Below are 47,870 nucleotides of genomic sequence, written 5' to 3' on the forward strand. Positions count from 1 at the left end.
GCTCATACTGACTCTCTCTGGGTTCTGGCTCAGCATTTATGCTTAAGTAGATAACAAGCGGCAAGCACTTATTGGTAAAAATAAATACTTGCCTTTTGCCTAGTTCATGATAAATGACGCAGCTCTTTGCGTAAGATCTTACCTACATTGCTTTTTGGTAAACTATCGACAAACACGATTTGTTTCGGGCGTTTATAACTGGTCAATAATTCACGGCAGTGCTGCTGCACTTCCTCTACCGTGAGGCTAGGGTCTTTTTTGACAATAAAGGCTTTGACTATTTCACCGGAATGCTCATCCTTCACCCCAATCACACCCGATTCTAAAATCTTGGGATGCGCAGCCAATACATCCTCGATCTCATTGGGATAGACATTAAAGCCCGATACCAGCACCATATCTTTGAGGCGGTCGACTAATTTCACAAAGCCATCCTCATTAATAATCGCCACATCGCCCGTCTTAAGCCAGCCGTCGGCGGTTAATACCTTAGCGGTTTCGGTTGGGCGCTGCCAATACTCACGCATGACTTGCGGACCCCGTATCCATAACTCACCCGCTTCACCGATGTCTAGCTCCTTGCCCTCTAAATCACGCACGGAAATGTCGGTCGAGGATAAAGGCAAGCCAATCATGCCATTATACTCGGTCAACGTGACTGGATTAATACACACTGCGGGCGAGGTTTCAGTTAAGCCATAGGCCTCTAATAACACCACCCCGGTTAATGCCTTCCAACGTTTAGCTACCGCTTCTTGTACCGCCATTCCCCCGCCTAACGCTATTTTAAGCTTAGAGAAATCTACCTGCTCAATCCCTTTGGAGTTAAGCAATAGATTAAATAAGGTGTTTACTCCGGTAATAAACGTAAAGGGCTGACGTTTTAAATCTTTGAGAAAAGTAGGCACATCACGCGGATTCGTGACTAAAATATTATGCGCCCCCAGTTCTACGGCAAATAAAGCATTAGCGGTTAAGGCAAACACATGATACAGCGGTAGGGCGGTAATGAAAGTTTCTTTGCCCTCTTCCAGATAATGCCCCACCCAGCTTGAGGCCTGTAGTAAATTGGCAATCATATTACGATGGGTTAATACCGCTCCCTTAGCTACCCCAGTCGTTCCCCCCGTATATTGCAAAAAGGCAATATCCTCTTGTGTCACTGGTGGATCTTGATAAGTCGCTAACTGCTGCTTACCTAGCTTTAATGCCTGCTTTAGCTTGATGGCCTGTGGTAAAGAAAACGGTGGAACCATTTTCTTAATATAACGCACCACAAAATTAACGAGTAAGGATTTAAAGCCCCCCATTAAATCACCGACCTCAGTCGTGATAATGGTTTTCACCTCGGTACGTGCGACTACTTTTTCTAGTACATGGGCAAAGTTCGCTATAATAATGATGGCTTTAGCGCCCGAATCTTTAAGCTGATGCTCTAACTCATTAGCGGTATAAAGAGGATTAGTATTCACCACCACTAAGCCTGCGCGTAGTGCACCAAATAAAGCAATCGGGTATTGCAATAAATTCGGCATCATAATCGCAATACGATCACCCGGCTTTAACTGCACCTCATGCGTTAAATAAGCCGCAAATTGACGGGTGAGCTCATCCGCCTGAGCATAGGTTAAAGTACTCCCCATATTGCTAAAAGCGGGTAAGGTACTAAATTGTTGCACACTGCGCTGAAACAGATCGACAATAGAACGATACTGATTCGGGTCAATGTCGGTGGGTACACCTTCTGGATAATGTTTAAGCCACACTTTTTCCATGATACGTCCTCCTCTTAGCGTTGTAATAATTAGTTATATTGACATCCTCCCCGACCTAAAGGACGGGGACTCCTACAGCTAGACGCTCATGTCCGAGCGCGAGAATGTTCTTAGCCGCATTGACATCTCTATCATGCACAGCTCCACACTCGGAGCAAGACCATTCTCTTATTCCAAGACCTACTCTACCTTTCGGACTATTAGGGCTTATACAGCCGCAACACGAGCAGGTTTGGGTGGTGTACGATTCATTGACTTCTAGAAACACCCCTGACCGCGCACTCGCTTTGTATTTCAGTTGTGTCTTGAGCATAAACCAGCCCGCATCTAAAACGCTCTTTGCCATTTTCGTTTTAGTTAGACCGGAACTGCTCACATTGCCAATGATGATTAAGCCGTTTGCTTTCACGACTTTATTGGAAAATTGATGGATAGCCTCTAAGCGCCTATTTTTGATCTGAGCGTGAAGCGCTTTTACCCGTTTCTTTTGCTTAGCTCTCTGAGCTTTACCTAGTGTTGGTTCTAGTTCACGATAGAAATCACCACTCTCTAATTTATCCCCATTGCTACAGGTCGCAGTGTCTTTCAATCCTAGGTCAATACCTACTTCACCCGTAGCAGTCGATTCAATGTTGGGTACTTCCACGACAATATTGAAGTACCAACGGCCTCGTGCCTCTTGGGAAAAGCTACCTGAGCGAAACTCGTATTGCGCGAGGTTGTAGCTATCCCAAACACCAAAGAAATGCCCAGCATATCTGACTTGTCCATTCTTCCAAACCACAGCACCTTTTTTAAACGGTACCCAGCCTAAGGAACGTTTAGAACCACTGGATACCCGCCAACGCAGTTTGCTTTTCTTGAATTGCTTACGGGCTTTTTCATGAACGGCTATCGTTTCTTGAACCGTGCTAGAGTGAATCATAAAGCCTCGTTCGGCTTTCATACCTTTGAGGTCTTTTTGTAGATCGTAGGCGCTGAGATAGAGTGAGTGAAAACCAAACTCCGGAATGAAAAAATGTGAATAATAGGCGGTTTCTTCATTCGCTACATTCCAGACCTGATTCACCTCATAGGCCATACGCTCAAGAATAGCTTTATGTTTATCCTTGATGCGAACTTTGAGAGTTTTGAGGTGAGTGGATGATTTCATGATGTTGATTATACTACAAAAGGTGCTAACTGCTATTACTGGTAGTACTACCTTTCATCGGCTGTCGCCGATCGCCTTATATCCCCTAGCTGAAGCAAGAGGCTTTACGGCTGGTTCGGTAATTATCAGTATACGGGTTATCAGGAATTAAGGAATAAATCCCCCAACAACCGATGTCCGGGTGCTACCGCATAGTGATCTAGATTGGTAATCCCTTCCGCAGAGAGGACTTCGTCATCGATATAAAAATGTCCGGTTGTGGTTTTAGCATCACGTTTGAAAATAGCACAGGCGGCATCAGCTAAAATCTCCGGCTTGCGACAGCCTTCTGGTTTAACCATACCACCTAACATCTGAATCGCAGCGGTATAAATCACGGTACGCGGCCATAAAGCATTTACCGCCACCCTACCCCTAAACTCCTCAGAGAAACCCAACACACACATACTCATACCATATTTAGCCATAGTATAAGCCGTATGGTTTTTAAACCATTTAGGATCCATATCTAGCGGGGGAGATAGCATTAAAATATGCGGATTTTCGGCTTTGAGTAGCTCTGGCAAACACGCTTGAGAGGTCGCAAACGTACCGCGTGCATTGACTTGATTCATTAAGTCATAACGCTTCATGGGCGTTTCAAGCGTGCCGGTTAGATTAATCGCACTGGCATTATTCACCAGAATATCTAAGCCACCAAAAGTCGCCACGGTTTGGGCAACAGCGGCGGCGATTTCATCTTCATTGCGAATATCAACCTTCAGGGGTAGCGCTTTACCCCCTGCTTTTTCAATCGCCTCGGCTGCGCTATAAATCGTGCCGGGGAGCTTAGGATGTTCTTCGGTCGTTTTAGCCGCAATCGCTATATTCGCCCCTTCTGAAGCGGCTTTAAGTGCAATCGCTAAGCCAATGCCACGACTGCCGCCGGTAATGAATAGGGTTTTTCCTTGTAAGGTACTCATGATGATTTCCTTTTATTCACAAAAGCCGTGACACGTTGGGCAAAATCAGGCGTTAACATACAACCGGCAAAGCTTTCTTGCTCGGCTTGTAATTGCTGCTCTAATGAATGACCACTTGACTGATTGATCAAACCCTTAGCTTGTGCGAGGGCATGTTGCGGCACTTGTGCTAAGCGTTGAGCGAGTAACAAGGTGTTTTCTGGTAACTGCTCGACGGGTACGACCTGATTCACCAAACCCATTTGCAATACTTGCTCTGCGTTATACACATCATTTAACAGTGTGACGGCTTTGGCTCGCTTTTCGCCAATCATACGTGGCAAAAAGTAAGTAAATCCGCCATCGGGTGATAATCCCACTTGGCAATACGCCGAGGTTAGCTTTAAATCCGCCCCCGCAATAGCCAGATCACAAGCGGCTAATATACTCACGCCGAATCCCGCCACAGCCCCTTGTACTGAAGCAAGTACAGGTTTACGAATGGAGCGAATCAGACTAATGGTTTCATGTACTAAGGCAATCGCTTCTAAGCCAGCTTGATGCCGCTCCTGCTCGGACATAGACAGAGTACCCGCGAAATAGACTAAATCCCCTCCCGCCATGAAATGCCCTGCATCCCCTTTGATAATGATACAACGCACTTGATCATTGTCTTGGGCTTGTAATAGCTCAGCTTTTAATTGACTTGCCATATCTAGAGTCAGAGCATTTAAAAAAGCCGGTCGACTGAGCGTTAAGGTCAAGAGAGATTCATGTAAATGCGATTTAACAACGGTTTCCATGTCCATACTCCCTAAAACGCTTCGTGATTAAATTGCATTAAAGTCTGGCTACCGGACAGAATCGCCGACAATAGCGCTCCGGTTTGTGGTAAGAGACGTGCAAAGTAAAACTGTGCGGTATCGAGTTTCGCCTGATAAAACTCTGCCTCACCCTCGCCCTGTTTTGCCAATGCAATTTCCGCCATGCGAAGCCATAAATAGCCCAAGGCCACTAAGGCAAATAAGCGTAAGTAATCGGTGGCGGCAGCGGCCGCTTCATCAGGATCTTTTAGACCTTGTTGCGCAATGAATCCGGTGGCTTGTTGCAAACGTCCAAACGCTTTCATCAGGCCACCGATCATAACTTGTAGCTCATCGCTGCTATCGGCTGATTTTTGCTCTAGATACTCACTCACTTCATGGAAGAAAGGCCGTAAGAGACGTCCGGTATTTTGTGCCATTTTGCGCCCAACTAAATCCAGCGCTTGAATACCATTAGTGCCTTCGTAAATCTGCGTAATACGTGCATCACGGACAAATTGCTCCATACCCCATTCACGAATAAAACCGTGTCCGCCATAGATTTGCACCCCTAAATTGGTCACATCGGTGGCACAATCCGTCATAAAGGCTTTTACAATGGGGGTCATGAGCGCGACAAAATCATCGGCACTTTGCTTTTGCTTAGGATCGGTCGCACGATTGGATTCATCTAGCTTACGCGCGACCCAAATGGCTAAGGCTCGATTGCCCTCGGTATAGGCTCGCATAGTCAATAACATACGGCGCACATCGGGATGCACAAACAAGGGATCCGCTGGTTTATCCGGTTGGAAGGGTGCTTTTAATGCACGACCTTGTAGGCGATCACGCGCATAGGCGACAGCATTTTGATAGGACACTTCACTTAAGCCCAAACCTTGAATACCCACGCCTAAACGGGCGGTATTCATCATTTGGAACATGGCCTGCATACCCTTATTCAAAGTACCGACTAGATAACCCTCTGCCGCATCAAAGTTAATTACACAAGTCGCCGAGGCTTTAATCCCCATCTTGTGCTCAATCGAACCACAACTCACCCCATTAGCCGCGCCCACTGAACCATCCGCATTGACTAAATACTTAGGCACAATAAAGAGACTAATCCCTTTAATACCAGCTGGTGCATCGGGAGTACGAGCCAGCACTAAGTGAATAATATTATCGGTGAGGTCCTGCTCACCGGCAGAGATGAAGATTTTAGTACCCGTGACTTTATAAGCGCCATTGCTCTGTGGCTCGGCTTTGGTACGTACTAGACCTAAATCGGTGCCACAGTGTGGCTCGGTCAAGCACATCGTGCCACTCCACTCACCTGTTACCATTTTAGGTAAATAGGTCGTTTTTAATTCATCCGTACCGAATTTAGCCAAGGCGTTATACGCCCCCTCAGTCAAGCCCGGATACATACCAAACGACATATTGGCGCTACAAATCATTTCCTCAACCATCATACCGATGGTTTTAGGCAAACCTTGTCCGCCATAGGTGGGGTCTGCAGTGACAGCTCCCCAACCATTCTCACAAAACGCTTGATAGGCGGCTTTAAACCCTTTAGGGGTAGTCACTGCACCATTATTAAAATGGCAACCTTCTTCATCACCGGATTGATTTAAGGGTTGCAGTACGGTTTCACAAAACCGCCCTGCCTCTTCCAGAATCGTATCGGTCAGATCAGTATCCACCTCCTCAAAGCCGGGTAAGGCTTGTAATGAGGTGGCATCAAAAAGCTCTTTATAGACAAACTGTAAATCGCGTAAGGGTGCTTTATAAGTAGGCATAATATTAATTCCTCAAGGGTTTACCAGTGTCTAACATATGTTCAACACGCGCTAAGGTATCGGGATGACGAATCAGGGTCATAAAGGCTTCACGCTCTAATTCCAATAACTCATCCTCACTCACGGTTTCAGTGATATCGGTATCACCCCCACTTAAGACTTCAGCTAATTGCAAGGATACGACTTCATCATGCGGGGTCGCTTTACCCATCTTACGGAAATCTGTTACGGCCATCGTTAGCGCTACTTTTGCGGTTTTACCCGGTAAACTGAGTTCTACTGGTGTGGGCGCTTGATAGCCCTCCACCATTGCTAAAGCCTGAGCCTTTGCATCGGCGAGTAAACGATCCCGATTCATAGTGATTTTGTCGGTCGGACGTAAGAACAATAGCTCTTGAGCTTCCTGTGCGGATTTCGCCACGGTTGCGGTACTAATCATTTCAAAGGTTTTAGCTACCGGCGGTATTGGCCCACCCGGACGCTTAGGATTTGTGACCCAACGGGTCAGCATCTCTTTACAACCACCCCAGCCCGGCACAACCCCGACACCGACTTCTACTAAGCCCATATAGGTTTCGGCGTGAGCTTGAATCGCATCGCAATGTAGTAGAATTTCACATCCGCCCCCTAATGCCATACCCGCAGGCGCACCCACCACCGGGAAAGGCGCATATTTCAAGGCTTTATAAGTATCTTGCCCACTTTTAATCAATGCTTCGATCTGATCCCAAGTAGCGATATTCGCGCCGAATAACAATAGCCCGATATTAGCCCCTACTGAGAAATTAGAGCCTTCGTTATACACCACTAAAGCCTTATAACTACGCTTCACCAATGCAATGGTCTTGCCAATCATCTCCATGATTTGCGGGTCCATAGAGTTCATTTTGCTAGTGAACTCCAGGCATAGCACCCCATCACCAATATCCCATACACTCGCCGAGCCATTTCTGAGCACGGGTTTAGAGCGTAGTTTAATATCAGAGAGCAGTACGACACCGGCTGCACGTGGCAGCGGCTGATAAGTGCCATTAGTATTCAGGTACTCTAACTGCCCCTCTTGTACCCGATAAAAACTACCGACTTGAGCCGCTTGGGTAACAAGTGCAGGAACCGGCAGACCTTCAGCCTGTAAACGCTCAGCAAAACGCTTAGCCCCTAATTGGTCAATCAATTCAAATGGGCCATATTTCCAGTTATAGCCTAGACGCATGGCCTCATCGACTGCTGGAATTTGATCCGCAATGGTAGGAACTAAAGAAGCCGCATAAGACAAGACCTGTGACAAAACTTTCCACGCATACTGACCACCACGATCGGGATATACCACTAAGGCAGCAAGACCCGCTTTGGATTCTTTGAGACTATCTAAACGAGCTTCAACCGAAGGCGCATAATCACCTGTTTTTAGATTGAGTGATTCTTTAACCTTTTGCCCACCCGCACGATTGATGCGATAGAAACCACCCTTGCCTTTGCGTCCGGTATAGCCATCTTTAATCATGGCATGAATAAAATCGGGAATAATGGCTTTAGCATGAAAGACATCCTCTGGAGCTAGGGTACGTTTCATGCTTTCCATTAAATGCGGCATGAGGTCAATACCCACGAGATCCGATAAACCAAAGACCCCAGTTTTGGGAATACCCATGGGTTTACTGCCCACCGCATCCGCCTCTTCTACGGTTAGCCCTAGATTAATCGCCTCTAAAATAGCGGTTTGAATCCAGTAGATCCCAATGCGATTAGCGATAAATCCGGGCGTATCCTTACAAGGCACAACCCCTTTACCTAAACGTACATCCGCAAAGCGGCTAATGGTGTCAATGACTTCGGGTTTAGTTTTTGCCCCACCTGTCACTTCTAATAAACGCATATAGCGCGGTGGATTAAAGAAATGGGTAATTAAAAAGTATTCTGCAAAACTATCCGGTAAACCAGCGACTAAATCCTGTAAGGGAATCGTCGAGGTATTAGAAGACACAATGGCATCAACACGGCGTACTGCATTAATTTTTTGATAGAGGCTTTGTTTAATATCTAGCCGCTCAATAACCGCCTCAATAATCCAATCACAATCGGCCAATAGGCTCATGTGGTCTTCAATATTGCCGGTGGTAATGTGCTTAGCATTACGGCTACTCATTAAGGGTGCGGGATCTGCTTTTAGTAGTTTTTCAACCGCGGTTTCCGCCACAATATTACGATTGCTGGCCTCTTTAGGTACTATATCGAGCAGTACGACTGGAATTTGAGCATTAGCGATATGAGCGGCGATACCGGCTCCCATCACCCCTGCCCCTATAACGGCAACTTTACGGATGTCCATTTATACAGCCTCCAAAATAGTTGCTATGCCTTGACCGCCCCCGATACATTGGGTAGCTAGAGCAAATTGTTTACCTTCACGTTTTAAGAGGCTTGCAGCCTTGCCGGTAATACGCGCACCTGTAGCACCTAGTGGATGACCTAAAGCCAGCGCTCCACCATCTAGATTGATTTTGTCTAGATCTAAACTAAGGTCACGAATACAGGCGAGTGATTGGGCTGAAAACGCTTCATTCAGCTCGATGATGTCTAGATCGTTGACAGTTAATCCGGCGCGTTTTAGTGCTTTTTGACTAGAGAGTACTGGACCAATCCCCATAATATCGGGGGCGCAACCAGAAATAGCGATACTACGAATACGCGCTAAAATGTCTAAACCATGCGCTTTGGCAAACTCTTCACTGCATACCAACGTTGCGGCGGCACCATCGGTTAAAGGCGAGGAGGTTCCGGCGGTGACGGAGCCATTTTCATCAAAAGCGAGTTTCAAGCTGCCTAGGGTTTCTAAAGTGGTTTCAGGGCGAATACAACCATCTTCTTTTACTGAACCTACGGCTACGATTTCCTCGGCGAGTTTACCCGCTTGTTGTGCGGCATAGGCTTTTTGGTGGCTAGCTACCGCGAATTGCTCCTGCTCAGTGCGGCTAATATGATAGAGTTTGGCTAGGTTTTCAGCTGTTATCCCCATACCCATATAGGCACCGGGCATATCAGCATAGAGTTTAGGATTCGGTGAGGGATTAAAGCCACCCATATTGACCCGTGTCATGGATTCCACCCCCGCACAAATAAAAGCATCCCCTGCTCCCATTTGAATCGCACCGGCAGCTTGGTGAATGCTCTGCATGGATGAACCACAGAAACGGTTTACAGTTACGCCACCAATCGATAGGGGTAAACCGGCGAGTAACACGACTAAACGCGCTACATTTAAGCCCTGCTCCCCTTCGGGAAAGGCGCAGCCTAAAATTAAGTCTTCAATCTGAGTAGGGTCGATACCCGTTTTAGCCATGAGTCCCTTTACCGCAATAGCAGCTAGATCATCGGGCCTGACTTTAGCGAGGGCACCTTTTTTAGCAAGGGTAAAGGGTGTGCGGGTATAGCCTGCAATGACAACGGGTTTCATAAGACGCTCCTAACTAACGTAATTAATTTTAACTATTAATGATGTGTGACTAATGCTTTAGCTGCTGCCTTAAAATGTCTTGGCACTCTACTTCGAGCGCCTCTAGCTCCTGCAGCATAGCCGCTAAATCCTCTTGCTGGCGGCGTAATTGATTGGTTTTATCTTGCACTCGAGTTAACAAAAACTGCATTTGAGGGACTTTTGTCATATCTAATTGATACAATTCTAGAAACTCACGAATCTCACCTAATGAGAAACCTAAACGCTTACCCCTTAACGCAAGCTTTAAACGGGCGCGATCCTGATAGTTATAGACCCGATTGACCCCCACACGCTGTGGAGTCAGCAAACCTTTATCTTCATAAAAACGAATTGCTCGTGTGGTCATACCCAACTCACTCGCTAATTCGGAAATAGTCCACAGTTTTGTTTGCATACAAGATGTATTGGTCAGTTTCAATAGATTAACCAATACTAGAATACATTGACGTTAACGTCAATAACAATGCAAATTGTAAGGATGTCTAGAGATAATCACTAACTTATTGATTTAAATATAAATAATCAAATTTATCTGGTTTACATTTACGTAAACGTAAAGAAAAATTGATAGAAAAACTAGCTAATCTATGACATGTAGCACTAGAAAGTGAGTAAAGGCTAAGCTGGTAGTAATAAGGCTGGTTATAGCATACTAAACAGTGGCTCCGTTGTTTCATCAGGGAAGTGCTACCGCAACTACACTTGGATTCGGTGCAGGTAAAACAGTAGGTAACACTACTAATCTTGGATCCGTCAGTGGGGGGGTTACGTATGATCAAGGTAAAACAGGTCTCCCAGCATGGTAAATATTATGTTTGGTGGATTTAGTAGTAATAAACCTAAAACGAGAGGACAGAAGTTGGCTGCAATTATTGTGATTTCCATTTTATTGTCATGCTTTCTCTCTATTATCATAGAAATGATATTCGGTTAATTAGCCAATAGCGGCTAAAACACTACCTCTGAATTACTTAGTGGTAGTGTTTGATTTTCGAAAAATACTAACCTTGAGGTAATCGGTAGCTAGCTATAACAACTACAGTTTCACGAAGTTCAATTGCTGCCATTGTGCAGAGCAGGCAATGAAAGAATGTGGGGCATCAGTACCACCAAATAGCTGGCCAAACCTTCCTATCAATCCAGGTCCACAACCTGGTGAGGATGGATATAGCCAATCGCCTATTTATGATTCTACTTTAGGAAAAAAAGCAAATGAGTGATACCAAGGTTTGGTGGATAGGATTCACGTTGATAATTACTTTTATTTTCATTGGTCATCTAGTTATACTCCTCCCAGAGTATGCTTATAGACGTTTAGGGTTGAGTAGAGACCTAATTCTTTTAGTTCTCTGGCTACTATCCATAATCGCTTCCTTTGTAGTAGTAACTTTGTCTGAGAAAAGAGGCGTTTTAATGGCGCTAGCACTGGCTTTAATATCGAGTACTCTAGATCCTTTGGTTCATTTTCTTTCCGGTCAGCTCGGAGCAACTATTGATTTTGCGGGTTTATCAGGATTGAAAATAACCTTTCAAATTTCCCTAATATTGAATTTGCTAACAATTGGCATAGGGGCTTTTCTAGGTTTAATCCTCAAGAAAACATGATCTATGATTTTCAAGTCGAAAGCCTAACTAAATACTAGACCTTATGTTTAAGGAAAAATTAGCTAATCATTTAAGTGATGCATTTTTTAGGCAAAGAACTGTTTTTTTATCAAGTGGTGCTACTGTATAAAAAACAGGTAGTGCAATTAAGGAGTTGAAGCACCGTCATATCATCTATGTAAGTTAGGCTCAACCAAGGGGTTAGTTGATCTCTGCAGGTACTTTCAACACATCTAACGCACTACCATTTTGTGAACCAAGTACAAGGTTTTTTTTAATCATGCTAACTAATACTGACCTATTATTACTTGACTACATAGCTGATTTGCCCTGTAAAGTGCCCTTATTAGTTTCACACGATGCAGCAGACCTCTTTAACAAACCATCATTAAGATTGGGTACTGGTGACCTCATAAAAAAAGTGAACTTTCTAGAGTCAAAAGGCTATATTTCTAAAAAAATAACTCAACAGGAGCATGTGCTACATCTAACAGCACTAGGAGCAGCTATATGGGAAAGCTTTTTTAAGCCTGAATGGTCTAAATATATTTTAATGGAATCTTTTTATAAGGATAGTTATGAGTTTTATGAAATTAGCGCTTTAAATTCGGATAAATTAAATAGTATAGCTTCTACTCTACTTGAAAAATGGCATATTACAGGAACTTTAAAATCTATTACACCTTGGGAAGCCACCTATTGGAAAAATTTTGATAGTGGGTATGTATTTCGTTTTAAAACTCAGAACGATATTGATCAAGAATTGATTATATTAAGAGATAAATGGCGACTAAACTGGTCAGATATTTATTTATTGTAACAATACCAGTTTCAAAAAAAGTACTTAGACTCAAAACCTCTAAGTACTTGTGCCTTCAACTACCTCAATCAACCGGTAAGCAAAACGCTCTAACAAAAATAGAGGAGAAGGTCGTCCTTTAGGTACGGATCAGGGCAATCGCTTGAAGTAACTCCATGATATTTCAGAAGTTAAGCTTAATGGGAGATAGAGATCAGAGTAATTTTCTATGAAAAATTTACTCTTGACTTTTTAACTATATCAATTTAATCAATAACTTGTTTCAGGCGATTGCCCTGGGGTACGGATGAAGACTAATGAGTAAAGCTACGCTACCTGATATTATTAATAATTTTGAAACTATTGATACCCATGATGCCAATATTTTAGGAATAAATTTATACAATAATAGTTGTGTGATTAATATTAAATTAATATCTAATCAATTAATTGAGCTTCATTTTCATGAAGTCGCAAAAATTGTTTGTGATAACTTTAGAGAAGGAAATATTATACTTAGTATCGAATTAATAAAAACTGAAAACGAAATAAGAAAACTCTTAAGCAGTTTATTTATCAAACCTCCTGTACAACCAGGGAAATATTTTAATTTTTTTGAAAAAACAGTGCTTGAAATAACATCAGGGCAACGGTTTTTAATTAAAATAGATCCCTCCTATGGTTGTGACTGTATAATCCTATGTAACTCTATTACATGTAAAATAGTATAGGAATAAATCATACTTAATTAGCAAATAGTGATCAAATACTATCCTTTAGTTTATTGAGGCTAGTATTTACCTTTTAACTTCAACACCTCTTCCACCTGTGCAATATGCTCCACCGATAATAAACCCGATTGCAATAAATTCTGTGCTATTTCCTGTGTACACTCTCTCTAATTCTTGCTGTCAAACCCATCCATTAAATAGCGCAACATGCGAATAGGGCATAGTGCCATCATTCGCGTTTTGGATTTCGATGTACAAGATGAAGGTTTCGCCCATTTGACGGTGGCGCAGTGGTAATGCACTAAGTGAGTATCTTGCTAAATTAACAAGGATACTCGCCTGATAATACCTAAAGACTACAGGCTAGCCTTTCAGCCACTGCGCCACATCTTTAGCAAAATAAGTCAAAATACCATCGGCTCCGGCGCGTTTCATGCCAAGCAATGACTCTAATACACAGGCTTTTTCATTAATCCAGCCATTCATACCAGCGGCCTTTAGCATGGCGTATTCCCCGCTCACCTGATACACATAGGTGGGCACCTTAAACTCATCTTTGACCCGACGCACAATATCTAAATAAGGCATACCGGGCTTAACCATCACCATATCGGCACCCTCTTGTAAATCGAGTGCAACCTCATGTAAGGCCTCATTACTATTGGCGGGGTCCATTTGATAGCTATATTTATTACCACCTTTGAGGTTACTCGCCGAACCCACCGCATCACGGAAAGGGCCATAAAAGCTCGAAGCATACTTCGCTGAATAGGCCATAATACGGGTATTGAGATAGCCATGTTGCTCTAACACATCTCGAATCTCACCAATACGCCCATCCATCATATCGGAGGGGGCTACAATATCCGCCCCTGCTTCGGCATGGGAGAGGGCTTGCTTAGTCAAAGCACGGACGGTTTCATCGTTCAAAATATAGCCCGACTCATCCATTAAACCATCCTGACCATGAATCGTGAACGGGTCTAAGGCCACATCGGTCATAACACCCAATTCAGGTACAGCTTGCTTTAAAGCGCGAACAGCACGTTGGGCTAAGCCTTCTGGATTCCATGCCTCTTCCGCACGTTCTGATTTTGCCTCTTGAGGTGTCACCGGAAATAAAGCTAAAACCGGAATACCTAATTGATACGCCGCCTCAGCCTCTTTGACTAATAAATCAATACTTAAGCGCTCCACACCGGGCATAGAGGCCACGGCTTCACGCCGATTTTGTCCCTCTAAGACAAATAAGGGCCAAATCAAATCATTCGCAGTCAATACGGTTTCACGCATTAGACGACGTGAAAAATCATCTCGACGCATACGACGCATACGCGTATACGGATACATACCTAAACTTGCAGCCATGAATGCTCTACCTGATTACTATTGGGATGCTTTAGCGGTGAAAGAATTGCTCTGGATAGAATTTTAAAGTGCCGCTAATAAAAAAGCCACCGACTATCACTAACCGATGGCTTCTTCCCTTTAGCTCACGGAATTTAATTTCTCCTTATCGAGCCGCTGGAACGCTACCCGACACCACAAAGTTAGCCGAGAAGGTTGTGTTGTCAGGGTGTAATAACACATTACCTACGATGATATTCGAGTCATTACCAGGGCCTGCAAAGAGCGTGAAGCCATTCAAGTCCACATCGGTGACACGATAGCCTGCGAGGAGATAATTACCATTTAATAAAGTATTTTTAGGGGTTAATAACACCGCCCCTAATACGCTATTAAGGTCATTACCCGGACCATTCGCAATCACTTGATTGCTTATATTATCATCACCTGCCCACATTAAGGCTACCGTACTAACTAAACGTGCCTGACTGCCATACACAGCGGTGCTAGGTGAGGTGAAATCTACGACAGTAGCCACTCCATTTAAGGTGATAGGACTCGCAGTCATCACCGCTAGATGATTACGATGTTTTAGCACCACATAGTAGTCTCCGTGGGTAACATTACTAAGACTTACATCTATTGACCCTGTGTCTGCAGTTACCACATCACCATCCCGTTGTAATAAAGCCGCTTGACGTGCAACGATCACAGCCGGATTACTCGCACTACGTAACTCCACCAACACCCAGTCCACAATCGCATCAGAGCCTGTCACGGTGAGCAAGGTGCTATTGAGTTGCTCGGTTCCCTTATAATTCATAGGTGCCATGTCATACGGTTGAGTACTCGGAATAAGATTTAAGGTACGTAAGGTATCTTGCATGAGGCGAGTTTTACTATTAAAGGGGCCTTGTAAAAGGCCTTTGACTTGTAATAGGACTCCCTCATTTAAACTATTGGTTACAGTGACCGTTAGATTCTGTACATCCGTCCCGCCCTTGCCATCGGATACTGTGACCTGCACGTCGTAATTATTATCCGCCCCCACATCCATTGGATTTTCATAGTCAGGCGTATTGGTAAAGACTAAAACACCCGTACTCGGATCAAGCGTAAACTGAGCCGCATCTGCTCCACCTGTAATCGTATAGGTCAAAGTATCATTATCCGCATCGGTGGCTGTTACAGTGGTAACTGCCGTAGTGTTTTCCGGAACACTGATACTGGCTGTCGCACCACCACTGTCACTTGTAATGATAGGAACTACGTTTTCAAATACATCGGTTATCGTGACGGTAAGATCTTGTACATCTGTACCACCCTTACCATCCGATACCGTTACCTGTACTTCATAATTATTGTCTGCACCCACATCAGTCGGATTTTCATAGTCGGGCGCACTGGCAAAGACTAGAACACCTGTACTGGGATCAAGCGTAAACTGCGCTGCATCCGCTCCACCTGTAATGGTATAGGTCAGTGTATCGTTATCCCCATCGGTCGCTGTCACAGTGGTAACTACCGTGGTATTTTCTGAAATACTGACACTCGTGGTATCACCTCCGCCATTACTGGTAATGATAGGCGCTACGTTTTCAAATACATCGGTTAGCGTCACAGTGATGTCTTGTACATCCGTCCCACCATTTCCATCAGACACAGTGACTTGTACCAGATAAGTATTATCTGCCCCTACATCGGTAGGATTTTCATAGTCGGGGGCACTCGCGAAGACTAAAACACCCGTACTCGGATCTAAGGTAAACTTCGCCGCATCGGCTCCACCGGTAATGGTATAGGTAAGAGTATCATTATTCGCATCGGTGGCTATCACGGTGGTAACTGCCGTCGTATTCTCAGGAACACTGATACTCGCCGTATTACCCCCCCCATTGCTGGTAATGATAGGCACTATGTTTTCAAATACATCGGTTAGCGTCACGGTTATGTTCTGTACGTCCATACCACCCTTGCCGTCAGATACGGTGACTTGTACGACATAGGTATTATCCGCCCCCACATCGGTTGGGGTTTCATAGTCAGGTGCCGAATTAAAGACTAAAACACCCGTGTTCGGATCAAGCGTAAACTTCGCCGCATCTGCGCCACCCGTAATGGTATAGGTAAGAGTATCACCATCGGCATCCGTAGCTGTCACGGTGGTAACTGCCGTCGTATTTTCTGGAATACTGATACTGGTGGTAGCTCCAGCGCCATTACTGGTAATGATAGGTAGTGCATTTGGAACGCCATCACCCCAATCTAATTGAACATTGTTGACACGAGTGGAGCCAGATGCTATCCCTTGATTACCCACAGAATCCACTAGAATGAAGTTGTTTTGTATATCAACCCCCACAGAACCAATACGGGTAATATTAGCGCCATAGTCATCTACCCCAGCCTTATAACCGGTTACATAAACATTACCCTGAGCATCCACCGTCCAACTACCACTACCCCACATATTACCGCCCGCACTACGAACATTCATCCAGCCTGGAGTAGACGCTTGACCAAAGGTGGTATCCAATACGGGAGTACCTAGTGGATCAGGATTACCAAAGGCATCAACCAGTTTGTATTTATATAAATAGTCATCGTTAGTATTGGCAATGAAGGCCGCTACGTAAAAATCGGTTTCGGTATAGAAATGTATATAAGGACTCCACGGCGATATAATTTGCTCCGGTAGTGTATAGCTAGTCTTAGCCCCTGTGGTTGGATTAATACGAGTTAAGGTTAAGAAGGTGCTGCCCGAAACCGCATAGAGATAGCTCCCTGAGGGCGTATAGGAAATATCAAAGACGCCGCTCACAGCGACACTGGCTGGGGTTGAATTAGTACCATCAAAATTATAAAGCTGGACGGTACTAAAATTATCGATTACCGCATATTTTCCGGTTGGGACATTCGCATCCCCCTTCCAGAAGGTTGTACCGAGTTTTTCCCATGCTAGGGTACCATCCGTATGATACGCCTGTATGCCATACCCACCGCGATAGATGAAAAATAGATCTCCTGCTACATCGTACTCACTTACATCATATTTGCCGACGATCATAGGTCGATCAGTACGCCCATAGGAATCGGGTTGATAACCGGGTTGATTATAAAGGCTCTGCTCCCCCGCGCGGTACATTACAGCATGGTTAAGCATATTGCCTCGGCTGATCATAATATTCAGCCCTGGCGTGTGAGAGGCTGGTGCTGTTGAGGTAGCGGCGGCTACGACACTCGGATCGCTGACCGCCAAACCACTCGAGGCAGCGAGGTTTTCTACTGTATTATTGATGGACGTATCAGGAATACCATTGCCGTGAAGGCGCACAAGACCTGCATGAAACAAATTGTTATAGCCTGCCAAGGTACCTGCTATTAATAACTTACCATCCGGTTGAATCTTCAGGTCACTAATCCCATAACCACCAGAACTTATATCACCCGCACCATGCGAGTTGCTAATGAACTCCTGATCCAGCACACCATCCTTGCTCAGCTTGGCAATCCCTCCAATGGCAACTTCTGCATCGGTTAAATGGGTAAACGAACCACTGATATAAATCTCATCGCGGCTATTCACCACTACACGCGTAACCATCCCAGGCCCTATATCACCACCGGCTGCTGTGCGACTACCTTTGTGCTCAGTAAAAGTGCTATCTACTGTGCCATCAGCATTCAAACGCGCTAAATAATTCCATATTTTTCCGCCCTTGGTGATACCCATACTGCTTCCTACCATCACGATTTTCCCATCACTTTGCAACGCCATGGCGGTCGGTTGAGAGAGTGGAACTTCGGTGTAGGTAGCAATAACCGCCCCCGTCAGTGGATTTACTTCACGCGGCTGATAATTCTGCTGCGCAACGACTAGATTACCTGCTGCATTAAAAATCATATCCCGGTACTGAGGAACACCTCCCCCTGTATGCACAAACGAGAAGCCGGTATCTATAGCGCCCGTTGTTAGATTCACTTTGATAATTTGGAAAGGCCCCCCCATCATCGCAACATACGCGACATTATCATCGGTGGGATGCTGTAATATTTTATAGATAACTGAGAAACTTCCCCATGTAGTGCTGATCTCAGTGCGAGTACCACTGGGTGTAATTTTCCACACGCTATTCACACCGATACCCGGTGTGTAATCGGCAAATAAGAAGCTGTTATCCCGCAGAGCGGTTATTTTGCTCATGCTGTCCAGATACCAAATAGAGGAATAGCTATTGTAGCTAGGTTCTGGTGTGAAATCGGGAGCATGAAAAAATAGCCCCGCCTGACCTTGTCCTCGATAGCTCACAAAGGTACCCGCCGTACCAATCACCCCGTTTGGAGCCACCGCCACACTATCTAGATTGACACTACCAAAACTAGTATCAACCCCTCGATAACCCGCATAATCGGTTTCGTTCACATTGGTACTAGGTACTATGGTCATAGGTGGACTCAGAGCAGGCCCTGCTTGTACTGCAGATCCTAGCAAGAGTAATAGCGTAAATAGTAAATAGTTCAGTTTCCGCCGCTCAGTTAGCCAGCGTTGATGCCACGAAGGTCGAATGACTCTTTCTAGGGCATTGATTATTATAGACACGGAGCTACCTCCTCATCATTATTGTTTATATTTTTACTAAATACTCACCAAGACCATAGCTGCATTATCAATTAGAGAGAATACATTGTAGACAACTCTCCAGAAACAACCTATGTAACTGACTTAGCGAGGAGTTTTGATGATTTAAATACTGAATAAAATCGTCACATACACTCCATAATGCTAGAACTAATAGCACTCTTGACTATCGACAATGCTTCACACCTAGCATAGAAAGAAGCCACTGCTTCAGGCCGATTTTGTCCCTCTAGACGCATAAGGGCCAAATCAAAATTCGCGGTTAGAAGAGAAAGAGCCTCTTCTGAGTCAGTATATCTTGCCGAACAGCAGGGTTTCCAGCAAAAAGTTACGATTAAGTTAACCAGATATAAAAAATCTTGGTATAGACACTCATTGACATGGTATTCCATAAAAAAGCCACCGGCTCGACTACTCACCGATGGCTTCTTTCATTTAACTCACCTAATGTGATCTCTCATTATTGAACCTTAGGAACTGTTCCCTGCACTACGAAGTTCGCGGAGAAGGTTGAATTGTCAGGATGTAATAATACATTGCCTATAATGATGTTCGTGTCATTACTAGGGCCTGCGAACAGGGTATAACCATTCAAGTCCACATCGGTATCACGATAACCTGCGAGTAAGTAATTACCATTGAGTAAGGTATTCTCAGGGTAGACTAATACGGCTCCTAACACCCCATTAATATCATTACTAGGACCATTGGCAATCACTTGGTTACTCTTATTATCATCTCCTGACCACATTAAGGCGACGTCACTGATTAAGCGTGGGTTATTCCCATAAGTAGCGGTCGCCGGCGAGGTAAAATCAACCAAAGTCGGTGTCGGACTTAAGGTGATAACCCCTGCGGTCATCACACTTAAGTGATTACGATGCCGTAACACGACATAGTAATCGCCCGCTGTAATGCTACTAAAGCTTAAGTCGGTTGAACCCGTGTCTGCCGTTATGACATCACCATCCCGTTGCAATAGGGCTGCTTGTCGCGCCACAAGGGTAGCGGGATTACTTGCACTACGCAGCTCTACTAAGACCCAATCAACAATCGCATCAAAACCTGTCACGGTGAGCAAGGTGCTATTGAGCTGCTCTGTGCCGGTATAGTTGAAAGGTGTTACATTATACGGTTGAGCCGTAGGAATCTGACCTAAGGCGCGTAAGGAGTCTTGCATGAGACGCGTTTCGCTATTAAAAGGTCCCTGTAAGAAGCCTTTGACTTGTAACATGACAATACCATCAGCCACATCAGTTACCGTGATGGTGAGGTCTTGTACATCGGTACCGCCTTTACCATCAGATACGGTTACTTGCACTTCATAGTTATTATCCGCTCCCACATCGGTGGGGTTTTCATAATCAGGCGCGGTATTAAAGACTAATACGCCGCTACTCGGATCTAAGGTAAATTTCGCCGCATCCGCCCCGCCGGTAATGGTGTAGGTGAGAACATCATTATCTGCATCGGTTGCGGTTACGGTAGTCACTGCGGTGGTGTTTTCTGGAATAGTGACACTCGCGGTATCGCCTCCACCATTACTGGTGATAATAGGTGCTATGTTTTCAAGCACATCGGTTACGGTGATAGTGAGGTCTTGTACATCTGTACCGCCTTTACCATCGGATACGGTCACTTGCACTTCATAGTTATTATCCGCTCCCACATCGGTGGGGGTTTCATAGTCCGGTGCGGTATTAAAGACTAATACGCCCGTACTCGAATTTAAGGTAAACTTCGCCGCATCCGCCCCGCCGGTAATGGTGTAGGTCAGCACATCATTATCCGCATCGGTTGCGGTTACGGTAGTCACTGCGGTGGTGTTTTCTGGAATCGTCACACTCGCACTATCGCCTCCACCATTGCTGGTAATGATGGGAGGTGTGTTTTCGGCTACATCGGTTACAATAACCGTTAGGTCTTGTACGTCAGCTCCACCTCTACCATCCCAGACACTGACTTGGACTTCATAGGCATTATTCGCATCGACATCGGTAGGATTTTCATAGTCTGGTGCTATGACAAAGACTAGAACCCCGGTACTAGGATTAATCGAAAACTTCGTCGCATCCACACCCCCACTAATGCTATACGTCAGCACATCATTATCTGGGTCGATTGCGGTTACGGTGGTGACTGCGGTGGTGTTTTCTGGAATCGTGACACTCGCACTATCACCGCCGCCATTGCTGGTAATCACGGGGATTTCATTGATATCGATGACGGTAACGGTGATATCTTGTACATCGGTTCCGCCATTGCCATCGGATACGGTCACTTGCACTTCATAATTATTATCCAGACCCACATCGGTGGGGTTTTCATAGTCTGGAGCGGTATTAAAGACTAGCAATCCGGTATTAGGATCGAGCGTGAACTTAGCCGCATCTGCGCCACCCGTAATGGTATAGGTCAGCACATCATTATCCGCATCGGTCGCGGTTACGGTAGTCACAGCGATAGTATTTTCCAGAACATTAATATTCGCCGTATCGCCCCCACCATTACTGGTGATCACGGGTGGTCTATTAGGAACGCCATCACCCCAGTCTAGACTCACATTGTTGATATGATTGGAGCCTGTTGCTGCTCCTTGATCTCCCACAGAGTCCACTAAGATGAAATCGTTTTGTATATCAACACCGACGGGGCCAATACGGGTAATATTAGCACCATAGTCATTCGCACCACTTTGATAGCCGGTTACATAGACATTACCCTGATCATCCACTGTCCAACCACTACCGCCCCACATATTACCGCCCGCACGACGCACATTCATCCAGCCTGGATTAGAGGCTTCACCAAAGGTGGTATCGAGTACGGGTGTACCCAATGGATCGGGTTTACCAAGGGCATCGACTAGTTTGTATTTATATAAATAGTCATCGTTACCATTGGATACAAAAGCCGTCACGTAAAAATCGGTTTCAGTATAGAAGTTGACCAAGGGCACCCCCCACTCTACCGTTTGCGCGGGTAGCGTGTAATTGGTTTTAGCACCTGTAGTCGGATTAATACGCGTTAATATGACACTACGAAAGGCTCCTGCATAGGCTCCCGCCGTACCATAAGTGGCGTAAACATAGCTCCCTGATGGGGTATAGGCAACATCATAAACGCTCGCAGTTACACTGGCTAGAGCCGGACTAGTACCATCAAAATTATAAAACCGGATACTAGTACCATTATTAGCCACCGCATATTTTCCGGTTGGGACATTCGCATCAGCTCCCCCAAAGGTTGAACCGAGTTTTTCCCACGCTAAGGTTCCATTCCTATTATAGGCTTGTATGCCATGCCCGCCGCGATAGATGAAAAATAAATCCCCCGCAGCGTCATATTGGGTTACATCATACTTGCCGCTGATTAAGGGCTGATCAGTGCGCCCATAAGAATCAGGTTGATAACCCGGTTGGTTATAAAGGCTCTGTTCACCACCTCGGTACATCACCGCATGATTAAGCATATTGCCACGGCTAATCATAACATTAAGACCTTTCTTGTGAGAGGTCGGGGCGGTTGTGGTGGCAGCGGCTATGACACTGGGGTCTTTGATCGATAAACCACTCGAAGCGGCTAGGTTTTCGGGGCTATTGTTAACAGGAGTATCGGGAATACCATTGCCATGCAGACGCACAAGACCAGCATGGTATAAATTGTTGTAGCCAGCCAAATACCCTGCTATTAACAACTTACCATCGGGTTGAATCTTCAGTTCAGTAATCCCATAACCACCGGAACTATTGTCACCCGCACCATGCGAGTTGCCAATGAATTCCTGATCCAACACACCATCTTTGCTCAGTTTGGCAATGGCTCCGATAGCAACTTCAGCATTGGTTAAATGGGTAAACGAACCACTGATATAAATCTCATCGCGATTATTCACCACCACACGAGTAACACTTGCAGCTCCGAGATCAGCACCGGATGCTGTGCGGCTGAGTTTATGCTCGGTAAAGGTATCATCTACCGTACCATCGGCATTTAAACGTGCTAAATAGTTCCACGTTTTTCCAGACTTAGTAATCGCCATGTTATACCCGACCATCACGATTTTTCCGTCGCTTTGTAGCGCCATTGCGGTGGGTTGGGAGCTAGGCACTTCGCTGTAGGTAGTGATAACTGCTCCGGTTGTTGGATTCACTTCACGCGGGCGATAACTATCCTGAGCGACGACTAGATTACCGGCTTTATTGAAAATCACATCACGGTACTGAGCAATACCCGCGCCCGTATGAGCAAATGAGAAGCCGGTATCTATAGCGCCGGTTGTTGGATTCACTTTGATGATTTTAAACAGACCACCCAGCATCACAATATACGCGACATTATCATCGGTCGGATGCTGTAACATTTTGTAAATATAGGTAAAACTTCCCCACGTAGAGCTGATTTTAGTGCGAGTACCGTCTGGTGTAATTCTCCACACGCTATCAACACCTATCCCACCCGTAAAATCGGCAAATAAAAAGCTGTTATCTCGTAACGCCGTTACTTTGCTTAAGGTATCCAGAAAGTAATTATAAGCATAGCTATTGTAGCTGGGTTCTGGTGTGAAGTCGGGTGCATGAAAGAATAGCCCCGACTGACCTTGTCCTCGATAGCTAGCAAAGGTACCACTCGTACCAATCACCCCGTTCGGAGCCACTGCTACACTATCCAGATTGACACTACCAAAGTTGGTATTAACACCTCGATAACCCGCATAGTCGGTTTCATTCACCATAGTACTAGGTACTATGGTCATAGGTGGACTCAAAGCAGGCCCTGCTTGTACCGCAGATCCTTGCAAAAATAATAGCGCAAATAGTAAATAATTTAGTTCTCGCCGCTTATCTAGCCAGCGCTTATGCCGGAAGAGCCGAGCAGCTCTTTCTAGGGCATTCATTATTATAGACACGGTGCCACCTCATCATTATTGTTTATATTTTTACTAAACACTCACCAGATCACGGTCACTTAGCCAAAAGAGTAAAACCTGCAGCTATTACTCTCACATCACTCTCTATAGCAACTTATATAACTGATTTAGTGAGAAGTTTTGATGATTTATATATCGAGTAAGATCGTCCCTACCCCCATAACGCTAAAATTAATAGCACTTCTGAGCACCCATCCGAGGGACTTTTGACGAATACTTCCTTAGCTACTCTCGAAATTTTTATTTATTAACCTGTAACTGGGTTTACTAGAGTAATAAGTTCTTATCTCAGAAAAGAAAGATTGTTTATAGCGCTCACTGTAATGGATAGGAAAGTTATTCCTTAATTCTACAGCAAATCTTCAGCTAGCCGCAAGCATTTATAAGCATATTTTATTGATGAATAATAAAAAAATAATACCCTAATATTTACCTCTTTTTATCTCTCGGCTCTATTTCACTCGTCAGGAAAATGCTCCCTATAATCTTTAACAAAACTGACTCCTATCAAACCTCTCTGCATAGTTAGAGTCTAGATTTTAGGGAAAATGTTGACGTGTTTGCTGTGCTTTCTCTAAACCTAATAATCCCCCCATTATTAACCAAAATATCCAATAGAGCTAGAAAATGTTAAACTTAAATCCCAACCTAACTAGTACTCATAACCTTGCTGGTGGTACTTCGGTACAACAACCTGCTACTCAAGGTCAAAACTTCAACTTTGGTGGTGCAGTACAACAACCTGCTACTCAAGGCCAAAACCTCAACTTTGGTGGAACGGGTAATACGCAAAATCTTAATAGCAACAACCTATTAGCCATGATTATGCAATTGCTGCAACAACTCATGGGTAATCAAGGCAATGCCGCTGGTGGCAATCTTCTTGGTGGCCTATTAGGTGGTATTGCTAATGGCGGTGGCGCTACTGTTAACGGCGGCGGTGTTGCTAATGGTGGTGCTACTGTTAACGGCGGCGGTGTTGCTAACGGTGGTGGTAATGTTACAGCCGGTGGAAGACCAACCCCTATTACTGTTCCTGATCCTGTTACAGTAGGTACTGGCGCACAAGTTTGGGGCGACCCACACTTCACTGGAGCTGAAGGTGATACCTATAACGTTAAAGGTGATGAGGGTAAAGTTTATAACCTATTAAGTGATAAAGGTATTCAACTTAACTCTACCTTTAAAGGTAACCTGATGCAGGATTATGGTTTAGTCATTGGCGATAATGAAATCTCCTTTGATAAAGCCGGAAAACTCCTGATTAATGGTGAAGAGCAAAAAGAAGATGGCAAATATTTAGATGGTATGGTGGAAAAGAAAGGTAAGACCGTAAAAGTCAAAGCCGGTGAGTATAACCTCACTCTTCTCACCCAAGGCAGCTATATGGACGTTAAATTTGCTAGTGCCAACGTTGCGGCTGATGGTGTTATGCCACACGGTCTATGGGGTCAAACGGCTGACGGTGATGGTAAAAAACGTACCGGAACTGATTTTGATGGTACTGGAGCGATTGAGCGCTTAGACGGAAGCATGGCTAAGAAAGGTGATAAAACTTACCAACTCTATGAAGTAGGTAGTCTTTTCGATGTGAACTTCGAGAACTTCAACCGCTTCTGGGGTGACACCGGTGGCGAAGTGGCTAGACCTACTATCGCAACAGGTGAAGCTGCCTAATCCACTCATTAGGAGCAGGCTACTTATACGCATAAGTAGCCTTTTCTCTGTGTCTGATACAGATACATCCCTTCGTTGATCAACTAACCTATTAAATCGAGCAATAAGATGTTAAATCTAAACAATCTTACTAATACCCAATCTACTCATAACCTCGCCGGTGGTACTTCGGTACAACAACCTGCTACTCAAGGTCAAAACTTCAACTTTGGTGGCGCTGTACAACAACCTTCCACTCAAGGCCAAAACTTCAACTTTGGCGGAGCAGGTAATACGCAAAACCTTAATACCAACAACCTATTAGCCATGATTATGCAATTGTTACAACAACTCATGGGTAATCAAGGTAATGCTGCTGGTGGCAATCTTCTTGGTGGTCTATTAGGTGGTATTGCTAATGGCGGTGGTGCGGTTAACGGCGGCGGTGTTGCTAACGGTGGTGCCACTGTTAACGGCGGCGGTGTTGCTAATGGTGGTGGTAATGTTACAGCCGGTGGAAGACCAACCCCTATTACTGTTCCTGATCCTGTCACTGTTAATAATGGCGCAACCGTATGGGGTGACCCACACTTTGTGGGTGCTGAAGGTGATACCTATGATGTTAAAGGTGATAACGATAAAATCTATAATCTCCTGAGTGACAAAGGTATTCAGCTCAACTCTACCTTTAAAGGTAACCTCATGCAGGATTATGGTTTAGTCGTGGGGGATAATGAAATCTCCTTTGATAAAGCTGGAAAACTCAAGATTAACGGTGAGGAGCAAAAAGAAGACGGCAAATATTTAGATGGCATGGTAGAAAAGAAAGGTAATACCGTAAAAGTTAAAGCCGGGGAATATAACCTCTCTCTCATCAATAACACTAGTTACATGGATGTTAAATTTGCTAGCGCCAACGTTGCGGCTGATGGTGTTATGCCTCATGGTCTATGGGGACAAACAGCAGATGGTGATGGTAAAAAACGTACTGGAACCGATACCGATGGTAGCGGAGCCATTGAGCGTTTAGATGGTACTATGGCTAAGGCAGGGGATAAAACCTATAAGCTTTACGAAGTAGGTAGTCTTTTCGATGTAAACTTCGAGAATTTCAACCACTTCTGGGGCAATAACGGTGGTGATGTGGTTAGACCAGCTGCTGCAAGCGGTGAAGCGTCCTAATCGATTCACTAGAAAAATGCTGCTTAAAATCGTAAGCAGCATTTTCTCTGAGCTTGATATATCTACGGCTAATCAATCCATTCAATCGAGCTAAAAAATGCTAAATCTAAATAACCTCTCTAATACTCAATCTACTCATCACTTTGCTGGTGGCACTGCCGTACAACACCCCTCTAGTCAAGGAACTAACCTAAACTGGGGTGGAGCTAGTAATGCTCTTCAGGGTACTAACTCCAGCAATCTACTCGCTATCATTATGCAAATGCTGCAACAACTCATGGGTAACTCACGTGGTACAGCCGCTACAGGTGGCAATCTGCTGGGGGGACTCTTAGGTGGCCTCGGAGGAACTACCACCACTACTGGCGGGACTGCAAGCACCACTACGGGGGGTACAGCAACAACTACTGGTGGTGGCACTGCAACGACTACAGGACGCGGTACGACCACGACTACGGGTGGCAGAGTTGTTCCTGTCAATAATGGCTCACAAGTCTGGGGTGATCCTCACTTTAAAGGAGCCGAGGGCGAGACCTATAATATCAGAGGCGATGACGGCAAAATCTATAATCTTCTGAGTGATAAAGGTATTCAACTCAACTCTACCTTTAAAACGAATTTAATGCAGGATTACGGTCTCACCATCGGCAATGACAAAATCGCCTTTGATAAAACCGGCAAGCTCATGATTAATGGTAAAGAAGAGAAAGATGGTACTTATCTAAATGGTGCCATTACGAAAAAAGGCAACTCCGTTAAAGTCAAAGCAGGGGAATATGATCTCACCTTTATCGCCCAAAAGGCACGGGGTGGGTATCTAGATGTTAAATTTGCTAGCTCCAATGTAGCGGCTGATGGTGTCATGCCTCATGGTCTGTGGGGACAAACCGCTGATGGTGATGGTAAAAAACGCACCTCCTCAGGTTTAGAGGGTAGTGGAGTATTAGAGCGCTTAGACGGCACACTAGCGAAAAAAGGTGATAAGACTTATCAACTTTATGAAGTAACTAATATTTTTGACGTGAATTTTGCTAATTTCAATCGTTTCACTGGCAATAATGCAGGCGATGTGGTTAGACCGACGGCTGCACGCGGTGAGGCTGAATAACGCTCAAAATTAGATGTGGTGTTAAGCAACTCATCAACCTCTCGTCTTAGCATGGATGAGAGGCTAAACTCTATAGAATAAACTTCCCCATCTTAAGATGCTGGATAGGCCGCTGAAGCATCGAAGCTTCACAGCTTATGTGATTATTGCACTGGGTGTTTTAAAAAATCACACTGTATCGCAAAATTTATCTGCCCCTTAGCGCATTTAGTGTTTAAAATACCAGCGAGCACTGATCATCAATTATTATAGCTTTCATAAATATAAATAAACTGAGGTTAAGTACGTCAAATTGACTAATCTTGATTACAATTAAATCCATAAACCTCATTATTTAATGAGTTAGTGAACACAACGGCATAACTATACGACCGAAGAGTCAACGAGAGTCAAAAAATCCAAGCCCAATGGTTTACTCTATGGTCGTGTTTCATCCTCCTAAAAATAGATAAGGTAGTCTTTAAGCTATGAAAACTGAACAACGTAAATGCTGTTGCGGGGGTCTACCCGCGCTTTGGTGGTGGTTACTAGCCCTGTTAGGCACAGGATTGCTCTATCTTGGGATGATTGCCAATAAACAAAGGCCGATTGAGCAAGACCTAACGGAGCGCTCGACCACTGTTCTGGAGCAATCGGGTTATGATTGGGTAAAACCTGTTGTCAACCAACGGGGACGTGATGTTTATCTTTCGGGTGTTGCCCCTGATGAGACTAGCCGCCAAACCGCCATCCGTAATGTTCAAAACTTATATGGGGTAAGAACAGTCGATGCAGCAGGCCTAAAAGTTGCTGGCGATCCCATGGTTCCCCCTCCTCCTGTTGCTAGTAGTACTACTGCTGCTACCACAGGTACTTTAGCCGTTGGAACGGCTTCTGGTTTAATTGCAGCCGGTACATCTGATGCCAACTCTGATACTACTGCATCAATGGATACTACAACTAGCACGCCAACAGATGCGACAACAACGACTGTTACTAGCAGCATGACGGATACGCCTGAGAGCACGCTAGCAGCAGGTGTTCCTGAAACTAGTACCGAACCCGAACCCACCACACAGGCCACAGTGCCTACCACTACTGTACAGGGTAATGTCAATTCATCTACCTCAACAGAAGCAACTAGCACTACTGCTGCTCCGGCAACAGCCACTACAACAGCAGAAGCGCCTACTACTAATACTACTAATACCTCTACACCTGAAGAAAATACGGTTGTAACCGCTCCTGCCCCCGCAGCAGAGCCAGCTCCATCAGCAACTTCAGCCTCTACACCTAGCTCAACTACTAATACCACTCAAGCGTTATCCCCCACCACAGGCAAACCCGCTTCACCAGAAGCTTCAGCCTCTACACCTAGCTCAACTACTAATACAGCTCAAGTATTATCCCCCACGACAGCGACCCCTGCTGTTACTCCAGACCCAGAGCCTGTAGTAGTGCTGGATGATAAACAACAAACTTGCCAAAACCGCTTTAGCCAAGAAGTGAAAGACACCACTATTCAGTTTAGTGTCAATAAAGCTGTCATTACTCCAGGTAGCTATCCTCTATTAGATACCCTAGCCACTATTGCTAAAGAGTGTGCTGGTACATTAGGTAATCTGAAGGTAGAAGTTGGCGGGCATACCGATAGTGATGGTAATGATAAATACAATCAACAGTTGAGCGAGCAACGTGCTGGCGCTGTTAAACAATACTTAGTCAAGAAAGGTGTTGCTACTACACTGTTAACTGTTAAAGGCTATGGTGAATCCCGTCCTGTTGCGTCTAATTTGACTGCTGAAGGTCGCGCCCAAAACCGTCGTATTGAATTTAAACTCAAATAAATAGGACTACACGATGCACTACTTATTAGTTAATTTGTGGCCTTGGCTACTGCTAGCCTTCATATTCGGCCTTATTTTAGGCTGGTTCTTCCCTCGTAAACGGCGTGGAGAGCGTTCATGAACTTTAACTTCTTTCATCTTGAGTCCTTAGCTCTGTTATTAGCTGCTCTATTACTGGGTTATTTAATTGGTCGCTGGTTAGTCAGTCTCTTTTGCCGTAGCAAAAAAATAGTGACTATTGAGGATACGACCTCCACCACCAACCCCTATAACCTGAGTAATACCTCATCGACTATTAAAGCGAATGCAGCAGCGGATGCAGAAAAAACTCGTTTATCTACGGTCAGCAATGCTCGTGTGGTCACTAATGATCAACGCACGCCCTCACCTGCTAGCCGTGGGATTACAACCGATGCAGTTAAACTCAATACAGACCTGAAACCTGAGCTAAATATTGATGCACCTAAGGTAGCGGTTAATACCTTTACTAGTGAACTTGAATTACCTAAGACAGAGGTAAGACAACCCAAACTAAGCACTGATGCTTTATCTAAAGTAGCTTTGGCTACAGGTGGTGCAGCGGTCGTCGGTATTGGTAGTAAATTACTAGCGGATAAAGAAACGCCTGCTACTAATATTAATCTGGATATTAAAGCACCTAAGATTGAGGCTCCTGCTGTACCTGAGCTGGCGCTAGATATGCCAGAGGTGGGGGTTAATGTACCGGATCTTTCATTAAATAAGCCCAAGGTTGAGGTAGAACTTCCCAATTTAACTGGGCATAAAATTGATTTAGAGGTCAATACGCCTGATATGGGCGGCAGTGATATTCAACTACCGGATGTTAATTTTGAGGCACCTAGCCTTAAGGTAGATGTAGCACCGGCTGATATCACAACACCTGCAATACCCAATGTCACTCGTGGGGCGGTAGGTATTAGCGCACCCAGTATGGATACACCAGATTGGTTAGTGCAATCCCCTGTGGTTGAGGAGACTGTTGCCATTACCGAAGCAGCTATACCTGCTTGGGCACATACTCCTGCAAAAGAAACGCCTGATGGTGTTCCGTATTGGGCACATTTCAAAGCCAAAGATACCCCAGATGGCATCCCCTATTGGGCACATTTTACGGCTAAGGACACTCCTGATGGCATTCCCTATTGGGCACACTTCACAGCCAAAGAGACTCCTGATGGCATCCCCTATTGGGCACACTTCAAAGCGAAAGAACTATCTACTGAACTAGATGCATCTCCCCTTACTCACAAAGTCATTGAGGCGAAAGATACATTAGTTGAGAAAACCACTGACCTAGCCGATGCCACTGGCGCTAAACTGGCGGATGCTACACACACTCTCGCAGATGCCGGTCATACCCTCGCAGATAAGGCTAAACACTTAGTTGATGTTGCAAAGGATAAGCTGGTCGATGCGAAAGAGGCTGTAGTTGATAGCACTGACGCTACTGTAGGTAAGGTTGAGGATGCTTCTGGCTCACTTAAAGCGGGTTTAGCTTCAGCCGGTGCAGTCACTATCGGACTCGGGTCTGCCCTTGTTCACAAAGTGGTTGATGCTAAAGATGCCGTAGTAGAAAAAACCGCTGATCTAGCTGATGCAACGGGTGATAAATTGGCAGAGGCCAAGGATGCTACTGTTAAATTAGCCGTAGATACTAAACATACTGTTGCAGATGCGGGTCACACCCTCGCAGATAAAGCTAAACATCTAGCTGACTCGGCGGAAGGTAAACTTATTGGTGCGAAAGATGCGGTAATTGATACCACAGATGCAGTCATTGACACTACAGGCATGACCGTAGATAAGGTTGAGGATAGTTCTGGTTCACTCCTCGGCTCACTCAAAACTGGCTTAGCCTCTGCTGGAGCCGCTACGCTTGGACTGGGTTCTACTCTCGCTCACAAAGTGGTTGAAGCTAAAGACGCGGTAGTGGACAAAACCGCTGACTTAGCCGATGCCACAGGTGATAAGCTTGCCGATGCTAAACATACCCTCGAAGATAAGGCTAAACACTTAGCCGATGCGACTAGTGATAAATTGGCAGATGCGAAGAATGCGGCCGCTAAATTAGCGGAAGAGACTAAACATACTTTTGCAGATGCGGGGCATACCCTAGCAGATAAAGCTAAGCATTTAGCTGACTCGGCTAAGGATAAACTGGTTGATGCGAAAGATGCAGTAGCAGATAGTACTGACGCCGCCGTGGCTAAAGTTGAGGACTCTTCCGGCTCAATCAAAGCGGGTTTAGCTTCTGCTGGAGCGGCTACTCTTGGATTAGGCTCAACTCTCGCTCATAAAGTGGTTGAAGCTAAAGATGCCGTAGTAGAAAAAACGGCTGATCTAGCTGATGCGACAGGTGATAAGCTTGCCGACGCTAAACACACCCTCGCTGATGCCGGTCACACTATCGTAGATAAAGCTAAACATCTAGCTGACTCGGCGGAAGGTAAACTGGTTGGCGCGAAAGATGTGGTAATTGATACCACAGATGCAGTCATTGACACTACAGGCATGACCGTAGATAAGGTTGAGGACAGTTCTGGTTCACTCCTTGGCTCACTCAAAACTGGCTTAGCTTCTGCTGGAGCCGCTACTCTTGGACTGGGCTCTACTCTTGCTCACAAAGTGGTTGAAGCTAAAGATGCAGTAGTAGAAAAAACTGCTGACTTAGCCGATGCAACAGGTGATAAGCTTGCCGACGCTAAACACACTCTCACTGATGCGGGTCACACTATCGTAGATAAAGCTAAACACTTAGCTGAAACTACGGGTGATAAATTAGTGGAGGCTAAGGACGCGACGGTTGAATTAACGGCTGATACCCAACATACCCTTACAGATGCAGGTCATACTCTCGCGGATAAAGCTAAACATTTAGCCGATGCTAGCGGTGATAAACTTGCGAATGTAGGCCACACTATTGCAGATAAAGCTAAACATTTAGCTGAAACGGCTGGTGATAAACTCGCGGCTGCTAAAGAGGCGGTAGTTGATAGCACTGATGCGGCTGTTGCTAAGGTTGAGGACTCTTCTGGCTCACTCAAAGCGGGTTTAACCTCTGCGGGTGCGGTTACGCTGGGATTAGGCTCTACTCTCGCTCACAAAGTGGTTGAGGCTAAAGACACGGTTGCAGAGAAAGCGGCTGACTTAGCCAACAAAACAGGCGATAAACTTGTAGATGCTAAAGAAGCGGCGGTTGATGCAGGCAAAATTGTAGCTGATAAAGCCAAAAATCTAGCACATGAGGTAGACAGAAAAGTAGCTGATGCTAACGATACTCCGATTGAAATTGAAGTAGCGAAGGCAAAAGATACTACTGATGAGCTAGTCATGCTGACTACAACGGCTATAGTGGATAAAGCTGGCAATGTGGTTGAAGTAGTTGATGAAAAAGTAACAGCTCTTCATAGCTCTAGTACTCCTTCTGTGGATACGAAGACTGCTACTACCGAAATCTCAGGACAAGATAAAAAAATCTTTAGTCCTGATCTACCGAGTTTCCACATCAATCCTAACCATGTACAGCCAACTAAGGCACCTGTTACACCTAATGAAATGCCTACAGTCAGTGTACATCTCTCCTCCAATCCTAATAAAACGACTGAAACGCCCAATGATTTAGTCGCTAAGGGTGAGGAGCTATTAGGTAAGGCAAAAACAGCGCTGCATGATTTTGCCGATAAAAACCCTGACTTAGTCAAAAAAGCCGAGCATTTAAGCGAACAAGGCTTTAAGCAAGGCATGAGTTTCTTAGATAAGGCACGGGGTTTGGCTCAAAAGGCGGTTCATAAGATCGAGGAAGGTATGCAACGCCTCGATGATAAAGACTCTAACGGTAAGAAATAACTCGTTAAATAGCTTTATCTAGGTAAAGGGAGTTAATTTAATTATTAACTCCCTTTATTTATAGTGGCCTGAAAAAAGCCGTATTACTAAATCGCAATTACATTATAAATCAAATTATTAGCCTCATTTTATTCAAGCATAAAACCTTTTACAATGACTCTTAAACCCTATACAGACTTGTCTATATCATGCTATTTTAACTGTACTTGCGCCCTATTTTCGTATGAACTATTCATAAATAACTTAGTCATTAATTAGACTATGGAATGAAAAACTCTGCTTTCCGACTTGCTTAGCGAATTCTGGGAGGAATGCCCACATGAATACTAGAATAATTTCTCGATTTTGGTTGCATCGACTGCTCTTGCTACTAGCCTTAACTAGTCTAGTGGTGGGTTGTCAGGATGACACTAAAACCTCTAATGCGACCTCTACTACGAATGAAGTGATTGCGAATGTTGCAACTGCTGCCTCTAGTAGCTCAACTCCCGCCAATGCCTCTGGCCTTAAGCCTTGGGCGGAATGGGTCAAAACCTATCCACAAGGTATTTTGAGCCGTACTACACCGATTTTAATCACCTTCCGCCAGCCTATTATCGCTGAAGATCAAGTGGGTAAAACCGCTGATACCTATCTCAGTCTTAGTCCTACCGTTGCAGGTAAAGCGACCTTTGATACCACAAGTAGCATTACCTTTACCCCTGATAAAGCATTAAATTCCGCTCAAATCTATACCGTTGCTTTAAAACCAGCGGGCTTATTGAATATTCCTGCGGAGCTTGCTCCGATGGAAATGAGTTTCAAAACACCAGCATTAGAGTTAGATGTGCAAACCGATGGCTTAGTACCTAGCACCCAATTTCAAAATCAAATGCAACTCAATGGCACGGTTTATACCTCAGACTACGCGGAAGATTTAACGGTTGAAAAAATATTACAAGCCACCGTACAAAATAAAACATTACCTATTAGCTGGGAACATAATGGCGCAGCTACTGAACATCGTTTTACAGTTAATGCGATTCCACGCGAAACCTTTGCTACTGAATTAGCACTGGCTTGGGATGGAGCAGGACTTAATGCGACTGGGACTCAGGCGAAAGGACAAAAAACCGTTGCTATTCCTAGCCAGAAAACTTTCAATATTACCCGCATTCAAACCGAAACGGATAATAGCAAGCCCTATATTAGCGTCACCTTTTCCGACTTATTAAATCCAAGCCAAGATTTAACCGGATTAGTACAGCTCGATAGTGATAAAATCCGCACCCAAATTATTGGTAATCGTATTTCAGTCTATCCTAGTGATGATATAGAACCCGGTGAGCATAAACTGATTATTAACTCCGGTATTCAAGCCGCGAATGCCAGTTTAGGTAAACTACCCGCGACTCTCGTAGAAACGATTCGTTTAGAACCCCCTAAACCCATGGTACGCTTTGTTGGTAAAGGCAGTATTTTACCGGATAATCAAACCCTAGAAATTCCTATTGAAGTACAAGCGGCTAATGCCGTACAAGTTACTGCCTTTGAAATTTACCCCGATAATGTCCCCCAATTCTTACAAGTCAATGATATCCATGGTAACGATAATACGGGCAGAGTAGGACGCTATTTATGGCGCAAAACCATTCCTGTGCAAATGGCTAACCCTAATCAATGGAATCGTTTTACCTTAGATGCGACTCAATTACTTAAAACGAAACCCGGTACTTTATATCGTTTAGAATTATCCATTGACCGCCGTCATTCCACTTTTCAATGCCCACCTAGCACAGCAGCGCCGACCAAAACCGATGCGCCTTTGAAAAATTATGAGGATGATGGTGAGCGTGCGGCTAGTGGTTGGGATGGTATTGCAGATTACTATGCCAATGCTAGTGGCGAACAAGAATACGATTGGGATCAGCGTAATAATCCTTGCAATGATAGTTATTACTATTACAACGATGAGAAGACTAAAAGTGGGCAAAATTTTCTGGCTAGCAATTTAGGGTTAATGGCTAAACAAGAAGATAATGGCTTAATCCATGTGATTGTAACCGATCTGCGTACTGCGAATCCGGCAGCAGGTGTAGAACTCACTATTCATAATTACCAAGGGCGTAGTTTAGGTACTGCCACGACGGATGATAAAGGCTTTGCCACCATTCAAACGCCAAGTACACCTTTTTTACTGGTTGCTAAACAAGGCACTGATACCGGCTATCTCAAACTCAATGCTAATAGCGCCCTCTCTATTAGTCAATTTGATGTCGGTGGCGAAAAGCTGCAAAAAGGCTTGAAAGGCGTGCTCTTTGGTGAGCGCGGTGTTTGGCGTCCGGGCGATAATATTTATATGACCTTTGCGCTGCAAGACCGCGCAAAAACCTTACCCAGCAATCACCCGGTAACTGTGCAACTGATTGACCCTATGGGTAAAGTCAAACAGGTGCAAACCAATAGAACCCCTACTGGCCCCTTCTATACTTTTACCCTACAGACGGATGAGTCTGATCCTACGGGTAATTGGTTAGTCAAAGCTAATTTAGGCGCGAGCACCTTTGATAAGAGCATTAAAGTCGAAACCATACGCCCGAATCGCCTCAAAATTGACTTAAGCTATGGCACCGATATGCTCTATGGCTATAAGCCGCTACCGGATGCTAAGCTCTTTGCCCAATGGTTACATGGAGGCAAAGCAAGTAATCTAAAGGCTGATGTGAGTGTACGCTTACGGGAAAAGACCACGCAATTTGGGCGTTTTAATGATTATACCTTTGATGATCCTACCCGTAGCTTAGACAGCGAAGATCAGCAGCTAGTCGAGGGGCGTTTAGATGCGGAGGGCTATTTAACTTTTAATAAGTCTTTCCAACCCAAAGAACCCGCCCCCGGTATGTTAAGTGCTTGGTTTACCAGCCGCGTCCATGAAGAAGGCGGTGGTTTTAGTATCACTAAGCAAGACATGGATTATTATCCCTTTGAAAACTATGTCGGTATTAAAGCCCCTAAAGGGGATGCTGAGCGCGGGATGCTATTAACCGATACCCCACACACCATCGACATTGCCAGTGTGAATGCTGAAGGCAAAGACGTCTCCCTCTCTCAAGTCGAAGTCACGCTATATAAAATCGAGTGGAAATGGTGGTGGGATAAAACCCCTGAATCCTTAGCGGAATATTCTGACTCTAGCCATAGCAGTAAACTACAGCAAAAAGTGATTAGTACCACTAATGGACAAGGTACTTGGAACTTCCAAATTAACTACCCTGATTGGGGACGTTATTTAATTCGTGCCTGTGATCTCACAGGTAAACACTGCACCGGCAAGACCCTGTATGTGGATTGGCCGGGTTGGGCAGGTCGTGCGCAGGAAGAAGGCTCTGGTGCGGCTGCCATGTTGCGCTTTGCTAGTGACAAAGATGCTTATAAAGTTGGTGAAACCGCTAAAATTCAACTCCCCGAAGCTACTAAAGGGCGGGCACTCCTCACCGTTGAAAATAGCTCGCAAATCCTTGACCAACGCTGGCTAGAACTCACTGGTGATCGTACTCAAGTCGAGATTCCCATTACTGATAAAATGGCACCCAATGTCTATGTGAGTATTACCCTACTGCAACCGCATCAAAACAAAGACAATGATCGCCCTATTCGTCTGTATGGCATTATTCCCTTAAAAGTAGAGAATCCTAGCACCCTGCTACAACCAGTAATTACCGCAGCAGAGGAATGGAAACCGACCACGCCACAAACGTTTACTGTGAGCGAGCAAAACGGCAAAGCTATGACCTATACCCTTGCGGTAGTGGATGAAGGCTTACTGGGACTCACGCGTTTTGAGACCCCCGATTTGCATAAATCCTTCTATCGTAAAGAAGCTTTGGGGATTAAAACCTGGGATCTATTTGATGATGTGATTGGTGCTTATGGTGGTCAATTAGAGCGTATGTTAGCCCTCGGTGGGGGTGATGAGGCTCAAATTGATGATGCGGCTAATAAACCGAAACGCTTCCCTCCAGTGGTGAAATTCTTAGGAGCCTTTACCCTAGATGCAGGGCAAACCAAAGAGCATACGGTAGAATTACCGCCTTACTTAGGGGCGGTGCGAGTGATGCTAGTCGCTGCACAAGATCAAGCCTATGGTAAAGCCGAAAAGCCCATCTTTGTGCGTCAACCGGTGATGTTATTGTCCTCACTCCCGCGTACCCTTAAAACCAATGAAACGGTTCAAGTACCGCTGACCATCTTTGTGGGCAAACCGGAGGTGAAACAAGTCACCATTGAAGTCAAAGGTAATAACGCCTTTGCTTCTTTCCCAACGCCTACCACCACAGTGGACTTTGCTGAGCCGGGTGAAAAGGTTATTTCTGTACCAGTCAAAACGGGTAATATTCCGATGATGGGTAAGCTGCAATTTATTGCCAGCAGTGGAGCTGAAACCAGTCAGCAAGAGGTTGATATTGCAGTGCAAGCCCCTAATCTACCGAGTATTCGCTCCGTGATGTCCACTATTGATCCACAAAATACGTGGTCAACTAGCATTACCCCACACGGCTTAGCCGGTACAAATCAAAGCACTTTAGAAGTGTCTGCACTGCCGGGGCTGAATCTGGATCAACATCTGGATTATTTAATCAACTATCCGCATGGTTGCTTAGAGCAAACCACCTCTTCTGCTTTCCCACAATTGTATTTACCTAAGCTATTGCAGTTGCCACCTGAACAGCAGCAAAAAGTCGAACGCCATATTAAACATGCGATTGATAAAATGGGGAGCTATCAAGCGGCGAGTGGTAATTTAATGTATTGGCCGGGTTCCAACGAGGCGAATGCTTGGGCCAGTATCTATGCGGGTAATTTCCTGATTGAAGCGCAAAAACAAGGCTATGCCGTACCGACAACCTTGCTCTCAAGCTGGTTATTATATCAGGCCAATCAAGCGCAAGAATGGAGTGCTTCCTCGACGCCTAATGAAGATAGCAGCCATATCCAAGCCTATCGTTTATATGTCTTGGCACTCGGTGGTAAACCGCAATTAGGCGCTATGAATCGTTTGCGTGAGTCGGGCAAAGCCAATACGCAAGCGCGGTGGTTATTAGCTGCGGCCTATCAGCAAGTCGGTCAAGCAGAAGCTGCGACCCAACTCACTCAAGGCTTAAATGCGGCTCAAGCGCCTACGCCGACCCCAGAGCAAACCTTTAGCGGTAAATTGGGCAATTTAGGGATTCAATTAGAGACCCTATTAGCGCTCAATAAAACGCAAGATGCGGATGCTTTAATTCAGCAAATGGCGATTGAATTAGCGATTGCGGATAATGCCAATACCCAAGACCTCTCCTGGGCTTTAATGTCCATTGCCCATTATCTAGCGCAATCGGGGCAAAGTATTAAAGCGCAACTAGGCATAGAGGGTGCGGCGGCAATGGCCTTAACTAGCACCCAATCGATTATCAGCCAACGCCTAGCCACTGCTGATGCGCCTTTCAAAATCGAGCTACGCAATGAGGGCGATCATAAGCTCTATGCCACGGTTTATACCAAAGGCATTGCTGCAGCGGGTAATGAAGCGCCTGAAAGCAAGGGGCTAACCTTACAGATGGAGATTGTGAATAGCGCCAAACAAGTGGTATGGAGTAGTCAAACTATGAGTGCTACCCCAGTGCAATTAGCTCAAGGTCAGGACTATAACGTCGTGGTACAAGTCACGAATAGTACACCTAAAGCGGTAAAACGGGTGGCACTGAGCACTCTAGTCCCCTCTGGGGTGGAAATTGGTACACCTGCGGAGGCGGCAAAGGCAGGGCTAAGCTATCAAGAGGTGCGGGATGATCGGGTATTGAGTTACTTTGATCTAAAAGCGGATGGCAAGAAAACGGTGACTATACCGATTAATGCCGCCTTTTTAGGTGACTATTATTTCCCAGCGGTGAGTGCTGAGGTCATGTATGAGCCTAATAAGCGTGGACGTACAGCAGGATTAGCAGTGCAAATTGTGAAAACGGTTACTGCACCTGCTAGTGTACCCACCCCCGCACCGTCTACTACAACCCCGGCTAGTACTACTACACCAGCGGCTCCAGCAGCGACTAATTAGGCGCAAGGAGGCTTAACAGAAAGTAGACTGGCTTGTTAATAAAGTGCTCGTGCTGTTTTAGGCACGAGCCACTTTCTGCCCTATTGCAAATCATCATGACTCATCTATCCCCAGAAGCTCAGAATCACCAACCTATACGCCGCTATTATGGGTTAATGGTACTACCTACCTTAATCGTATTATTTCTAGGGTTTAGTGCGTGGTGGTATTGGCTTGCCGTGCCGGATGAACTCTTTGCCGCTCCCACCTCCAATGTAGTACTAGATCGCCATGGCAAGCTCTTAAGTGCCCAAATTGCTGAGGATGAACAATGGCGCTTTCCCGATATTGATCAAGTACCGGAGAAGTTTGCCACCGCGATTACTCTCTTTGAGGATAAACGCTTTAATACGCATTGGGGGGTTGATCCTGTGGCATTACTGCGTGCGGCTTATCTTAATCTGCGTCAACGCCGGGTGGTTAGTGGTGGCAGTACGCTAACCATGCAAGTTATTCGCCTCTCGCGTCATAATCCAGCGCGTACTTTAGGTGAAAAAGTCATGGAAATGGCACGCGCTTTACGGCTAGAAAGTCGCCTAGATAAAGCCGCTATTTTAAAGCTCTACGCCAGTCACGCTCCCTTTGGGGGTAATGTGGTAGGGCTTGAGGCTGCAGCTTGGCGCTATTTTGGACGTGATCCTGCTCAATTATCATGGGCAGAAAGTGCCATGCTTGCAGTATTACCCAATAATCCCGCACTAGTACATTTAAGCCGTAATCGTCAGCGTCTCTTAAACAAACGCAATGCGCTCTTAAAAAGACTTCATGAACAACACTACCTAAGCGAACTCGACTACAAACTCGCAGTGGCAGAACCCTTACCCGATGCTCCCCATGCCCTACCACGTTTAGCCCCGCATTTATTAGATACCTTAGCGCTCAAACAACGTGAGGGACAACGCTTCCATACCACCATTGATGGTGTACTCCAGCAACAGCTCCAAAACCTAACTCAACGCACGGGTGAGCAATTGGCACTAGAGGGTATTAATAATCTGGCGGTGTTAGTCATTGATAATAAAACCTTTGAGGTACGTGCCTATCAGGGTAATCGTCCTAGTATTAACCCCCAAACAGATGGCTATGCCATAGATCTAATTCAACGCCCCCGCAGCACTGGCAGTACCCTAAAACCGCTCTTATTTGCCGCTATGCTAGAGCAAGGTCTGATTGTACCGGACTCGCTGATTGCTGATGTTCCGATTAGCTATACCGGCTTTACCCCGCAAAACTATGATCGTGCCTATCGAGGTGCCGTGCCTGCCCATGAGGCATTGGCTCGCTCGCTCAATATTCCAGCCGTGAATATGCTGAGCCAATACGGGGTACAACCGTTTCAAATTCTGTTACAACAAATCGGTATGCAATACCTCAAGCGTCCTGCACGGGATTATGGTCTAAGCCTCATCTTAGGGGGGGCGGAGGGTTCACTTTGGGAGATTACCCATCTCTATGCTAATTTAGCCTATTTAGCCGCTCAAGAACCCTATACCACCCCCCGCCATTGGCAACGCGCTAAAGTATTAGCCAGTCAAGCCACCGAAACCGAGCGTATTGTCAGCCTCTCCACTGCGAGTGCTTGGCTGACGGTCGAAGCATTGATTGAGGTAGCGCGTCCGGGTGATGAAGGTTATTGGGAAAAATTCAGCAGTAGTCAGCGGGTAGCGTGGAAAACCGGCACTAGCTATGGACATCGTGACGCGTGGGCCATTGGGATTACCCCGCTTTATACGGTGGGAGTATGGGTCGGTAATGCCAGTGGTGAAGGACGCAATGGTCTAACTGGCACACTCAGTGCGGCTCCCTTACTATTTAACACCTTCAATCTATTGCCCACTAGCAGCGAATGGTTCGCTAAACCGGAGTGGCAACTCAGTAAAATCGCGGTATGTAAGGATGATGGTTACCTCAGCAACGGTCAATGTATGACTAAACAAGTAGATGCCCCTCAAGGCGGACGCTTTACCCGTCTTAGTCCCTATCATCAGCTCATTCATTTAGATAGTAGCGGACAATGGCGCGTTACCAGTGACTGTGAACCGGTTTATCAAATGCAAACCCGTAACTGGTTTATTTTACCACCCGATCAAGCTTATTATTACCGTCAGCATCATGCCAATTATCAACCCTTGCCACCATTTCGCGCCGATTGCCAAGCACTCGATAACTCTCAATCTGAAGCCATTGCTCTAGTCTATCCACGCCCCAATACCCAGATTTATCTACCGCGTGAATTAGATGGTAAACGTAATCAAGTCGTCTTTCGTGCCGTACCACGTCGCCCAGAGACCTTACTGTATTGGCATGTAGATGATCAATTTGTCGGTACAACTCAAACCTTTCATAGCCAAGCGCTGACTATTCCTGTGGGCGAGCATAAGGTCGCTGTGGTAGATGAGGTCGGTAATCGGGTGGAGCAGAATTTTCAAGTGCTATATGGCGAGCAACACTAAGGCTAGTGTTAGACTAGCCTTAGTGTTAAGTACTAACTAAAAGGATATACCATTATTCGTAAAGAACTCTTTTATAATGAGTTTTTTATCTGTTTCTGCCCCTGTTGAATACAACGGGAACCAAGAGGAATAGTTTTTATAACCCCGCTCTTGATATGTCGTTGTGGCATCTGAGCGAGTCAGCTTTTTATTAATCCAATTACCATTACTATCTAAAGAGCGTTCCTCGGTAGTGAGAACGTTATAAATACCATCACCAGCAGTATCCTGCTCTTGGGTCAGGGTTAATTTATTAGTGCTAACTACAACCGTTTCACGCTTATTCTGATCTATTTTTCCATCACCATTACTGTCTAGCTGCTCAGCATAATAGGTACGATTACCGGCACTATCGTATTGAGCTTGATAGCTTTCAATTTTATCCCACACTTTATCCTTATTAGTATCTTTAAACTTTTTACTCGCTATTACTCTTAATTGAGCATCATAATTCAATACCATTTGCTGTGTGGTGATTAACTCACCCCCCGGAGTTGGGGCTTCTTTAGAGGTTATGGTTTTAGTCAGTCTAGGCCAATCCATAGTAGAGCTTGATTGTGCTGTCACCTTACCTAATTCATTTTTAGTCTCTGAGCTATAGCCTAACTCACGACCTAAAGCATCTCGTAAATAATGAACAGTAGTTGTAGAATTTCCACTTACTAAGGTTCCGACTAAACTACCAGTAGTGTAAGAATAGTCATGAGAGCCACTCAGAATAACAGATGGCTCATTATAAGAATCAGCCGATATAACAGAGGTTAAATAACCATAGGGATTATAACCATAGCTCTCCCAGTATTTTCTTGTAACAATAATATCACTTGTAATTATATCACTATCAGTCTGACTAAATTGAGCTAACCAATTATTCTGATTGTACTCTGCTACAATATCACTCATTAATCTACCGTCATAGATAATAAAACCCTGACGTTGAGCTAGAGAGCCATACTTGTTGTAGGAGTAAATAACTCTACTATCAAAAGTCGTTGGTAAAGCCGTAATACTTTTATAGAATAATATTTGCTTATTCAATTGCTGTTTTAATTCATCAAAATCATAGACTTCAGCGACACTTGAGGGTGCTACATTGCTATAGTCGCGCCAATCACTCGCTACTTTAGGGATAGTAGGCTTTAAGCCCAAGCCACTATATAAATAATCTAATACCTTAGCATAGTTCATTAAGGGCTTTACTCCACCCCATAAACCTTGTGCTCGTCCTAAACCGATTAAATATTTAAAGTCAGGCTGATGATTAAAATATTGACTAGAATGAGTATTAAAACTCATTTTTTTATCTTGAGCTAAGGTAGTAAATGGGGTGGGAATACTAATCCCATTGCTGAGATTGCTATCTGTATCTAAGGCTTGTAAAAAAGCCGCTATATTGGTAGCTACTTCAAAAGGACTCGGTAAGTTATTAGCGTCTGGTATAGGCGTGGTACTATTCTCCATTTGCCTTAATACTTTACTAGTCTCTGCCGCCGTGATAGGGGGATTTTTAATACCCACTAAATCAAAAGGTGATAACTGCGCTTGAGCAGTTGCTTGACCTAACTCAATTCCGCCGACTTTAAAACTAATGCTTTCACCGGCTAAATACTTAAACTCCCCCGCCGTATTAGTCATGCCGGATTGAGTAGCAGTTTTATAGCTTAAACCACTGACCCCCTGAGGTGAGGCGATAAATTTTCCAGTTAATACATTACTCTCAGCAGGCTTAGGGTTAATTAAAATATTAATTGTATCCGCCGCAGGCCAGCCCTGATTATCAGTAACAACGAGTTGAAAGGTTAATGTTTCAGTCGTAGTTACATTAGGGGCAATAAAACTAGCCTTACTCGTATTACTATTGAATAGGGCAACAGAGGTTCCCGATTTTTGCTGCCAAAAGTATTGCAAGCCACCCTCATTATCACGGCTGCCACTCCCATCTAAGAGCACAGATGCAGTAGCGGTTACGGTTTGATTTAAACCAGCGGAAGCTTTGGGGAAAGTATTACCAAACTGCTGCTCTATTTTGGCACGGGTGGCGTCATCTAATTGATCCTCACAGCCACTCATTAAAATAGCCACTATGATTAGGCTTAAAAAACGACCTAATGACGACTTAGGTATAGGGATTGAGGTTAACGCCATGGGATACTCTTATAATTATAAATATGGTATCCGCCATCTTAGCGTTATTTATGAAGCTCTTTTAACTTAAAAAGACTAAAGGCAACATTAAAATCTAAGGGTACTTACTCAAGAAGCAAATACCCTCATACTCAGGCTAGCTACTTAAAAACGAAAAGCCATGCCTACATCCCAACGATCCACTGGCTCATCAAGATTATAACGCTCAACATTAGTGACTAAGCTCATACTACGATTAATATCATAGCCTAACCCTACCCGCACATAAGGATCGGTACCATCCGACTTAAACCGAAAGCTTGTCCCGTTCACGGTAACATTCTGCTTATCTTTCCATGCTACTGCACCGACGCCTAAATTCACACTTGCACGCGAGGCAATCGGCATACGATATTGCACCCCAGCGGTATAAGCACGATTACCACCCCGTTTAGAGGTTGCATCATACACCGCACGAGCCGCTTGAACGGGAGTGGTTCCCACAGGTACAACTAGATTTGCATTGTAATCTGTATTACCAAACTGGACTACACCCATATCTGCCGCCCAACGAGGGCTAAAATGATATTGAAACCCTAAACGCCCACTGGATTTTTTAGCTTTACCAGTGGAAATACTATTAACAGTGTAACCGCGTGTTGTTAAAGCCGAGGTATCAATGCTCGCATCTTGCTTTGCCTCACCTCCAGTAACAACTACACCTAAACGGGGATAAGCACCACCGCCACCACCACCCCAACCACCAGCAAAAACGCTGCTACTTGTAGCCGAAATGAGGGCTAATAAGATCATTTTTTTCATAAATTTTAGTCCTTACAAAAAGTACCTTATAACTTAAGTACTTGTATCCATTACATTAGTTTTATAGGCAAGGGGCAACCTACTACACACTAGTTTAGTACAAAATAGCGCTATTGGACTATATTCTACAAAAGCACAGGGTTATTTTACCGAACGACTAGAACTATTATCGTTAGTATTGATGCTGGATGGGGTTAGCACTTTGCGAGAACTATTATTAAAATATGAGTAGGTCAACAAACCTAGTATTTTTATCTCCTCTATAGATTGTTTATCAGTATCGAAATCAATCCGATACTGATATATATTTTTAATACTTAACTACGCAAGTTACTATTTAATTTTACCTACTAATTGGCGTAAGGCATTAATTTCACTGGTAAAGTCTAACTGCATACGCTCAATCTCAGCTAAGATTTGTTGTTTTAATTCATCAGCTGATACTTTATCGTTCACAATACTATCTAACTCGACTACCGCCTGAGAAAGAATAGGAGAAATTTCATAAACCTCTTCTGTTTTGCCTGTACCACTATCGATCATACGTGTATGCACTGAGCGCCCAATGCTATAGCTGCGTGTTACTGGCAGGAAAGAGCCCTTAGGACGTTGGTATTTAATTTTGAGTACATCAGTAGAGGGACTCGCTTGATATAGGGTATAGCCAATGATTTCTTGTGGATTTTGCACACCCATCTGTGCCAAGTTCGGATATGTAGTCATCATTAACCTCTTTCTGCTATTAGTGGAATTAAAACTATACCACTAGCGCTTACTTTCTGAAACGCCCCTTGCAAGCGCTTTGAGTATATTTTGAAATTAATTACCCTAATAAAGGATACGACAAACCCTTTCTATTCTAATTAGCCCCAATCATGCGATACTGAGCGCCCTAAGCCTAACACCTTAAATCCACTATGACCCTTGATTCATTTGATCACGCTATCCTTGCTTTATTGCGCCAGAATGCGCGTTTGAGTGTGTCTGAGCTAGCTAAACAGGTCAATCTATCGCGTAGTGCCGTGAGTCAGCGCATCAGTCGTTTAGAACAGGAAGGTATTATCACCGGCTACCATGCCGCTGTGAATTTATCCCCACAAACCATACGAGCTTATTTAATCGCTATTTTTCATACCCCTAATTGCCGTACCTATGGTAAGCGTTTACAGCATTACCCTGAAATCAAATATGTGCATTCGGTGGCGGGGGATTTGGATTTATTAATTTTTGTGGAAGCGCCCAGCATGGAGCGCTTAAGTCAAATTCGGGATGAGATTAGTACATGGTCGGAAGTCACTAGTATTAAAACCTATCCCCTATTAACCAATGTATTAGGCTAATCTATAGAGCATTAGCTTTAACGCGTCGCATCAATACATGCTTTGATTAAGGGGGGGCCTTGATAAATCAGGCCGCTATACACCTGCACCAACTTTGCCCCAGCATCTAATTTAGCCTTAGCATCAGCTCCTGTGCTAATGCCACCGACGCCAATAATGGGCAATTCATCTTTTAAATGCTGATAAAACTCGGCAATCACTTCGGTGGAGCGCTCTGTTAAAGGTTTACCACTTAAGCCACCCTTTTCATCAGCATAGTGCAATCCCTGAATTTTAGAGCGATCTAATGTGGTATTCGTCGCAATTAAACCATCCATTTGGGTGCTTAATAGTACTTCTGCAATGCCTTCTATATCTGCTTTCTCTAAATCGGGGGCTACTTTTACCACCACCGGCACATAACGTCCACTTTCATCGGCTAATTGCAATTGAGTTTGTTTTAAGGGCGCTAATAATTGCTTTAGCTCTGCTCCATATTGCAAAGTACGTAATCCGGGTGTATTCGGGGAGGAAATATTTACCGTAATATAATCAGCATACGGATAAACCGCCTGCATAGCCTTTTGATAATCCTCTAAGGCATTTTCTACGGGGGTATCAAAGTTTTTACCGATATTAATCCCTAAAATCCCGGTATAGGTTTTTTGCTTTACTTGCTGAATGAGATAGTCGACACCCTCATTATTAAATCCCATACGATTAATAATGGCCTCTGCTTCTTTGAGGCGAAATAGGCGCGGTTTAGGGTTACCGGGTTGAGCGCGTGGGGTAATCGTCCCAATTTCAATAAAACCAAAACCTAAGGTCGCAAGTGCATCAATGTAATCACCATTTTTATCTAAACCTGCCGCTAGACCCACCGGATTAGGGAAATTTAAACCCATGACCTGCACTTGACGCCCCATCATGGCCTCTGATTTTCCAGTTAGACCCCAGGTGGTGGCACGTTTTAAACTGTTTAAGGTCAGATGGTGGGAAGTTTCAGCGGGTAGTAAAAACAATAATTCACGAATTAAGCGGTACACTCAAGCGCCCCTACAAGCAAAGTATAAAAGGGGCTATTATGCACGAATCAAGACGAAGTCAGCATACTTTTGCTAGACCTTCAGGGCAATCGCTTGAACCCTGCTATATAAATAGAGGATAAGTAAGGCTTTTACTCCGAGAGCCGTCAAGATGCCAAACACTCCTCCTATCCCCCCTACCCAATGCCCACCTCCTGCCAATGCCGTAAGCCGTCTGATGGAACATCTGGCAAGCCTACGCGATCCGCGCCAACTCGCCAAAGTGATCTATCCGCTGCCCGAGATCCTATTA

At 44.7% G+C, this 47,870-nt stretch carries 27 protein-coding genes (1 of these 27 only partly in view); 11 read left to right on the forward strand and 16 right to left on the reverse strand.

The window, feature by feature from the left end; translation table 11 throughout:
• The 9 genes from A3IK_RS0103880 to A3IK_RS21810 form a co-directional block, all read right to left on the reverse strand.
• On the reverse strand, positions 1 to 6 hold the beginning of the coding sequence (locus A3IK_RS0103880) for an electron transfer flavoprotein-ubiquinone oxidoreductase (RefSeq protein ID WP_211209405.1). Its footprint begins 1,668 nt before the window's first position; the window shows 6 of its 1,674 coding nt (coding positions 1-6); its start codon is at positions 4 to 6; its stop codon lies beyond the left edge, outside the window.
• Positions 7 to 104: 98 nt separating this feature from the next.
• Positions 105 to 1,775 (reverse strand): AMP-binding protein, encoded by a 1,671-nt coding sequence (locus A3IK_RS0103885; RefSeq protein ID WP_020558664.1) that lies wholly within the window; start codon positions 1,773 to 1,775, stop codon positions 105 to 107.
• A 55-nt stretch (positions 1,776 to 1,830) separates the two neighbouring features.
• Entirely contained in the window at positions 1,831 to 2,928 is a 1,098-nt protein-coding gene (locus A3IK_RS0103890) for an RNA-guided endonuclease InsQ/TnpB family protein (RefSeq protein WP_020558665.1), read from the reverse strand.
• 140 nt (positions 2,929 to 3,068) lie between these two features.
• The gene (locus A3IK_RS0103895) at positions 3,069 to 3,890 is read right to left on the reverse strand and encodes an SDR family oxidoreductase (RefSeq protein WP_020558666.1); all 822 of its coding nucleotides are present in this window, start codon (positions 3,888 to 3,890) and stop codon (positions 3,069 to 3,071) included.
• Positions 3,887 to 4,672, reverse strand: coding sequence for an enoyl-CoA hydratase/isomerase family protein (locus A3IK_RS0103900; protein WP_020558667.1), 786 nt, complete (start codon positions 4,670 to 4,672; stop codon positions 3,887 to 3,889). Before A3IK_RS0103900 ends, A3IK_RS0103895 begins: the two co-directional genes overlap by 4 nt.
• Before the next feature lie 11 nt (positions 4,673 to 4,683).
• On the reverse strand, positions 4,684 to 6,474 hold the full coding sequence (locus A3IK_RS0103905; RefSeq protein ID WP_020558668.1) for an acyl-CoA dehydrogenase C-terminal domain-containing protein: 1,791 nt from the start codon (positions 6,472 to 6,474) through the stop codon (positions 4,684 to 4,686).
• Positions 6,475 to 6,478: 4 nt separating this feature from the next.
• Entirely contained in the window at positions 6,479 to 8,803 is a 2,325-nt protein-coding gene (locus A3IK_RS0103910; RefSeq protein WP_020558669.1) for a 3-hydroxyacyl-CoA dehydrogenase/enoyl-CoA hydratase family protein, read from the reverse strand.
• Positions 8,804 to 9,928, reverse strand: coding sequence for a thiolase family protein (locus A3IK_RS0103915; RefSeq protein ID WP_020558670.1), 1,125 nt, complete (start codon positions 9,926 to 9,928; stop codon positions 8,804 to 8,806). It abuts the gene before it with no gap.
• 49 nt (positions 9,929 to 9,977) lie between these two features.
• On the reverse strand, positions 9,978 to 10,364 hold the full coding sequence (locus A3IK_RS21810; protein WP_020558671.1) for a MerR family transcriptional regulator: 387 nt from the start codon (positions 10,362 to 10,364) through the stop codon (positions 9,978 to 9,980).
• An 818-nt stretch (positions 10,365 to 11,182) separates the two neighbouring features.
• Here A3IK_RS21810 and A3IK_RS0103925 point away from each other — a divergent pair.
• From A3IK_RS0103925 to A3IK_RS0103935, 3 genes are all read left to right on the forward strand, one after another.
• Complete coding sequence (locus A3IK_RS0103925; protein ID WP_020558672.1) at positions 11,183 to 11,575, forward strand: hypothetical protein; 393 nt, start codon at positions 11,183 to 11,185, stop codon at positions 11,573 to 11,575.
• A gap of 280 nt (positions 11,576 to 11,855) precedes the next feature.
• A complete protein-coding gene (locus A3IK_RS0103930) occupies positions 11,856 to 12,395 on the forward strand; it encodes a hypothetical protein (protein ID WP_020558673.1) in 540 nt (179 codons plus the stop codon).
• Positions 12,396 to 12,691: 296 nt separating this feature from the next.
• The gene (locus tag A3IK_RS0103935) at positions 12,692 to 13,105 is read left to right on the forward strand and encodes a hypothetical protein (RefSeq protein ID WP_020558674.1); all 414 of its coding nucleotides are present in this window, start codon (positions 12,692 to 12,694) and stop codon (positions 13,103 to 13,105) included.
• A 363-nt stretch (positions 13,106 to 13,468) separates the two neighbouring features.
• On the opposite strand, the gene hemB is transcribed toward A3IK_RS0103935, so the two are convergent.
• The 3 genes from hemB to A3IK_RS20100 all read right to left on the reverse strand — a co-directional run bounded on the left by hemB (position 13,469) and on the right by A3IK_RS20100 (position 23,988).
• Positions 13,469 to 14,473 carry a porphobilinogen synthase gene (hemB, locus tag A3IK_RS0103940; RefSeq protein WP_020558675.1) on the reverse strand — a complete coding sequence of 335 codons (1,005 nt, stop codon included), beginning with the start codon at positions 14,471 to 14,473 and terminating at the stop codon, positions 13,469 to 13,471.
• Between the two features lie 145 nt (positions 14,474 to 14,618).
• Positions 14,619 to 19,052, reverse strand: a complete 4,434-nt coding sequence (locus A3IK_RS20095) for a cadherin domain-containing protein (RefSeq protein ID WP_020558676.1) — start codon at positions 19,050 to 19,052, stop codon at positions 14,619 to 14,621.
• A gap of 499 nt (positions 19,053 to 19,551) precedes the next feature.
• Complete coding sequence (locus tag A3IK_RS20100) at positions 19,552 to 23,988, reverse strand: cadherin domain-containing protein (protein ID WP_020558677.1); 4,437 nt, start codon at positions 23,986 to 23,988, stop codon at positions 19,552 to 19,554.
• A 660-nt stretch (positions 23,989 to 24,648) separates the two neighbouring features.
• Between A3IK_RS20100 and A3IK_RS0103955 the strand changes: the two genes are divergently transcribed.
• The 7 genes from A3IK_RS0103955 (at position 24,649) to pbpC (ending at position 42,228) form a co-directional block, all read left to right on the forward strand.
• The gene (locus A3IK_RS0103955) at positions 24,649 to 25,698 is read left to right on the forward strand and encodes a hypothetical protein (protein ID WP_020558678.1); all 1,050 of its coding nucleotides are present in this window, start codon (positions 24,649 to 24,651) and stop codon (positions 25,696 to 25,698) included.
• A 108-nt stretch (positions 25,699 to 25,806) separates the two neighbouring features.
• Positions 25,807 to 26,859 (forward strand): hypothetical protein, encoded by a 1,053-nt coding sequence (locus A3IK_RS0103960; RefSeq protein ID WP_020558679.1) that lies wholly within the window; start codon positions 25,807 to 25,809, stop codon positions 26,857 to 26,859.
• Between the two features lie 97 nt (positions 26,860 to 26,956).
• Positions 26,957 to 27,967 (forward strand): hypothetical protein, encoded by a 1,011-nt coding sequence (locus tag A3IK_RS21255; protein WP_020558680.1) that lies wholly within the window; start codon positions 26,957 to 26,959, stop codon positions 27,965 to 27,967.
• Between the two features lie 467 nt (positions 27,968 to 28,434).
• A complete protein-coding gene (locus A3IK_RS21855; protein WP_020558681.1) occupies positions 28,435 to 29,793 on the forward strand; it encodes an OmpA family protein in 1,359 nt (452 codons plus the stop codon).
• A gap of 117 nt (positions 29,794 to 29,910) precedes the next feature.
• On the forward strand, positions 29,911 to 33,660 hold the full coding sequence (locus A3IK_RS0103980; protein ID WP_020558683.1) for a phage tail tape measure protein: 3,750 nt from the start codon (positions 29,911 to 29,913) through the stop codon (positions 33,658 to 33,660).
• A 319-nt stretch (positions 33,661 to 33,979) separates the two neighbouring features.
• The gene (locus tag A3IK_RS0103985) at positions 33,980 to 39,736 is read left to right on the forward strand and encodes an alpha-2-macroglobulin family protein (protein ID WP_020558684.1); all 5,757 of its coding nucleotides are present in this window, start codon (positions 33,980 to 33,982) and stop codon (positions 39,734 to 39,736) included.
• Positions 39,737 to 39,831: 95 nt separating this feature from the next.
• Positions 39,832 to 42,228, forward strand: a complete 2,397-nt coding sequence (gene pbpC / locus A3IK_RS0103990; protein WP_020558685.1) for a penicillin-binding protein 1C — start codon at positions 39,832 to 39,834, stop codon at positions 42,226 to 42,228.
• A 36-nt stretch (positions 42,229 to 42,264) separates the two neighbouring features.
• Here pbpC and A3IK_RS0103995 read toward each other — a convergent pair whose 3' ends face one another.
• The 3 genes from A3IK_RS0103995 to A3IK_RS0104005 all read right to left on the reverse strand — a co-directional run bounded on the left by A3IK_RS0103995 (position 42,265) and on the right by A3IK_RS0104005 (position 45,939).
• Complete coding sequence (locus tag A3IK_RS0103995) at positions 42,265 to 44,412, reverse strand: PKD domain-containing protein (RefSeq protein ID WP_020558686.1); 2,148 nt, start codon at positions 44,410 to 44,412, stop codon at positions 42,265 to 42,267.
• 144 nt (positions 44,413 to 44,556) lie between these two features.
• Complete coding sequence (locus A3IK_RS0104000) at positions 44,557 to 45,213, reverse strand: outer membrane beta-barrel protein (protein WP_020558687.1); 657 nt, start codon at positions 45,211 to 45,213, stop codon at positions 44,557 to 44,559.
• 333 nt (positions 45,214 to 45,546) lie between these two features.
• The gene (locus A3IK_RS0104005; RefSeq protein WP_110690272.1) at positions 45,547 to 45,939 is read right to left on the reverse strand and encodes a DUF3461 family protein; all 393 of its coding nucleotides are present in this window, start codon (positions 45,937 to 45,939) and stop codon (positions 45,547 to 45,549) included.
• 191 nt (positions 45,940 to 46,130) lie between these two features.
• Here A3IK_RS0104005 and A3IK_RS0104010 point away from each other — a divergent pair, with 191 nt between their 5' ends.
• Entirely contained in the window at positions 46,131 to 46,553 is a 423-nt protein-coding gene (locus tag A3IK_RS0104010) for an Lrp/AsnC family transcriptional regulator (RefSeq protein WP_020558689.1), read from the forward strand.
• Positions 46,554 to 46,570: 17 nt separating this feature from the next.
• On the opposite strand, the gene A3IK_RS0104015 is transcribed toward A3IK_RS0104010, so the two are convergent.
• Complete coding sequence (locus A3IK_RS0104015) at positions 46,571 to 47,578, reverse strand: quinone-dependent dihydroorotate dehydrogenase (protein WP_020558690.1); 1,008 nt, start codon at positions 47,576 to 47,578, stop codon at positions 46,571 to 46,573.
• Positions 47,579 to 47,870: the final 292 nt, after the last annotated feature.

It is taken from the genome of Thiofilum flexile DSM 14609 (assembly GCF_000380185.1).
In the GTDB taxonomy this organism is placed as follows: domain Bacteria; phylum Pseudomonadota; class Gammaproteobacteria; order Thiotrichales; family Thiotrichaceae; genus Thiofilum; species Thiofilum flexile.

What these genes read in the sequence shown, in the direction of transcription:
- A3IK_RS0103885 (WP_020558664.1), bottom strand. Translation starts at nt 1,775, where the DNA reads ATGGAAAAAGTGTGGCTTAAACATTATCCAGAAGGTGTACCCACCGAC.
- A3IK_RS0103890 (WP_020558665.1), bottom strand. Translation starts at nt 2,928, where the DNA reads ATGAAATCATCCACTCACCTCAAAACTCTCAAAGTTCGCATCAAGGAT.
- A3IK_RS0103895 (WP_020558666.1), bottom strand. Translation starts at nt 3,890, where the DNA reads ATGAGTACCTTACAAGGAAAAACCCTATTCATTACCGGCGGCAGTCGT.
- A3IK_RS0103900 (WP_020558667.1), bottom strand. Translation starts at nt 4,672, where the DNA reads ATGGAAACCGTTGTTAAATCGCATTTACATGAATCTCTCTTGACCTTA.
- A3IK_RS0103905 (WP_020558668.1), bottom strand. Translation starts at nt 6,474, where the DNA reads ATGCCTACTTATAAAGCACCCTTACGCGATTTACAGTTTGTCTATAAA.
- A3IK_RS0103910 (WP_020558669.1), bottom strand. Translation starts at nt 8,803, where the DNA reads ATGGACATCCGTAAAGTTGCCGTTATAGGGGCAGGGGTGATGGGAGCC.
- A3IK_RS0103915 (WP_020558670.1), bottom strand. Translation starts at nt 9,928, where the DNA reads ATGAAACCCGTTGTCATTGCAGGCTATACCCGCACACCCTTTACCCTT.
- A3IK_RS21810 (WP_020558671.1), bottom strand. Translation starts at nt 10,364, where the DNA reads ATGCAAACAAAACTGTGGACTATTTCCGAATTAGCGAGTGAGTTGGGT.
- A3IK_RS0103925 (WP_020558672.1), top strand. Translation starts at nt 11,183, where the DNA reads ATGAGTGATACCAAGGTTTGGTGGATAGGATTCACGTTGATAATTACT.
- A3IK_RS0103930 (WP_020558673.1), top strand. Translation starts at nt 11,856, where the DNA reads ATGCTAACTAATACTGACCTATTATTACTTGACTACATAGCTGATTTG.
- A3IK_RS0103935 (WP_020558674.1), top strand. Translation starts at nt 12,692, where the DNA reads ATGAGTAAAGCTACGCTACCTGATATTATTAATAATTTTGAAACTATT.
- hemB (WP_020558675.1), bottom strand. Translation starts at nt 14,473, where the DNA reads ATGGCTGCAAGTTTAGGTATGTATCCGTATACGCGTATGCGTCGTATG.
- A3IK_RS20100 (WP_020558677.1), bottom strand. Translation starts at nt 23,988, where the DNA reads ATGAATGCCCTAGAAAGAGCTGCTCGGCTCTTCCGGCATAAGCGCTGG.
- A3IK_RS0103955 (WP_020558678.1), top strand. Translation starts at nt 24,649, where the DNA reads ATGTTAAACTTAAATCCCAACCTAACTAGTACTCATAACCTTGCTGGT.
- A3IK_RS0103960 (WP_020558679.1), top strand. Translation starts at nt 25,807, where the DNA reads ATGTTAAATCTAAACAATCTTACTAATACCCAATCTACTCATAACCTC.
- A3IK_RS21255 (WP_020558680.1), top strand. Translation starts at nt 26,957, where the DNA reads ATGCTAAATCTAAATAACCTCTCTAATACTCAATCTACTCATCACTTT.
- A3IK_RS21855 (WP_020558681.1), top strand. Translation starts at nt 28,435, where the DNA reads ATGAAAACTGAACAACGTAAATGCTGTTGCGGGGGTCTACCCGCGCTT.
- A3IK_RS0103980 (WP_020558683.1), top strand. Translation starts at nt 29,911, where the DNA reads ATGAACTTTAACTTCTTTCATCTTGAGTCCTTAGCTCTGTTATTAGCT.
- A3IK_RS0103985 (WP_020558684.1), top strand. Translation starts at nt 33,980, where the DNA reads ATGAATACTAGAATAATTTCTCGATTTTGGTTGCATCGACTGCTCTTG.
- pbpC (WP_020558685.1), top strand. Translation starts at nt 39,832, where the DNA reads ATGACTCATCTATCCCCAGAAGCTCAGAATCACCAACCTATACGCCGC.
- A3IK_RS0103995 (WP_020558686.1), bottom strand. Translation starts at nt 44,412, where the DNA reads ATGGCGTTAACCTCAATCCCTATACCTAAGTCGTCATTAGGTCGTTTT.
- A3IK_RS0104000 (WP_020558687.1), bottom strand. Translation starts at nt 45,213, where the DNA reads ATGAAAAAAATGATCTTATTAGCCCTCATTTCGGCTACAAGTAGCAGC.
- A3IK_RS0104005 (WP_110690272.1), bottom strand. Translation starts at nt 45,939, where the DNA reads ATGATGACTACATATCCGAACTTGGCACAGATGGGTGTGCAAAATCCA.
- A3IK_RS0104010 (WP_020558689.1), top strand. Translation starts at nt 46,131, where the DNA reads ATGACCCTTGATTCATTTGATCACGCTATCCTTGCTTTATTGCGCCAG.